At 58.7% G+C, this 56,482-nt stretch carries 54 protein-coding genes (1 of these 54 cut by a window edge); 22 read left to right on the top strand and 32 right to left on the bottom strand.

The genetic code is table 11. The features are described from left to right. Positions 1–793, bottom strand: the 5' portion of a protein-coding gene (locus ACW9HW_RS04840) for a FecR family protein (protein WP_457398732.1). It extends 212 nt beyond the left edge of the window; only the first 793 of its 1,005 coding nucleotides appear in the window; it begins with the start codon at positions 791–793; its stop codon lies beyond the left edge, outside the window. Between the two features lie 209 nt (positions 794–1,002). Further along, positions 1,003–4,722, bottom strand: a complete 3,720-nt coding sequence (locus ACW9HW_RS04835) for a dermonecrotic toxin domain-containing protein (RefSeq protein ID WP_457398730.1) — start codon at positions 4,720–4,722, stop codon at positions 1,003–1,005. A 591-nt stretch (positions 4,723–5,313) separates the two neighbouring features. On the opposite strand from ACW9HW_RS04835, the gene ACW9HW_RS04830 reads away from it, so the two are divergent. Together ACW9HW_RS04830 and ACW9HW_RS04825 are read left to right on the top strand one after the other, a co-directional pair. Beyond that, entirely contained in the window at positions 5,314–5,439 is a 126-nt protein-coding gene (locus ACW9HW_RS04830; protein WP_457398728.1) for a hypothetical protein, read from the top strand. A gap of 594 nt (positions 5,440–6,033) precedes the next feature. Next, a complete protein-coding gene (locus ACW9HW_RS04825) occupies positions 6,034–7,077 on the top strand; it encodes an Ldh family oxidoreductase (RefSeq protein ID WP_095194139.1) in 1,044 nt (347 codons plus the stop codon). 139 nt (positions 7,078–7,216) lie between these two features. On the opposite strand, the gene ACW9HW_RS04820 is transcribed toward ACW9HW_RS04825, so the two are convergent. After that, on the bottom strand, positions 7,217–7,534 hold the full coding sequence (locus tag ACW9HW_RS04820) for a DUF883 family protein (RefSeq protein ID WP_457398726.1): 318 nt from the start codon (positions 7,532–7,534) through the stop codon (positions 7,217–7,219). Positions 7,535–7,697: 163 nt separating this feature from the next. On the opposite strand from ACW9HW_RS04820, the gene ACW9HW_RS04815 reads away from it, so the two are divergent. Next, positions 7,698–7,952 carry a hypothetical protein gene (locus tag ACW9HW_RS04815; protein WP_077044866.1) on the top strand — a complete coding sequence of 85 codons (255 nt, stop codon included), beginning with the start codon at positions 7,698–7,700 and terminating at the stop codon, positions 7,950–7,952. A gap of 3 nt (positions 7,953–7,955) precedes the next feature. Here the strand turns inward: ACW9HW_RS04815 and ACW9HW_RS04810 are convergent, their stop codons facing one another. Both ACW9HW_RS04810 and ACW9HW_RS04805 read right to left on the bottom strand, forming a co-directional pair. After that, positions 7,956–8,864 carry a LysR family transcriptional regulator gene (locus ACW9HW_RS04810; RefSeq protein ID WP_457398724.1) on the bottom strand — a complete coding sequence of 303 codons (909 nt, stop codon included), beginning with the start codon at positions 8,862–8,864 and terminating at the stop codon, positions 7,956–7,958. A gap of 43 nt (positions 8,865–8,907) precedes the next feature. Then, the gene (locus tag ACW9HW_RS04805) at positions 8,908–9,852 is read right to left on the bottom strand and encodes a SphA family protein (RefSeq protein WP_457398722.1); all 945 of its coding nucleotides are present in this window, start codon (positions 9,850–9,852) and stop codon (positions 8,908–8,910) included. A gap of 208 nt (positions 9,853–10,060) precedes the next feature. Between ACW9HW_RS04805 and ACW9HW_RS04800 the strand changes: the two genes are divergently transcribed. Continuing rightward, positions 10,061–10,984: a carbon-nitrogen hydrolase family protein gene (locus ACW9HW_RS04800; protein ID WP_457398721.1), complete on the top strand. Its 924-nt coding sequence runs from the start codon at positions 10,061–10,063 to the stop codon at positions 10,982–10,984. 135 nt (positions 10,985–11,119) lie between these two features. Here the strand turns inward: ACW9HW_RS04800 and ACW9HW_RS04795 are convergent, their stop codons facing one another. The 3 genes from ACW9HW_RS04795 to ACW9HW_RS04785 all read right to left on the bottom strand — a co-directional run bounded on the left by ACW9HW_RS04795 (position 11,120) and on the right by ACW9HW_RS04785 (position 14,503). Further along, a complete protein-coding gene (locus tag ACW9HW_RS04795) occupies positions 11,120–11,665 on the bottom strand; it encodes a GNAT family N-acetyltransferase (protein ID WP_457398718.1) in 546 nt (181 codons plus the stop codon). Positions 11,666–11,895: 230 nt separating this feature from the next. Then, positions 11,896–13,368, bottom strand: a complete 1,473-nt coding sequence (locus ACW9HW_RS04790) for a nucleobase:cation symporter-2 family protein (RefSeq protein WP_457398715.1) — start codon at positions 13,366–13,368, stop codon at positions 11,896–11,898. 232 nt (positions 13,369–13,600) lie between these two features. Then, a complete protein-coding gene (locus ACW9HW_RS04785) occupies positions 13,601–14,503 on the bottom strand; it encodes a LysR family transcriptional regulator (protein WP_457398712.1) in 903 nt (300 codons plus the stop codon). A 101-nt stretch (positions 14,504–14,604) separates the two neighbouring features. Here ACW9HW_RS04785 and ACW9HW_RS04780 point away from each other — a divergent pair, with 101 nt between their 5' ends. Both ACW9HW_RS04780 and speB read left to right on the top strand, forming a co-directional pair. Continuing rightward, positions 14,605–15,696 carry a polyamine ABC transporter substrate-binding protein gene (locus tag ACW9HW_RS04780; protein ID WP_457398709.1) on the top strand — a complete coding sequence of 364 codons (1,092 nt, stop codon included), beginning with the start codon at positions 14,605–14,607 and terminating at the stop codon, positions 15,694–15,696. 13 nt (positions 15,697–15,709) lie between these two features. Next, positions 15,710–16,669 (top strand): agmatinase, encoded by a 960-nt coding sequence (gene speB / locus ACW9HW_RS04775; protein ID WP_095194148.1) that lies wholly within the window; start codon positions 15,710–15,712, stop codon positions 16,667–16,669. Between the two features lie 163 nt (positions 16,670–16,832). On the opposite strand, the gene ACW9HW_RS04770 is transcribed toward speB, so the two are convergent. Next, a complete protein-coding gene (locus ACW9HW_RS04770) occupies positions 16,833–17,885 on the bottom strand; it encodes an aldo/keto reductase (RefSeq protein ID WP_095194149.1) in 1,053 nt (350 codons plus the stop codon). 339 nt (positions 17,886–18,224) lie between these two features. Here ACW9HW_RS04770 and ACW9HW_RS04765 point away from each other — a divergent pair, with 339 nt between their 5' ends. From ACW9HW_RS04765 to ACW9HW_RS04745, 5 genes are all read left to right on the top strand, one after another. Beyond that, on the top strand, positions 18,225–18,941 hold the full coding sequence (locus ACW9HW_RS04765) for a helix-turn-helix transcriptional regulator (protein WP_095194150.1): 717 nt from the start codon (positions 18,225–18,227) through the stop codon (positions 18,939–18,941). Between the two features lie 51 nt (positions 18,942–18,992). Next, a complete protein-coding gene (locus ACW9HW_RS04760; RefSeq protein WP_095194151.1) occupies positions 18,993–19,334 on the top strand; it encodes a nuclear transport factor 2 family protein in 342 nt (113 codons plus the stop codon). Positions 19,335–19,364: 30 nt separating this feature from the next. After that, positions 19,365–20,483 carry a cell division protein ZapE gene (gene zapE, locus ACW9HW_RS04755; RefSeq protein WP_457398705.1) on the top strand — a complete coding sequence of 373 codons (1,119 nt, stop codon included), beginning with the start codon at positions 19,365–19,367 and terminating at the stop codon, positions 20,481–20,483. Positions 20,484–20,517: 34 nt separating this feature from the next. Beyond that, a complete protein-coding gene (locus ACW9HW_RS04750; protein ID WP_095194153.1) occupies positions 20,518–21,099 on the top strand; it encodes a DinB family protein in 582 nt (193 codons plus the stop codon). 266 nt (positions 21,100–21,365) lie between these two features. Continuing rightward, positions 21,366–21,857 carry a GNAT family N-acetyltransferase gene (locus ACW9HW_RS04745; protein ID WP_095194352.1) on the top strand — a complete coding sequence of 164 codons (492 nt, stop codon included), beginning with the start codon at positions 21,366–21,368 and terminating at the stop codon, positions 21,855–21,857. Positions 21,858–21,937: 80 nt separating this feature from the next. On the opposite strand, the gene ACW9HW_RS04740 is transcribed toward ACW9HW_RS04745, so the two are convergent. From ACW9HW_RS04740 to ACW9HW_RS04725, 4 genes are all read right to left on the bottom strand, one after another. Next, positions 21,938–22,153: a hypothetical protein gene (locus ACW9HW_RS04740; RefSeq protein ID WP_095194154.1), complete on the bottom strand. Its 216-nt coding sequence runs from the start codon at positions 22,151–22,153 to the stop codon at positions 21,938–21,940. Positions 22,154–22,260: 107 nt separating this feature from the next. Further along, positions 22,261–24,501 carry a TonB-dependent siderophore receptor gene (locus tag ACW9HW_RS04735; protein WP_457398701.1) on the bottom strand — a complete coding sequence of 747 codons (2,241 nt, stop codon included), beginning with the start codon at positions 24,499–24,501 and terminating at the stop codon, positions 22,261–22,263. 217 nt (positions 24,502–24,718) lie between these two features. Continuing rightward, positions 24,719–26,464, bottom strand: coding sequence for a phosphoethanolamine transferase CptA (locus tag ACW9HW_RS04730; RefSeq protein ID WP_095194156.1), 1,746 nt, complete (start codon positions 26,462–26,464; stop codon positions 24,719–24,721). A 200-nt stretch (positions 26,465–26,664) separates the two neighbouring features. Then, complete coding sequence (locus ACW9HW_RS04725) at positions 26,665–26,841, bottom strand: DUF6026 family protein (RefSeq protein WP_170948657.1); 177 nt, start codon at positions 26,839–26,841, stop codon at positions 26,665–26,667. A 272-nt stretch (positions 26,842–27,113) separates the two neighbouring features. Here ACW9HW_RS04725 and gnd point away from each other — a divergent pair, with 272 nt between their 5' ends. The 3 genes from gnd to ACW9HW_RS04710 are packed head-to-tail and all read left to right on the top strand — an operon-like array spanning position 27,114 to position 30,432. Beyond that, positions 27,114–28,094, top strand: coding sequence for a phosphogluconate dehydrogenase (NAD(+)-dependent, decarboxylating) (gnd, locus tag ACW9HW_RS04720; protein WP_095194157.1), 981 nt, complete (start codon positions 27,114–27,116; stop codon positions 28,092–28,094). Then, positions 28,091–29,614, top strand: coding sequence for a glucose-6-phosphate dehydrogenase (zwf, locus tag ACW9HW_RS04715; RefSeq protein WP_457398697.1), 1,524 nt, complete (start codon positions 28,091–28,093; stop codon positions 29,612–29,614). The genes gnd and zwf overlap by 4 nt, the downstream gene beginning before the upstream one ends. Further along, positions 29,611–30,432 carry an HAD family hydrolase gene (locus ACW9HW_RS04710; protein WP_457398695.1) on the top strand — a complete coding sequence of 274 codons (822 nt, stop codon included), beginning with the start codon at positions 29,611–29,613 and terminating at the stop codon, positions 30,430–30,432. Before zwf ends, ACW9HW_RS04710 begins: the two co-directional genes overlap by 4 nt. 123 nt (positions 30,433–30,555) lie before the next feature. On the opposite strand, the gene nhaB is transcribed toward ACW9HW_RS04710, so the two are convergent. The 3 genes from nhaB to ACW9HW_RS04695 form a co-directional block, all read right to left on the bottom strand. Continuing rightward, entirely contained in the window at positions 30,556–32,058 is a 1,503-nt protein-coding gene (gene nhaB / locus ACW9HW_RS04705; RefSeq protein WP_457398692.1) for a sodium/proton antiporter NhaB, read from the bottom strand. 78 nt (positions 32,059–32,136) lie between these two features. After that, a complete protein-coding gene (locus ACW9HW_RS04700; protein WP_457398689.1) occupies positions 32,137–33,426 on the bottom strand; it encodes a hypothetical protein in 1,290 nt (429 codons plus the stop codon). 282 nt (positions 33,427–33,708) lie between these two features. Beyond that, positions 33,709–33,975 carry a hypothetical protein gene (locus tag ACW9HW_RS04695; protein ID WP_095194162.1) on the bottom strand — a complete coding sequence of 89 codons (267 nt, stop codon included), beginning with the start codon at positions 33,973–33,975 and terminating at the stop codon, positions 33,709–33,711. A 343-nt stretch (positions 33,976–34,318) separates the two neighbouring features. On the opposite strand from ACW9HW_RS04695, the gene ACW9HW_RS04690 reads away from it, so the two are divergent. After that, entirely contained in the window at positions 34,319–35,644 is a 1,326-nt protein-coding gene (locus ACW9HW_RS04690) for a sigma-54 dependent transcriptional regulator (protein WP_095194163.1), read from the top strand. Positions 35,645–35,795: 151 nt separating this feature from the next. On the opposite strand, the gene ACW9HW_RS04685 is transcribed toward ACW9HW_RS04690, so the two are convergent. From ACW9HW_RS04685 to ACW9HW_RS04645, 9 genes are all read right to left on the bottom strand, one after another. Then, positions 35,796–37,076 (bottom strand): hypothetical protein, encoded by a 1,281-nt coding sequence (locus ACW9HW_RS04685; protein WP_095194164.1) that lies wholly within the window; start codon positions 37,074–37,076, stop codon positions 35,796–35,798. Positions 37,077–37,122: 46 nt separating this feature from the next. Then, the gene (locus ACW9HW_RS04680) at positions 37,123–37,869 is read right to left on the bottom strand and encodes a hypothetical protein (protein WP_095194165.1); all 747 of its coding nucleotides are present in this window, start codon (positions 37,867–37,869) and stop codon (positions 37,123–37,125) included. A gap of 47 nt (positions 37,870–37,916) precedes the next feature. After that, positions 37,917–38,597, bottom strand: a complete 681-nt coding sequence (locus ACW9HW_RS04675; RefSeq protein ID WP_095194166.1) for a C39 family peptidase — start codon at positions 38,595–38,597, stop codon at positions 37,917–37,919. Positions 38,598–38,659: 62 nt separating this feature from the next. Further along, entirely contained in the window at positions 38,660–40,141 is a 1,482-nt protein-coding gene (locus ACW9HW_RS04670; RefSeq protein ID WP_095194167.1) for a heme utilization protein, read from the bottom strand. Positions 40,142–40,193: 52 nt separating this feature from the next. Continuing rightward, on the bottom strand, positions 40,194–40,766 hold the full coding sequence (locus ACW9HW_RS04665) for an adhesin (RefSeq protein ID WP_095194168.1): 573 nt from the start codon (positions 40,764–40,766) through the stop codon (positions 40,194–40,196). A gap of 1 nt (position 40,767) precedes the next feature. Then, positions 40,768–41,208: a hypothetical protein gene (locus ACW9HW_RS04660; RefSeq protein ID WP_095194169.1), complete on the bottom strand. Its 441-nt coding sequence runs from the start codon at positions 41,206–41,208 to the stop codon at positions 40,768–40,770. A gap of 326 nt (positions 41,209–41,534) precedes the next feature. Then, positions 41,535–42,059, bottom strand: coding sequence for an AAA family ATPase (locus ACW9HW_RS04655; protein WP_095194353.1), 525 nt, complete (start codon positions 42,057–42,059; stop codon positions 41,535–41,537). After that, entirely contained in the window at positions 42,056–42,619 is a 564-nt protein-coding gene (gene pnuC / locus ACW9HW_RS04650) for a nicotinamide riboside transporter PnuC (protein WP_095194170.1), read from the bottom strand. Before pnuC ends, ACW9HW_RS04655 begins: the two co-directional genes overlap by 4 nt. Before the next feature lie 172 nt (positions 42,620–42,791). Next, positions 42,792–44,426: a methyl-accepting chemotaxis protein gene (locus tag ACW9HW_RS04645; RefSeq protein ID WP_095194354.1), complete on the bottom strand. Its 1,635-nt coding sequence runs from the start codon at positions 44,424–44,426 to the stop codon at positions 42,792–42,794. Between the two features lie 265 nt (positions 44,427–44,691). Here ACW9HW_RS04645 and ACW9HW_RS04640 point away from each other — a divergent pair, with 265 nt between their 5' ends. Together ACW9HW_RS04640 and ACW9HW_RS04635 are read left to right on the top strand one after the other, a co-directional pair. Beyond that, a complete protein-coding gene (locus ACW9HW_RS04640) occupies positions 44,692–45,522 on the top strand; it encodes an undecaprenyl-diphosphate phosphatase (protein ID WP_095194171.1) in 831 nt (276 codons plus the stop codon). After that, on the top strand, positions 45,519–45,947 hold the full coding sequence (locus tag ACW9HW_RS04635; RefSeq protein ID WP_095194172.1) for a DUF1294 domain-containing protein: 429 nt from the start codon (positions 45,519–45,521) through the stop codon (positions 45,945–45,947). Before ACW9HW_RS04640 ends, ACW9HW_RS04635 begins: the two co-directional genes overlap by 4 nt. A gap of 151 nt (positions 45,948–46,098) precedes the next feature. Here the strand turns inward: ACW9HW_RS04635 and ACW9HW_RS04630 are convergent, their stop codons facing one another. Next, positions 46,099–46,458, bottom strand: coding sequence for an MmcQ/YjbR family DNA-binding protein (locus ACW9HW_RS04630; protein WP_095194173.1), 360 nt, complete (start codon positions 46,456–46,458; stop codon positions 46,099–46,101). A 233-nt stretch (positions 46,459–46,691) separates the two neighbouring features. Between ACW9HW_RS04630 and ACW9HW_RS04625 the strand changes: the two genes are divergently transcribed. From ACW9HW_RS04625 to ACW9HW_RS04615, 3 genes are all read left to right on the top strand, one after another. Beyond that, entirely contained in the window at positions 46,692–47,642 is a 951-nt protein-coding gene (locus ACW9HW_RS04625; protein WP_095194174.1) for a LysR substrate-binding domain-containing protein, read from the top strand. Between the two features lie 329 nt (positions 47,643–47,971). Further along, the gene (locus ACW9HW_RS04620) at positions 47,972–48,523 is read left to right on the top strand and encodes a chalcone isomerase family protein (protein ID WP_095194175.1); all 552 of its coding nucleotides are present in this window, start codon (positions 47,972–47,974) and stop codon (positions 48,521–48,523) included. 19 nt (positions 48,524–48,542) lie between these two features. Next, entirely contained in the window at positions 48,543–49,067 is a 525-nt protein-coding gene (locus ACW9HW_RS04615) for a DUF3833 domain-containing protein (RefSeq protein ID WP_095194176.1), read from the top strand. 1 nt (position 49,068) lies between these two features. On the opposite strand, the gene ACW9HW_RS04610 is transcribed toward ACW9HW_RS04615, so the two are convergent. The 6 genes from ACW9HW_RS04610 to ACW9HW_RS04585 are packed head-to-tail and all read right to left on the bottom strand — an operon-like array spanning position 49,069 to position 54,033. Further along, the gene (locus ACW9HW_RS04610; protein ID WP_095194177.1) at positions 49,069–49,566 is read right to left on the bottom strand and encodes a DUF2878 domain-containing protein; all 498 of its coding nucleotides are present in this window, start codon (positions 49,564–49,566) and stop codon (positions 49,069–49,071) included. A gap of 2 nt (positions 49,567–49,568) precedes the next feature. Next, positions 49,569–50,810, bottom strand: a complete 1,242-nt coding sequence (locus ACW9HW_RS04605) for a class I SAM-dependent methyltransferase (RefSeq protein ID WP_457398756.1) — start codon at positions 50,808–50,810, stop codon at positions 49,569–49,571. Positions 50,811–50,820: 10 nt separating this feature from the next. Beyond that, entirely contained in the window at positions 50,821–51,612 is a 792-nt protein-coding gene (locus ACW9HW_RS04600) for a DUF1365 domain-containing protein (RefSeq protein ID WP_457398678.1), read from the bottom strand. After that, on the bottom strand, positions 51,609–52,856 hold the full coding sequence (locus tag ACW9HW_RS04595; RefSeq protein WP_457398677.1) for an NAD(P)/FAD-dependent oxidoreductase: 1,248 nt from the start codon (positions 52,854–52,856) through the stop codon (positions 51,609–51,611). The genes ACW9HW_RS04600 and ACW9HW_RS04595 overlap by 4 nt, the downstream gene beginning before the upstream one ends. Further along, positions 52,853–53,614 (bottom strand): SDR family NAD(P)-dependent oxidoreductase, encoded by a 762-nt coding sequence (locus ACW9HW_RS04590; protein ID WP_457398674.1) that lies wholly within the window; start codon positions 53,612–53,614, stop codon positions 52,853–52,855. Before ACW9HW_RS04590 ends, ACW9HW_RS04595 begins: the two co-directional genes overlap by 4 nt. Beyond that, the gene (locus ACW9HW_RS04585; protein WP_457398671.1) at positions 53,611–54,033 is read right to left on the bottom strand and encodes a nuclear transport factor 2 family protein; all 423 of its coding nucleotides are present in this window, start codon (positions 54,031–54,033) and stop codon (positions 53,611–53,613) included. Before ACW9HW_RS04585 ends, ACW9HW_RS04590 begins: the two co-directional genes overlap by 4 nt. A 541-nt stretch (positions 54,034–54,574) precedes the next feature. Between ACW9HW_RS04585 and ACW9HW_RS04580 the strand changes: the two genes are divergently transcribed. Continuing rightward, on the top strand, positions 54,575–55,186 hold the full coding sequence (locus ACW9HW_RS04580) for an FMN-dependent NADH-azoreductase (protein WP_095194183.1): 612 nt from the start codon (positions 54,575–54,577) through the stop codon (positions 55,184–55,186). A 176-nt stretch (positions 55,187–55,362) separates the two neighbouring features. Further along, complete coding sequence (locus tag ACW9HW_RS04575) at positions 55,363–56,400, top strand: alpha/beta hydrolase family protein (RefSeq protein ID WP_457398668.1); 1,038 nt, start codon at positions 55,363–55,365, stop codon at positions 56,398–56,400. Positions 56,401–56,482: the final 82 nt, after the last annotated feature.

Here is a 56,482-nt window from a genome sequence, read left to right as displayed (position 1 = left end):
CGTTGAGCGCCAGATTGTCGAGTACCAGTTTGCCGCTGCGCCAGGCCAGCGAGTTGTCATTGTCGTAGGTCTGGCTGATCCGTGGAATGAAATCGCCATGGCCATAACTTGCCTGCATCGACGGACCCAGCCTCAAACCGTCCCCCGGCAAGTCATCGTTGCTGCTGACCAGCACCGAGCCTTCAATCAGGTTCACTTTCACCTGGTCTTCATACATCCAGACGTTGAACCGGGTCCCGGTCACCCGGATCTTGCCTTCGGCCGCCTTGACGATGAAGGGGTGGGCGGTGTCGTGGCTGACGCTGAAGAAGGCCTCGCCTTTTTCCAGGGTGACCTGACGACGATCCTTGTAGTTGCTGTAAGTCAGCTCGCTGCCCAGGTTCAGTTCGACCTGGCTGCCGTCCTTCAAGGTGACTTTGCGCACATTGTCGCTGGCCTCGAAGTGCTCATACGAATTGGGCAGCCACCCCAGGTTCCAGCCGCTATAGGCCGCCAACGGTAGCGCCAGCGCGCAGACAGCGGCGGCCATGCCGAAGGTGCGCCATGGGGTTTGCGGTTTCACTTGAACCAACGGCACCATGGCAGGCTCCGGGCGCGGCAGATCGCCCGCGACTTCCCAGATTTCCAACATCGCCTCGTACTCGAAGGCGTGCAACGGATGTGCATCCCGCCACTGCTCGAACGCCACGCGCTCTTGTGGCGTGCAGTCATCGGCGTGCAAGCGCATGCACCAGTGCGCAGCGGCATCGGTGATAGCGTCGTATTCGGCTTGTGAGAAAGGGCTGTCGGTCATTGACTCATCCTGATTTGCGCCATTCTAACCTTGAGGGCAGCCTGCGAGAACATCGATCATGGCAATTAAACATCAAAGTGCAGATTTTTTCGCGTGCGTGGGCGCAAAGGCAGCGCCCATGGGCAGCATTATCCGTAAACGACGTGAAAAAATGATCAAAACGATCTATCACGCCTGTAGGCGCTCGCTCCTACAGGCGGCGTTGACCATCAGGGATTGGCCGCCGGCATCGGGTCCAGTTGTCGACCCATTTCGCTTATCAGCCGGGCTATCGAGTCGGCATTGCGCAAAATGATGTTGATTCGAGGCTCTGCGTTATTTTCATCCAGGAAGTCATCCCGCGCTTCGTCGATTGTGTCGCGACCGGTTATTTCCAGGATCGCGTCGACTGCATCGTGGTCGATATCAGTAAAATCCAAATCGATCCACTCATTCAGATTATCGTTCCATCTGGAAAACAACTTCTCCCTGGGGGTGTCCAACGACAATGCATTTCGCTGAAGCTCGATCTGCTCCTGTTTCATTTCCTGGCCCTGCTCGGTCAGGGTCTCCACAAGATCACTGAACGGGCGCCTCGACTCCACGTACACGATATCCACCGATTTTTTGCTCTGATGCGATATTTCGTGCGTGATCGTGGAAGCCTGACTGTGGGTGATGACATCAAAAGGTTCAGTCAACGAGTATTCATACCAATCAAGACCAGGTGCAAAAAAATGCTCCGAGAAATGCACGCGCTTGAGTGGGTCGTTTGCGTCGGTGAAAGCGATCACATCGGAATTCACGTTTCTGTTTGAACCGACGACCAGACGATCGTCATTGAGCAGGTCGTTATCGGGATCCACCAGGTCGTTGCAGACGGGCACGATGGCTTCCTTGATCTTGTCCAGCAGGTTTGCATCGACGTTGCTGACATCAAAGAACTCTTTAAGGAATGTCTCCAGTCGTGTGCCCGGGGTGAGCCCCCTGAGTTGACTGAGGTTGTGCAGGGCGTTGAATGCGTAAAAGCGCGCCAGATCAATTGCGCTAACCAGCATGGCAGCCTTGGCCGGGAATTTGGCACGAATTTCCGTCATCCCTCGTGCTTCTATGTTCAAAACCTGCCGCGCTTGGTAGCTGGTGACAAATTCGTCATGCTTTTTCGACACTTTAGACAAGGCTTTTCCGTAGCCAATGCCGCGCGTGCCCGGATCGATGACCAGTTGTTTATCAGAGGTGGCCAGCAGAGCAGGGCCTTCTTGCTTGTCGTTGATCACCCGCCATACCTTGTCGGCTTTTTGTACGGGATAGACCTTGCCTGCAATGGGGGCATATTGATGTTTGCCGGTTGCATCCAGGTACGTCCCGTTGGCGCTGTCTTTTTTCAGATCCTTCAGTTGAACGGACGAGACTTCAAAATGCTGCAGCAGAGTGCGCAGAGGTGAAGTGGATTTCACCTGCGACCATGGCTGCGCGACTACAGTGGTATCGACCGGCGCGGTGTCGCAAGCCGATTGCTCAGGGATCGGCGAAGCCTCCAATTCCAGCCTGCCCAGCGAAATCATTTGCGCGGCTCCGGCGATAAAGCCCCGCACTGCACGTTTCCAATGATGGTCCTGCAACGCTTGAGCGGAGTCCTTGAAATCCTTGAAGCTTTGCCACAAAAACGGGATGCGCGAAAGTTTGCCCGGCAAGAGGCTTGAGACTTGTCTGGTGCCGGAGCTGAACAACTGTTTGACCACGTGCCAGTCCGACTGCTCGCTTGGTTTCGACTGGCTGCCGAGCATCTGCGCAAGCAGGCTGGCGTTGTCATTGAAAAACCGGATGAGCACGTTGCCCTCGATGGCGGTGGAACCGAGGGTGATTTCACTGGTTTCGCCGATGTTTGACTCGAACAGGCTGCGAAACGATACCTGCTGATTTTCCGGAAGACGCCGGATAATCAGATCCTGAAGCTCCCCAGGCGTGTTGATTGCCGCGACAAGTTCGGCCTCGGTGTCGAACTCAGCGAATACCGGCCCCGTGCGATAGGGCGCAAACAGGATATGTGATCCTTTTTGTCCGGTCCCGGGGCCAATCAGGTACAGGCCCAGGGCTTTGACGGCGGTGGCGCCGGCAGTCTTGATCAGTTCCAGCGGCCTGATGATGGCGTGGGCGCCTTTGACCGTGTGGCGGGCGGTGGCATCCGGCATATCGAGGACCTGGCGGATCAAGTCGAAACCGTTGGTGGACAGATGCCGTTGCAGTTTCAAGGCATGGGCGTGCTGCAACAGTTGCCACGGCAGTTGTTGGGTAAATCGCAACGTTCGTTCAGCGGCATCGGTGCCCGACAGTGCGTCCGTCAGTTTTTTGCCAAAATCTTGCCGGATATTCAGTGACAGTAACAACTGCCTGACGGCCGCCTGGTTCAGACCGGCCGGCAGGGCGTCAGCGGTTTTCGAGGCGACCCGAAACCCCGTGCCCTGGGCGATGTTGACGTGGTTCAAGGCAAAATCGGTCAGGCTTTGCGCAGGCCCCGCCAAGGCCAGTTGCGGGGAAATCTCGATCTTGTCGGGATCAAGGGTTTGTCCGGGGAAGCGGCTCGTCAGCAGCGATCGGAGTGTCTGACGAACATAGTCCGCCAGCGTTTGCACGCCGTGCAGGTAGTCCTTGTCGTCGGTCACGTTGTGGCTGTATTGCTGCAACAATTCGAGGTGCAACTGTTGTTCTTCGACGGACGCCATGCCCAGCCATCCCGGCAGGGAATGTTGGCGAGTGATGGCCTCGGCGATCGACGCGGCTCTTCGCAAGTTGATATCGATGGGGGTCTGCGTCAGCTTTTTGAGCGCCTTGTTTTGTAGTGTGTCGCTCACGTCCAATGAGCGTATGGATTCACACCGCCCCAGGAAGTGATCAATGGCGGATTGCGCCACATGCTGCAAAACGTTGCCTTCGATCAGTTGCAGCCTGTTGAGCGTGTAGCGACGGTGGAATTGATACTGGTCGGGGCTGAGGTTCTCCAGCAGTTCCAGGCGTTTTTCAGCATCGCGCAGGCGCAGGTCGAGTTGCTGCCGTGCGATGCCGACCGTGGCGAACACCTCCAGCCCGGCCGCCGGCGTCCACAGGATGGCTCGCCCGGAATGCTGGATATCGAGTCCGCCCCGTTCGGTCAACAGCACGCAATGGGCCAAAGGCAACACGTTCTTCTGGCCGGAACACTCCAGCACCAGGGAAAAAACGTCCGGGCGGAATCTATTGATCACACGGCGCGTTTTGCGGTCGGCCCGCTCCGGGTTGAAAACGTTATCAACCAGATGCCAATCGGCATTGCGCAGGGTGCCATCCAGTTCTCGCAGGGCGGCCTCTGCGCGTACGCCCACGGAAAGCGCATGGGCCAGCCGTGGTTTCATGTTTTCCAGATACGCTCGCTGTGCGGCCTTCGTGTTGATCGGTTGGCCGGCGAATTCACTGTTGATCGGCGATTCGATAGACGTGAGGGTCTTGACGTAAATCGCCGCGGTATCGGCCAGCACCATCGAAGATTGGAAATTGTCCAACCAGGCCGGTCGGGTGCTCCAGCGTTCATCGGCGTCCAGCGTCAGAAGTTGCTCGCCGACCATTGAGCGTATGTCCAACGCCTTGTCGAACAAGGCATGGATGTCCACCGCGTCGTCGCTTTGCCGCAGTACCTGCAGGGCATAGTCCATATTTTGCACTTGTTTGCTGATGATTGACTCAAACAGCGTCTTGAACACCGAGCCGGTTATCGCGGCACCGGAGATTTGCGGTTGATGGAAGCCGATGAAAAGGCGGCGCTCCTCAAGACTCATGAGACCGTAGAGTTCATCGTCGTGACCGGCCGAGATTGATTTTGTCACCAGGGTGTTCTTCAGGTACTGATAGTCCTTCAGGACCAGCAATCCCCGGCTAGGGGTGTAGAGGAAAGCATGGGCGCTGTCCTTGCTGATCATCAGCGACCCGGCGAGCTCTACGAAGTTCGGCTGGTATTCCCACAACCGCACGGTTTCGAGGGTCAGGGCGGAGGAAGACTCGAAAAGCGAGTGCAACGTTCGGCTTTGCTCAGGGGTGATGACCCCAGCCTCGCGCTTGAGCAGCAGTTCGGCCCGCGCTTTCTCAAGAATGGCCCGGGAAAAGAACTCGCGACGGGTTGCTCCATCGACACTCGCCTTGTCCCAGTAATTTTGCAGTTCTTTCGACAACTGACTGATCAAACTGCTTGAGGCGGTTTTTACCGCCGTTTCCCAGCGTTGCAGGTCCTGCTTCACCGGCGTTTTTTTGCTGTGAGAAAACTCCGGGTAGTGCCCGGTGGGCCATTGCTGATGACGGTAGTACAACAGCACCGACTCACCCAGGGACATGGATTTGATCCAGCGTCGTGTCGATGTGGTGCCCTCGATGTTCTCGGTGGCTGCTTCGGAGTAAAAGTTGACCTGCATCTCGCTTTGTTTCACACCCGGAAAGTCTGACTGCAGTAATTCATCAAGTACGGTGTCGAGCAGGGCTGTGAGCGATGGCAGCTTTTTGAGTTCATCGAGCATGGCTTGATCGTTGCCGCGCTGGTTGGTTTTGATCACGGCGCTCTGATCGCCGAATACGTTCCCGTCGATGGTCTCGAACTTCACGGTGAAATCAGTGGCTTCGGCCAGCGTCCTGCGTGCGGACAATGACATGAATGCAAGCAAGTCATCGTCTTCTTCCGCGCTATCCAATTGGTTTTTGATTTGTGTGGACAGCGCTGTGCGACTCTTGAATTTCTTTATGCCTGCATAAGGCGTGTAGAGAATCTCGCCTTTGTCATCGGGCGTGGCGCTCAGCACAAAACAGCCTGCCAGGGGGAGAGACAACTCGCCCGTACCGACCAGGATTCTTTCGGCGAGCATCGGCGATTTTTGTTGATTGCGTAACGCATGGCTGGCCAGTTTCACGTGGCTGAACCATTCGAAATCCTTTTGCGTCAACCCATGGGTTTTGCCCAGTTCAGTCCAACGCCCGGGGGAATTCAGGGCTTCAGGGAAAAACAGTGGAGTAACGGATGCAGACATTGTCGAGTCTCGTGCAAGGCACTACGCAGAGCGCCAATGGATGGAGCGTCGAGACTAGAAAACGGTACCAGGGCGCAGGCGGTAGATAGTTAACGCACGGGCAACCGGTGTTTGTGCAAACAGGCGCAAGCGAAGGGTTGACAGGTCGCTCGCCGCGCGTTGTTAATCGGCGGTCTACCTATGCTGTTGTTCCCTCCAATAATTAGTCTGGAGCTTCAGATGTCTGCACCACTCGATCATGTGTCTACTGATGTCTCGCAAAAACTGTCCCTCGCCGAGCTGACAGCATTGCTTGAGAAGATATTCCTGCGTCACGGCACTTCGGCCGACGTCGCTCGGGTGTTGGCCGAAAATTGTGCCGGCGCCGAGCGCGACGGTGCCCACAGTCACGGGGTGTTTCGCATGCCCGGGTATGTATCGACGTTGCAGAGCGGATGGGTGAATGGCAAGGCCGTTCCGCTGGTCGAGGATGTGGCTTCGGGGTTTGTGCGGGTCGATGCCGGCAACGGCTTTGCGCAACCGGCGCTCGCGGCGGCACGTGCCTTGCTGGTGGAAAAGGCCCGCAGTGCCGGCATCGCGGTGCTGGCCATCCGCAACTCGCACCATTTCGCTGCGCTGTGGCCGGACGTCGAACCGTTCGCCTATGAAGGACTGGTGGCGCTCAGTGTGGTCAATAGCATGACCTGTGTGGTGCCCCACGGCGCCGACCGCCCGTTGTTCGGCACCAACCCCATCGCCTTTGCCGCGCCTCGTGCCGACGGCGAGCCGATTGTGTTCGATCTGGCCACCAGCGCCATTGCCCATGGCGATGTGCAGATTGCCGCACGCAAGGGCGAGCGCTTGCCACCGGGCATGGGCGTGGACGGCCTCGGTCAGCCGACCCAGGATCCGAAAGCGATTCTCGAAGGCGGCGCGTTGCTGCCGTTCGGCGGGCACAAGGGCTCGGCGTTGTCGATGATGGTCGAGCTGTTGGCCGCAGCGTTGACCGGGGGCAATTTTTCTTTCGAGTTCGACTGGAAAAATCACCCCGGCGCCAAGACGCCGTGGACCGGTCAGTTGCTGATCGTCATCGACCCGAGCAAGGCCGCCGGGCAGAGCTTTGCCGAGCGCAGCCAGGAGCTGGTGCGGCAGATGCATGGCGTGGGATTGAAACGATTGCCGGGGGATCGACGCCATTATCAACGTGCCAAATCGCAGGACAATGGCATTGCGCTGGATGCGCAGACGCTGGCGAATCTGCGGGAACTGGCTGGTTTGAGTTAAACGCAATCAATGTGGGAGCGGGCTTGCTCGCGAAAGCGGTGTGTCAGGCACCATTGATGTCGACTGATACGCCGTCTTCGCGAGCAGGCTCGCTCCCACAGGGGGATTGCAATCCAATTCTGAATTTTGCGTGTGCTGTTTACCGGCGGGCCAGCAGCAACCCCACCACCAGACCGAAACCGGCGGAAACCGCCACGGTTTGCCAGGGATGACCGCCGATGTAGGTTTCGGTGGCTTCGACCGCGGGCAGTGTCCGGTTACGCACGCTGGTCACCGAGTCCCGGGCCTGCTGGAGTTTCAGGGCGATTTGCCCTCGCAGTGTCTCTGCTTCCTCACCCACCAGTGAGGCGCTGCTTTTGAGCAGTTTTTCCGACTCTTCGATCAGAGCCTGAAGCTCGCTGAAGGCTTGATCCTTGATTTGGTCTTCGGTGGCTTGGGCGGCGGTTTTGCGGGCCATTGAAGTACTCCTTGCAGGTGAGTGGACAGTGAACAATGGAGTGCGCTGCGATTGAAAAAGTTGCAGCGACTTTGCGCGCAGACTCGATCCGGATGCAAATCCTGCTCAGGACGATTCTTCCTACAGTGTAAGATGTCGCCTATTTACGCAGCAGGAAATTCCCATGAGCTTCAATCTGGCCGACAAATCCCTTGCCGAGCGCGCTGCGCTTGAAGATGAAAAATCCCGTCTGTTCGAACTCTGGCAAAACAACCTGGGCAAAGCCAAGGGCGAAGCCGCCCGGTTGTTTGGTGAGCGCGCCAAACGCAAAGGCAAATGGGCCGAGTGGGTCCGCGCCGAACTCGACGGTATGTCGCCACCGGAGTTCTCGAACATGGTGCGCAGCGAAGTCAATCGCCTGATGGCCGCCAACAAGTAACGCTTACGTAAAGCTCGCGACGATCGCCTCGCGCACCTTTAACACCACCGGGTCGAGCTGGGCGCTGGTGCGCCAGCCCAGTTCGATCGGGTAGCGAGGCAACGCAAGGGGGCAGGGCAGCAGTACCAGTCCGCTTAACGTCGCGATGCCTTGGGCCGCGTGGGTCGGAATGGTGGCCACCGCCTGACTGTCCTTGAGCAGGTACGGCAACGCCGCAAAATGGGTGGTCGAGGCACAGACGCGTCGACTCATGCCCAACGCCGCGAGTCCTTCGTCGGTGATGCCGATGAAACCTCCCGACGACACCAGGATGTGTTCGCGGGCAACGAACTCCTCAAGACTGATGTTTTGCTGGTCTGCGCCCAGGCTCTGCGGATCCACCAGACACGCGTAACCCCCTTCACCCAACACCTGGCGACTGAGCAGGCGTTCGGCAAACCCGCCAGCGGTGATCGCCAGGTCGATGCTGCGCTCCATCAGGGCCTGGGCAACGATCTGGCTGTGTGTCTGGCGGAAGATCAGGCGCAGCTTCGGCGCGCGGCGGGCGACTTCTTCGATCAATCGCCGGCCGTAGGCAACCTCGAAATCATCCGACATGCCCACGGTCACGGAGCGGCCGTCGTAATGGCTGGCGCCGGGGTCGACCATTGCCAGACTCTGGCGGCATTTGTTCAGGGCATCGCTGACCACCGGCTTGAGTTGATTGGCCTGGAGCGTTGGCGACAGGCCACGACCGGTGCGTACGAACAGTTGATCGCCATACACCTCGCGCAACCGACGCAGGGCCGCGCTGACGGCCGACTGCGTTACACCCAGGCGCAGTGCGGCACGGCTGGCGCTGGATTCCTCGTGCAACGCCTCGAAGACTTTGAGCAGGTTGAGATCGATGTTGGTGATATTCATTGGGTTCATATCATTAAGCAGTGAGTGGAGCACTGTTCATGATATGTGGAAGTCACTCGGATAGGGGAACCACCAGGGTAAGCCACGCGTTCCAGCCCTCCGGCCGATTCTTCGCGTCGAACTCGTAGTAGCCCTTGAGGTTGGTGTACCAGAGCGTTTTCCCCACCTTGAAGAAGTGTCCGGCCTGAGGGCCGATGGCACTGACTTTGGACTTGAAATCACCCAACACGGCACCGCTTCCGCTGTCGCCCGTGACCTGATGGAAAACGTAGCCGACGAGGCCCAGGTGGGTCTGGTCGGTAATGAAGTGCGAGGCACTCAAGTCCAGGTGTGCATCGATGCCGTTCTGATAGTCGGTGTCGGTGTTTTCCCAGTTGTAGGTCATGCCGGCTACGGCGGAGAACTCGTTCTTCTTGTCAAACCAGGTGTAGCCGCCCCCCGCATCCAGAGACGCATGACCCAGGCCGATGTTGACCAGCCTGTCCGGGTCGTAGGCACCGACCGGAATATTGCCCATGCTGTAGACCATGAAATTGTGAACGCCCTGGTTCCATTTCAGGGTGCCCAATAAATAGAGATCGCTGGCCCCCTTCAAACTGTCGTCCGTGCCGCCGGAAAAGGTACGGCCCCGTGGCCCCGTCAGCGTTACATCGACATTGGCTTCGGAGCGAGCGACCGCGGCGCCCAACGCAATGGCGGCCTGGGCGCCGAGCAAAGGTTCGGCAAAGGTATAGGTCGGGAAGGCGAACAACAGATCTGCTTTGGCATCAAGACCAAAGGTGGTTCGTCCACCGCGTGGAATGCCTTTGTTGGCGTCATCTTCGGCGCTGAGGTGATAGTAAATCAGCGGCAGGCTCCAGCCGGGTTCGGTAGGCGCCGCGGCCAGTGCGCCGAACTGGCCTGGCAACCAGAAACTGATGCCGCCGTCATCGGCCTGGGCAAGGACGGCTGGCAACAAGGTCGCCAGGCCCAGCAGGTGTCTTTTGGTTTTATTCATCCTGATCCTCGAATCCCGATACCGCTGTGTTTTGCCACAGCGAAGTAGAGAGTAGCCGGTGTTCGAAGAATCATTGACCAGGCGATCCGTTTTTCACGGAGTCGTCGATATTTATCTGGTTCATATCATTCAGCAATGAATGGGGCTTTATTCATGGCCCCGTGGCGCTTGAAAATGAGCAACACCAGACGCCAATGGAGCTTTCTCAATGCCCAAGTCAATTGTTGCCGCCCTGCAAATCGGAGCCTTGCCCGGCGGCAAGGCACAGACTCTGGAACAGATCCTGTCCTATGAACACGCGATTATCGAATCCGGCGCCACCCTGGTGGTGATGCCCGAGGCGCTGCTCGGTGGCTACCCCAAGGGCGAGGGTTTTGGTACGCAGTTGGGTTATCGGCTGCCGGAAGGACGCGAGGCCTTTGCCCGATATTTTGCCAATGCCATCGATGTCCCCGGCGCAGAAACCGAAGCGCTGGCCGGCCTGGCTGCGCGCACGGGTGCGAATCTGGTCATCGGCGTCATCGAGCGGGCGGGTAGCACGTTGTATTGCACCGCGTTGTATTTCGACCCGCAGGCGGGGCTGGCAGGCAAGCATCGCAAGCTGATGCCGACCGGCACGGAGCGGCTGATCTGGGGCAAGGGCGATGGCTCGACCCTGCCGGTGATCGACAGTCAGGTCGGGCGGATCGGCGCGGTGGTGTGCTGGGAAAACATGATGCCGCTGCTACGCACCGCGATGTATGCCAAAGGGGTGGAAGTCTGGTGCGCGCCGACGGTGGACGAGCGGGAGATGTGGCAGATCAGCATGCGCCATATCGCCCATGAAGGCCGCTGCTTCGTGGTCAGCGCCTGTCAGGTTCAGGACTCGCCGCAGGCCTTGGGTATTGAAGTGGCGAACTGGCCGGCGGATCGACCGTTAATTGCCGGCGGCAGCGTGATCGTAGGTCCCACGGGCGACATCCTGGCCGGGCCATTGCGTGGCGAGGCCGGTTTGATCACGGCGCCAATCGACACCGATGACTTGATCCGCGCCCGGTACGATTACGACGTGGTCGGACATTACGCGCGCCCGGATGTGTTTGAGTTGACGGTGGATGAGCGGGCTAAACCGGGTGTCCGTTTCACCTCGTAACCCTTGTGGGAGCGAGCCTGCTCGCGAAGGCGGCGCAACATTCGACATTAATGTTGAGTGTGCCGACCTCTTCGCGAGCAGGCTCGCTCCCACAGTGGATGGGTGTGAACGGCCCTTTGCTCCTGCAAGCGTTCGCTAGCGCCGCTGTAGCCACTCTTGCCGGGTGATTTCCCAGATCTCTTTGGCAAATCGCCCGCCGACAAAATCGCCCTCATCGGTGCCGATCAAACGCATACCGGTGCGCTCCGAGAGTTTGCGCGAACCCATGTTCGGCACCGCTTTCGGTACCCGCAGGACGTCTTGTCCCAGGGTTTCGAACCAGTAGGCAGTGACTGCTTCACTGGCTTCGGTCATCAAGCCCTGACCCTGCCACTTTGGAGCAAGCCAGAAACCTCGGTTGTTGTCCTGTTCGTTCATCAGGCTGATGTTGCCGATCAACTGCCCGGGTGCCGATTTCAAGCGAATCGTCCAGTGCCATTCCTCGCCACGGGCAATTGCCGGCAGGGCATTGTCGCGCAGGTAGGTGAGCGCACCGTCGGCGGGATAGGGCCACGGCACAAGGGCGTTGAGGTAACGCACCACTTCCCAGTGCGGGAACTGTTGCTGGATGGCCTCGGCATCGGCCAGCTCCAGCGGGCGCAGGATCAAGCGTTCGGTGTAAAGGGCAGGTGTGGCGTCCATGTTCTTCGCAGCTCCCTGGTTCAGATGTAGCGGCTATCGGCTTGCTACTGTCCACCAATCACATCGTGCCGAACAAGCCCCCCGCATAACCTCTGTGGGAGCGAGCCTGCTCGCGAAGACCGTGTAACAGTCGACATCAATGTCGGATGTGTCCACCTCTTCGCGAGCAGGCTCGCTCCCACATTGGATGTGTGAACGATTCTTTGCTCCTGCAGGACTCGAGCATTTATCTAACTGTTCAACCTTGCGACAACCGCAGCTGTAGCGGATTCACCCTTGGCCGGGACATCCGGGTTTTCCATGACCTGCAGGATCGAGGCTTCCGGATCAAAGTCATCTTCTTCCAGCTCGATGAATTCCTCGGGCAGGAAGATATTCAACAGGATCGCGCACAGCGCGCCGACAGTGATTGGCGATTCGAAGATGTTGTGCAATGCCTTGGGCAGCTCGCGCAAGACTTCCGGCACGGCCGCCACACCCAGGCCCATGCCGATGGAAATCGCCACGATCAGCATGTTGCGTCGATGCAGGCCCGCTTCGGCCAGGATCTTGATGCCGGCCACGGCCACGGTGCCGAACATCACCAGTTCGGCGCCACCGAGTACCGGCTTGGGCATCAGTTGCAGCACCGCGCCGATCATCGGGAACAGCCCCAGTACCACCAGCAGCCCGGCAATGAAAAACGCCACGTAACGGCTGGCTACGCCAGTCAACTGGATCACGCCGTTGTTCTGGGCGAAAGTCACCATCGGCATGCTGTTGAACACGGCGGCCATGGCCGAGTTGAGACCGTCGGCCAACAGCCCGGACTTGATCCGGCGGATGTAGAGCGGGCCTTTGACCGGCTGCCGGGAGATCATCGAGTTGGCGGTCAGGTCGCCGGCCGCTTCCAGTGGCGACACCAGGAAAATCACCGCCACCGGCACGAACGCCACCCAATCGAAGGAGAAACCGTACTTGAACGGCACCGGTACGCTCATCAGCGGTACGGCGGGCAGGCTGGCGAAATCGACGTGGCCCAGCAGCCAGGCGACGACATAGCCGAGGGTCAGGCCGATGACAATCGCGCCCAGACGCAGGAAGGGTACGTCCACCCGATTCAACACCACGATGGTCCCGAGCACCAGCGCCGCCAAGCCCAGGTGGCTGGCCGCGCCGAGGTCGGTGGCGCCGAAACCGCCGGCAATATCGGTCATGGCGACCTTGATCAGCGACAATCCCATCAGCGTGATGATTGTGCCGGTCACCACCGGGGTGATCAGCATGCGCAACTTACCGATGAACTGGCTCAATACCACTTCGATGAACGCGGCGAAGAAGCACACGCCGAAGATCGTCGAGAGGATTTCATCGGTGCCGCCACCCCGGGCCTTGACCATGAAACCGGCACTGAGGATCACGCTGATGAACGAGAAACTGGTGCCTTGCAGGCACAGCAGGCCGGAACCGATCGGACCGAAGCGTCGCGCCTGCACGAAAGTGCCCAGGCCCGAGACGAACAGCGCCATGCTGATCAGGTAGGGAATCTCGCTTTGCAGGCCCAGGGCGCTGCCCATGATCAGCGTCGGCGTGATGATGCCGACGAAACTGGCAAGCACATGTTGCAGGGCGGCGAACACGGTGGCGGTCAGATGCGGGCGGTCGTCGAGGCCATAGATCAGGTCATTGTGGCGTGGGGCAGGGAGTTTTTCAGAGGCGTTCATGGTCCAGGGGTGGGCCGGGTCAGAAAATGGAGGCGCAGGATGCCAGAAAGAGTCTGAAACAGAAACTCGGGTTTACCACCAACCCTGTGGCGAGGGAGCTTGCTCCCGCTCGGCTGCGCAGCAGTCGTAAATCCGGTACATGAGGTTTGACTGAAATACCGCGCTAGCCGATTTTAGGGCCGCTTCGCAGCCCAACGGGAGCAAGCTCCCTCGCCACAGAATGCAGTAAAGATCAGACGGACGCCGCAAACGCCGCCAACAAGTCTTCCTCGAACGCCTTCTGCGCATCCCCCGGCACCTGCGCCCGGTGCCGGGCCAGGTGAAACGCTACGTCGAAGCTCATGCCTTCGCGGCGTACCACCCGCAGCAGCCCCTTGTCTTCCCAGTGACGAGCAAAGTGCTCAGGCAGATAGCCGACATGCTTGCCGGACAGAATGAAGGCGAGGGTGCCTTCGACTTGTTCCGACCGCGCCGAGCACAGCTTGCCCTGGAATGGCTCGTCGCTACGCAGGAAGCGGTAAGGGTGATCGACCCGGTCGCAAGCTTGCAGCGCCAGGTCATCCGGCGCGTCGTTGTTGAACAGCAGATGGCCCGCCGCGCAGTACAGGTGCTGGGTTTCGGTAAACAGCTCGCGATAGTCAAAAGCACTTTGCACCTGGGAGAAATAGCCGATGGCCAGGTCCAGCCGCTGTTGCAGCAGCAAACGCTCCATTTCGCCAGGCATGGCGCTCATCAATTCAATGCGCACCGATTCGTCGCGTTCGCGAAAACGCCGGATCGCTTCGGCCACCTGTTGCAACACCGATGGGTCCAGGGCTTCGGACAAGCCCAGGCGCACTTCGCCGATCAAGCGCCCGGCCACGCCGTTGGATTGGTGACGGAATGCTTCGATGGATTCGAACAGTCCTCGGGTCGCACTGAGCAGTTGTTCACCCTTGGGCGTGATGCTGAATCCGCCCTTGCCACGGCTGCACAACCGATAGCCGAGGCGGGTTTCCAGTTTGGCCATTTGCTGGCTGATGCTGGACTGGCTCAGGCCCAGTTCACCCTGGGCCGCGCTGAAGCCGCCACACTCCACCACGCTGACAAACAGGCGCAACAGGTGCAGATCCAGATCGTGGAGTTGACCGAGCATCAAACATTACTCCTGGGTAATGTCAGGTTAATAATCTTTATATTTTATCAATGTATCCGACGACGCATCCTGCAACCACTTCCTCCGGTCAGGTGTTCGTCATGGCTACCGTGTTCAAGATGTGTGTCCCCGCGCTGTTCCTTGCCATGGCCGCAGTGGCCCAGGCCGAGGACAACGTTGTCAATCTCTACAGTTGGGCCGATTACGTCGCCCCTGAAACCCTGCAGCGTTTCGAACAGGAAACCGGCATTCATGTGCGCTACGACACCTTCGACGCGCCGGAAGTGCTGGAAACCAAACTGCTCACCGGCGGCAGCGGCTATGACGTCGTGGTGCCGTCGTCCAGCGTATTGGCGCGTGGCCTGGCGGCTGGCGCATTGAAAGCCATTCCCCACGAAGGTCTGAAGGGCTACGCCAACCTTGATCCGGATTTGCTGGAAAAACTGGCGGCGGTGGACCCCGGTAATCGCTATGGCGTGCCTTACACCTGGGGCACCCTGGGGTTGGGGATGAATGTCGAGGCGGTACAGAAACGCTTGCCGAACGTGCCGCTCAACAGCCTGGATCTGTTGTTCAAACCCGAATACGCCAGCCAGCTCAAGGACTGCGGCATTGCGATCATCGACTCGCCCCAGGAAGTGATCGGCCTGGCGTTGCACTATCTGGGCAAGGATCCCTACAGCACCAGCAAGGACGATCTCGAAGCGGCCCAGGCGCTGTTGCATAAGCTGCAGCCTTCGGTGCTGTACGTGGCCAGCGGGCGGCAGATCAATGATCTGGCCAATGGCAGTGTCTGCCTGGCGTTGGCTTACAACGGCGATGCGAGCATGGCCGCCGATCAGGCACGCAAGGCCGGCAAGCCCTACGAAATCGCCTACCGGATTCCCAAGGAAGGCACCCTCGTGTGGCAGGACAACCTGGCGATTCCCAAGGACGCGCCACACCCCGAAGCGGCGCGCCAGTTCATCGAGTTCATGTTGCGTCCGGAATCGGTCGCGGCGCTGACCAACACCCTGTTCTTTGCCACCGCCAACCAGGCCGCGACGCCGTTGGTGGATGAGGCGGTGCGCACCGACCCGGACATCTACCCGCCGCATGAGGTTCGCGAGCGGCTGTACGCCGATCGCAGCATGAGCCTCAAGGACATGCGCCAGCGCACTCGCATGTGGACCGCTTTTCGTAGCCGCCAATAATAAGGAACCCGAGATGGACGTCCCGATGCAAAACGATCAGGCCATGACCCGCGACAGCCTGTATGGCACCGCCGCCGAAAGCACTTACGCCGGCATCACCAGTTTCATGCGTCGCCGCTACAGCCGCGATTTGCGCGGCGTCGACGTGGCAGTCAGCGGCGTGCCGTTCGACACCGCCACCAGCAACCGCCCCGGCGCGCGCTTCGGGCCGCGGGGAATTCGCGCCGCGTCCACCGGAATTGCCTGGGAGCGCCACTGGCCATGGACCTTCGATCCGTTCGATCATCTGGCGGTCGTCGACTTCGGTGATTGCGACTTCGATTACGGTTCGCCGCAGTCGACCCCGGAAAGCATCGAAGCCCACGCCGAACACATCCTCAACGCGGGCAGTGCGATGCTGACGTTCGGCGGTGATCACTTCATCACCTATCCGCTGCTCAAGGCTCACGCCCGCAAGCACGGTCCGCTGTCGCTGATCCACTTTGATGCACACAGCGATACCTGGCCGGACGAAGAGGGCAAGCGCATCGACCACGGCACCATGTTCTGGCACGCCGCCAGGGAAGGCCTGGTCGATGCGTCGCGTTCGGTGCAGATCGGTTTGCGCACCACCAACGACAATCATCAGGGCTTCGAGGTGCTGGATGCGCGGCAGGTGCATCGACGTGGCGTTGATGCGATTGTCGAAGTCATTCGGGCGCGGGTCGGCGATCACCCGGTGTACCTGACGTTCGATATCGACTGTCTTGACCCGGCCTATGCTCCGGGCACCGGAACGCCGGTGTGTGGCGGCTTGAGCACGGTGCAGGCGCTGGAGATCCTCGGCGGTCTACGCGGGATCAACCTGGTGGGCATGGACGTGGTGGAAGTGGCGCCGGCTTATGACAGTGCGGAAATCACCTCGTTGGCGGCGGCGACGTTGGCGATGGAAATGCTGTGCCTTTATGCGGCCAAGCATAAGGTTGACCGGTAAAACACAAACCATTGTGGGAGCGAGCCGGCTCCGGGCGGCGTTCCGACGAAAGTGGTGTGTCAATTGATGTAGATGTTGGCTGACACGGCCTCTTCGCGAGCAGGCTCGCTCCCACAGGTTCTGCAAAAAATCCTGTGGGAGCGGGCTTGCCCGCGAAGCTTTTTTAGGCCACCGGGATTTTCGGCAGGTCGAGGGTCACGCCGCCACTGAACCGTGCAAAGGAACCGCTGATCGATTCATGGGGCACACCTTTAGCCACCTCGCTGACGCCATCGAGCCGCGCCAGTTGATCGGCATTCAACTGCACGTTCAACGCCCCCAGGGTGGCGTCCAGTTGTTCGCGAGTGCGTGAGCCGAGAATCGGAATCAGTGTGGTGGTCGAGCGTCTGGCTTGTTCGCGCAACCAGGCGATGGCCACGTGGGTCGGGCTGGCCGCCAGTTCTGCGGCGACCGCCAGCAGGGTGTCGAGCAGGGCGGTTTCCCGGGCGCCTTTCTCGGCGTGAACCAACATCCCGAGTTTAGTGGCGCGGTTATCGCCCTGGGAGTTGCGGTACTTGCCGGTGAGGAAGCCGCCACCCAGCGGCGACCAGAGGGTGGCGGCCAGGCCCAACGCCTCGGCCATCGGCAGTTGCTCGCGCTCCGCGGTACGCTCGGCCAGGCTGTATTCGACCTGAATCGCGGCAATCGGCGCAAAACCGCGTACCTCGGCCAGCAGATCGGCACGGGCGATGCGCCACGCCGGGAAATTCGACAGCCCGGCGTAATGGATCTTGCCGGCCCGTACCAGATCGTCGAAACCACGCAGGATCTCTTCCATCGGCGTCACGCCATCGCTCATGTGCGCCCAGAACAGATCGAGATGATCGGTTTTCAGGCGCTTCAGGCTTTCTTCCACGGCGCGAACCATGTTCTTGCGATTGTTGCCGGTGTGGGAAATGCCGGCTGCCGGTGTAGTCCCCAAGGTGTATTTACTGGCGATGACCAGATGATCCCGCTCCGGGGCGATGAACTCGCTGAGCATGGCTTCGGACTGGCCACCCTGGTAGCCGTTGGCGGTGTCGATGAAGTTGCCGCCAGCCTCCAGATAACCGTCGAAAATGCCCTTGGCTTCATCACGTTCGGCACCATGGCCCCAGCCGGTGCCGAAATTGCCGGCGCCCAACGCCAGCTCGGAAACCCGCAAGCCGGTTTTACGGCCAAACACTTTGTAATGCATGGGAGACTCCTGAAGGTACGTCGAGGTGAATATAGATTATTAACAACATCTATTTAATATGGTCCCGGCAATATTCAGCGTCAAGCTCCTTTTCCCTTGTTCCGCCTGTCGGTGCAAAGCTTGCTCGCGATGATGGCTTTTGCGTCGCGCTCATTCCCCTGTGGGAGCGAGCCTGCTCGCGAAGGCGGCCTGACAGCCGACCTGGCTTTTGCAGATGTACCCGATCCACTGCAGGAGCAAGCTTTGCTCAGGCATGTGGTTTTTCCACCTTGCTGCTGACAGTTTCTGACAGGGGCCTCTGCTAAGCTCCCTCGACTCTCTGGACAGGACCTGCCAATCGTGTCGCGAACCACCCGTTTACTGACGTTGTTGCAAGTGCTTCGCGGCAAGAGCCGTCCAGTGACGGCGGCCACGCTTGCTGGCGAACTGGATATCTCTGAACGCACGCTGTACCGCGACATCGCCGAACTTACCGCGCTGGGCGCACCGATCTACGGTGAGGCGGGGATTGGTTACGTACTGCGCAGCGGTTTGTTCCTGCCGCCGTTGATGCTCAATGCCGACGAAACCGAAGCCATTGTTTTGGGGCTGCGCTATGTGGATCAGCGGGGGGATGAAGTGCTGAGCAAAGCGGCGGCCGATGCGCTGGCCAAGATTGCCGCGGTACTCGCACCGGAAGCGCTGGACGCGTTACGCAACCCGACCGTGATGCCGGGACCGCCGGGGTATGGTTTCGCACCCAATGCGGTGCCGTTGAATGTGTTTCGCCAGGCCATTCGTGATCAGTCCAAGCTGCACATCGATTATGCCGACGCCCAACAAGTGCCCAGTCAACGGCTGATCTGGCCATTGGCATTGGGGTTTCTTAACGAGGTGCGGATCATCGTGGCCTGGTGTGAGTTGCGCAGTGCTTATCGGACTTTTCGCACCGACCGGATATCGCAGGCGAGTGAGCTGGGCGAGCGCTACCCGGGGCGGCGCAGTGACCTGTTGCGGACCTGGCGCAAGCAAATGCAACTGGATGAATCCGGGCGTTTCACTCCTGACAAGAATTGACAGCGTCCTGTTTTAGCATGGCTCCAGAACCAACAAACAAGGAGCCGCAACATGTCCAATCCCGCCTCTGCACTGGCGCCCGCCATCGCCGCCTACATTGCCGCCGCCAATGCCCGCGACACCTCGCGGGTCGGCAGTTTCTTCGCCGAAGATGCCAATGTGTTCGATGAGGGCCAGCACCGGATCGGCACCCAAGCCATCGCCCAATGGATGCAGGACACCGGCCAACGCTACCAGCCTCGGGTCGAAGTACTGGAGGTGCAACAGCGTACCGGCAAGGTGCTGGTCAATGGCCTGATCTCCGGCACGTTTCCCGGCAGCCCCCTGGAACTGCGCTACATGTTTCGCCTGAATGAGCAGGGCAAGATTGCCCGGCTGGACATTTCACTGTAGTCATCGTGCGCGGGTGGCATACTGCCGCGCATGAATGTCGACTCCCCCCTCAGCGCCTGGCAGTACGCCATCGAACAAAAGGGCTTCGTCCAGGACGAAGCCCAGGAACATGCCGTCTGGGCTTTGCAGAAGTGTCATGAAGCGCTGCATGAAGGCCGCAAGCCGATCGCTGGCGTTTACCTCTGGGGCCCGGTCGGGCGCGGTAAAACCTGGTTGATGGACCAGTTTTACCAGCATTTGCAGGTTCCGGCCCGGCGCCAGCACTTTCACCATTTCATGGGCTGGGTGCATCAGCGCTCGTTTCAGCTCACCGGCACCGCCGACCCGTTGAAAGCGCTGGCCCGCGAGTTGAGCGAAGAAGTGCGGGTGCTGTGCTTCGATGAATTGTTCGTCAATGACATCGGTGACGCGATCATTCTCGGGCGCTTGTTTCAGGTGATGTTCGAGCAGGGCGTGGTGGTGGTCTGCACCTCCAATCTGCCGCCTGATGGGTTATACGCCGACGGCTTCAACCGCGACCGTTTCCTGCCCGCCATCGCTGCGATCAAGCAGCACATGCAGGTGATTGCGGTGGACGGTGGCGAAGATCATCGTCTGCACCCGGGGCAAGGCTTGCAACGTTACTGGGTCGCCACGCCCGGACAGCCCAGCGCATTGGACGATGTGTTCAGGCTGTTGACCGTCGGCCAAGCGGTGTCCAGCGAACCGGTCAAGGTCGGTTACCGTTCGCTCGAGGTGGTGCAGGCAAGCAAAACAGTGCTCTGGTGTCGTTACGCCGATCTGTGTGAACAGCCGTTTGCCGCGATGGATTTCATGGCCCTGTGCGACACCTTCAGCGTTATCCTGTTGAGTGACGTCCCCAACCTGAGCGCGCAAAAACGCGCCGGACGCATCGCCCGGGGTACTGAGGACGGCGCCGTGCGGGTGGAAGCCGGGGATCGCGAATTGCCGCAGTTATCGGTGCATGACGACGGCGTGCGGCGTTTCATTGCCCTGGTGGACGAGTGCTACGACCGCAAGGTACCGCTGTACCTCGAAGCGCAGGTGCCGATGGATTCGCTCTACACCGAGGGCTACCTGGAATTCCCGTTCCGCCGTACCCTCAGCCGCCTGCAGGAAATGCAGCTGGAGCGTTTCGCACAAGTCTAAGGCTTGGGAGATATGAGATTCAGGAGGTTTCAGCATGAACCAGCCTCTGTCCCACCATTTGCTGACCATGGCTTATCAGAACGCCTGGGCCAATCATCGACTGGCCAAGGCCTGGTGTCAGTTGAGCCCCGGTGATCTGGTTGCCCCGCGTGTCAGCTTCTTTCCAAGCATCCGCGCCACCCTCAACCACATCCTGACCTGCGACTGGTTTTACGTGGATGCGCTTGAGCGCGAGTTGCGCGGCGCTGATCCACACCCCGACTGCTACCTGTTTTTCAAGGACGACGAGCCGTTCACCCAGGCCCTGGATCTCAAGCGGGAGCAGGCTCATGTCGACCGGCGGTTAATTGCCTACTGTGAGCAGATGCGCGATGCCGATCTGGGCAAGGTGGTGACCATCGCCCGGGACACGCCGCAACATGACAGCCGCTTGCGTCTGCTGTCGCACCTGTTCGAGCACCAGATCCATCACCGGGGACAGGTGCACGCCATGCTCAGCGGCACATCGGTGAAACCGCCGCAACTGGACGAGTTTTTCTGTGCGGGCGAATCGCACCTGCGGGCTGAGGATTTTGCCGAGCTGGGATGGACCGAAGCCTTGATCTGGGGGCATTAAAGGTGCATGTCCCTGTGGGAGCGAGCCTGCTCGCGAAAAGCGGCTGGGCAACGCGGTCATTCGGACAAAAAGCAGATGGTTGTTGACCTCCTTCGCGAGCTGGCTCGCTCCCACAGGAGTACAAGGACGTTCCAATATCGCGAAGGATCCACTTGCCGAAGGCTGCGATCTTTTGATTTTCAAACGGACACGCCCGCGATATCGTCGCCAGGCCTTCCAGGGCGATCTGCGCACTGGGGCCAAATTGAATGTGATCGAGGATGGAAATGGATTTCGCGGAAATACTTGTGCTGCAAGCCAGTTACACCAACCCGGTACATGCCGAGGCCATCGGCCTGGTGTTGAACAGCTACGCCCAGGACCCGATGGGCGGCGGACACTCTCTAACCGATGACGTGCTGGAACAGCTGCCAGGCGAGTTGGCCAAGCGTCCCCACGCATTCAGCGTACTGGCCTTTGTCGGCGGCGAGCCGGCCGGATTGGTCAATTGCTTTGAAGGCTTCTCGACCTTTGCCTGCCGGCCATTGGTCAATGTGCACGATGTGGCCGTGGTGCCGAAGTTTCGCGGACTGGGCCTGAGCCAGCGAATGCTGCAAAAGGTCGAGGACATTGCCCGTCAGCGTGGCTGCTGCAGAATTACCCTGGAAGTGCTGGAAGGCAATGCAGTGGCGCAAGCCTCCTACGGCAAGTTCGGCTTCGCCCCGGGCGAGTTCGACCCGGCGCACGGGCGCATGATGTTCTGGATCAAATCACTTTGATCCGCGCATAAAAAAGGGCGTCCATCAGGACGCCCAACGGTTTTCTCTGACTGAAGAGCAAGCAGTCAGAGGTGTAACAATCATTTCGGTCTATAGGACTCGGTCATTTGTGCCGTTTGATCGTCCGGGACCCGCAGTTCACTGGCCTGGCTTGGTGTGATGTTGCCCAGCGCCACTTGCTGGTTATAGCGCAGCGTCTCGTAGTAGTACCTCATGCGTTCAGCGCCACCTTCGGCAAAGGCGCCGGCGGAGCCTAGTGTTGTGAGGACAGCGAGAATCAGCGTAGTACGTTTCATGGTGTGCCTCCCACTTACAGATGTCGGATGCCTTTCGTCCATGAGTCAACAGATCAAAGTCGAAGCCTCATTATCCGCCGATTCCGTTAAATGGGAATTAATAACCCCTAGAGTTTCCAGTCCAGGCTCAAGGTCACCGTACGCGGGTCGCCCCAGTAGACGCCGTTGTAGAAACCGACGTTGTCGTAGTACTTCTTGTCGAACAGGTTGTTGACGTTCAGGGAGGCCGACAGGTGCCGGTCGAACGCGTAGCGCGACATCAGATTGACCACGGTGTAGGCCTCCTGGCGGATGTTCGTGCGCTCGGTGATGAGGCTGCCATCGGTACGGCGCCCGACCGGGCGGTTGCCGGCTCGATAGACGTCGCTCTGCCAATTCACGGCAGCGCCCACGGTCAACGCCTGCCATTCGCCGGGCAAATGAAAGGCGGTGGAGAATCGGAACATGTTCAAAGGCTGGTTGGTGTTGATGCGCTGCTTTTCGCCATCGACAGAGTGGGTGTAGGTGTAACCGGCGCTCATGTTCCAGCCCGCCATGACCTCACCTGACAGCTCGGCTTCGAAGCCTTGCACCTTGTTGCCTTTGCCGCCCGACTTGAAGAACTCTTCGCCGGTCACCGGGTCCGGCGGCACCGAGTCGTCCAGTTCGGCGACGTTGTCCTGTTTGCTCCAGAACAGCGCGGTCGCAAGGTTCAATCGTTCTTCCAGCAGACTGCCCTTGAGGCCCAGTTCATAGTTGCTGCCAACCACCGGTTCAAGGTACTTGCGACTGCTGTCGCGCTCGGTCTGCGGTTTGAAAATATCGGTGTAGCTGACGTAAACGGTGTACTCCGGGGTCAGGTCGTAAAGCAGGCCGGCGTAGGGCGTCCACATGTCGTTCTGTTGCTGGCTGCTGTGATCGACGCTCGACAGTTGCAGGTTGTTGTCGTAGCTGTTGGTGGTGGTTGAGGTTTTCCAGCTGCCGTAGCGGCTGCCGAGAACCGCGTGCAGTTCATCGGTGAGGCTCAGGCGCGTCGCCAGATAACCGGCCTTCTGCCGGGTGTAGTCTTTCGAGCCTGTCAGGCCGGTGACGGTGTCGGGAAACTTGCCGATGTTGCCCATGTATTTCCAGTCAGGAACATTCTCATAATCCGCCGCTCCCGGGCCGTCCACCAGATAAGGCGAATCCTCGCGTCGTTCGGCCTCACCGTAACCGACCATCAGTTCGTGTTCGCGACCGAGCAGCGAGTACGGCCCGGAGACGTTGAAGTCATAGGCCTTCATCTTTTGCGTGCCGATCATATGGCTGACGTTGGCAATCATGCCGCTGCGATCCGCGTTCGGGAAACCGCCGCCGGCGTAATAGATCTTGCCGTCGGTGTCACTTTCGCGGTGGGTGTAAGCCGCCTTGAGCTGCCATCCGCCACCCAGTTGATGATCGAGGTTGGCAAATGCGGTCTTGTCCTTGAGTGGCCAGGAGCTCCAGGACGTGGCCATGTTGGTCGAGCGTCCGAGGTTGGCCTTGCTGCCGTCGGAGTTCCAGTAGGGCACAGTGCCCCAGGACGTACCCTGGACATGCTTGTTCTGATAGTCGTAACCCACCGCCAGCAGGGTGTCGTCGGTCAGGTCGGCTTCGAGGACCCCGTAACCGACTTCCCGTTGTTGCTGGTATTTGTCTCGGTATGAATCGCTGTCGCGGTAGGCCACCACGCCGCGCCCGCGCAGGCGTCCGTCGAAAGCCAGCGGTCCGCCGACGTCGAGGTAGCTGTAGTAATCGTCATAGCTGCCACCGCTGACACCGGTCTTTGCTTGCCACTGCGCGGTCGGCCGTTTGCGCACCATATTGATGGTGGCCGAAGGATCGCCGGCACCGGTGGTCAAGCCCGTCGCACCGCGAACCACTTCGATACGGTCGTAAATGATGGTGTCGGAGTCGGACTTCATGTAGCTGAAGGTGTTCAACATGCCATCGACCTGGAAATTGTTGATCGAGTAGCCACGCGAAGAATTACTGACCCGGTCCGAGTCGTTGTGCTGCACCACTACGCCAGTGGTCTGGCTCATGGCTTCGGACAGGGTGCCGAGTTTGAAATCGTCCATTTGCTGGCGTGTGACCACGGAAACCGATTGCGGGGTTTCCTTGATCGACAGGTTCAGGCGGGTGGCCGTACTCATGGAACCGGTGGTGTATGAGTCGGTGTTTTCGGTGGTGCTGCCCAGGCTCTGGGCGGTTACGTTGGTGGCGCCGAGCATGAGCGTAGACGCCAATGGCGCTGTTTCCGGCCCGGTTTCAGCCAGCAAGTCCGGGCTCAATGCGGCACCGCAAAGGCCAAGGGTAAAAGTCATGGAACGGGTGATAGGCGCGAACATCGCAGCCGACTCCTTGTCGTCGTTGAAAAATTTCCGTTTGTTCAAAGACGAAGGAGGGGGGAGGGATTTAGGGTTAAACGAGAATAGTTATTATTTTTCGCGAGCAACCTGTACCTGTAGGAGCGAAGCTTGCTCGCGAAGACTTCAGTTCAACCAAAGCATAGGTGCTGGATGTACCAGCCTCTTCGCGAGCAAGCTTCGCTCCTACAAGATGTAATTATTTCAGTACGACTTCCGCGGTATCCGGCTTCGTCTTGGGCTTGATCAGACTGAAGTCAATCAGCGGCCGCTGCTGACGCTCATACGGGTTGCCGATCATCAAGGGTCGTGGCTTGAAGCTGTCGCTGACCAGGCTCTTGCTGTGGTCGAGTTCATCGAAACTCAGGCCTGCCAGATCCGCCCAGGTGTGGATCAGGTGCGAACTGCTGTACGGCCGCCCCAGCTCACCGGCGAAATTCCAGTCGTGGGTTTCACGCCATTTCGGCGAGGCCCAGGCCATGAACGGAATGGTGTACATCGGTGCCGTCGGTTTGCTCTCGTTGCGCCCGAGGGTGCTGTGGCCAGGGGAGTCGAAAACGTCTTCGCCATGGTCGGAAAGGTAAAGCAGGAAGCCGTTCGGATCGGACTTGGCGTAGTCCTTGATCAGGCTCGACACCACGAAGTCGTTGTACAGCACTGCGTTGTCGTAGCTGTTGTACGTCGGCAACTGATCGTCGCGCACGCCGGGCGGGACGCCGTTGCGATCCTTGAACTTGTCGTAGGTCGAAGGGTAGCGGTACTGGTAACTCATGTGGGTGCCGAGCAGATGCACCACGATCAGCTTGCGCGGCGCCGCGTCGGCCAGGGCCTTGTTGAACGGCTCGATCACATCGCCATCGTACTGCGCGGCGTTCTGGTTGCGGTTGTTGTTCAGGTACACCTGTTCGTCGGCCTGCTGGGAGAAGGTCGTGAGCATGGTGTTGCGCTTGGTCATGGTCTGCTGGTTGGTGATCCAGAAGGTCTTGTAGCCCGCCTGTTTCATCATGCTGACCAGGGACGGCGTCGACAGGTACAGGTCCGGGTTGTCTTCATCGGCGAAGGTCAGCACCTGCTGCAACGCCTCGATGGTGTAGGGGCGTGGCGTGATGACGTTGTCGAAGACCGTCAGTTGATCCTTGAGCTTGTCCAGTTCCGGGGTGGTTTCCCGCGGGTAGCCGTAGAGGCTCATGCGCTGGCGGTTGGTGGACTCGCCGATCACCAGCACCAGGGTTGCCGGCTGGTTGGCCATCGTATCCTTGAGATTGTGCAGTGGCGGGATCTTGCTGGCACTGGTCAGCATTTCCTGCATCCCCGCCAGGGTATCCAGGTAGCGGTGATAGGCCACGGCCATTTGCCATGGCACGGCCGGCTCGATGCGCGTTTCGAACTTTTCGAAGCCGCTGGCGAAACTGCCGGTACGCAAGGTGTGCTTGATCAGCGGATAACCGATCACGGCCACCAGAATGGCAGTTGCAGCCACCATGGCCCGACCTCGCGGCATGTACACCGGGCGCAAGCGTGTCCAGAGGAACCAGGCGAACGCGGTGTGCGCGAGGAACGCGGCCACCATCCACCAGGCGAAGTATTGGGTCATGTATTCGCCGGCTTCAGACACGTTCGACTCGAACATGATGAAGATGACGCTTTGGGAGAATTCCTGCTGATAGATGAAGAAGTAACCCAGGCTGGCCATGGAACAGGCCCAGAGCACCACGCCGATCAGCGCAGCCATGACACGGGTTTGTCTGGGGAACAGCAGCATCGGCGCCAGCCAGATGGCGCTCATCACAAACGCCTGGCGGAAGCCGGTAAAACCGGAAGTGCCCGTCAGCTGGATCAGCAGTTGGGTGATGCCGGAGAAATACCAGAAGAACAGAAACAGCCAGAAAAACCCTGCCCAATCGAAACCGTCCGCAGACTTGTCGCTGCGTTTAAACCAAGCCATTCAATGCTCCAGCCAATGATCACATCCACCGCCAGAGCACTAAAGTCGCCGACGAACGGGGGCTGCCCGGATACCGAGCGGCCACAATGAACCGGAGTATCAACAAGTGGATGTGAAAACTTCGTGAGTTTGCCAGAGAGGGCGAAGGGCGAAGGCGTATCGGAAGCAGGGCAGTGCCGCTTCCGATTCAGGCGAGGGCGTCAGGCGTGGGGAGCGCCTTGGGTCACGGGTAAGGGCTGTTGGCCCTGGATCAACAAGCGCAGTTGCGCCAGCTCCTGTTTCAACTGGTCGCGTTCGTCTTTCAACTGGCGCAATTCATCGCGACGGATCGTGACATAAAGGGTTTGTGCTGGCAGTGCGGTGTGTACTGTGCCCATTGCTCACCTCGCAAATGGCGTGTCTCAACTGTAGATCCGCGTGAAATCAGCGGCTGATCTACTATCGGCGCCAATTTTGATTTCTTTTGCCCGTGAAGGGAACTTTTTTATTTTTCATGGTCGTTGTGTCTTCGGCATGATTCCCGACGTTATCTGTCTGGATCGGGCACAATGCCCGGAAACTTCAAGCCAGCGCTCTGGACTAACCCACATTAGTCGCGTTGGGCTATAACCTTTGACACACATTTATTTGTAGTAGGGAGCATCAGCACATGCAACTCGGGATTATTGGACTGGGCCGCATGGGCGGCAATATTGCGCGGCGCCTGATGCTCAACGGCCATACCACCGTTGTGTACGACCGCAATACCGCCTTCGTCGAGACCTTGATCGAAGAGGGCGCGACTGGCGTTGCCGATTTGCCAGCCCTGGTTGCTGGCCTGGCCAAACCGCGAGCAGTGTGGGTCATGCTGCCGGCAGGCGCACCGACCGAAGAAACCATTGACACCCTGAGCACCTTGCTCGAAGCCGGCGATACCATCATCGACGGCGGCAACACCTTCTATAAGGACGACATCCGCCGGGCCAAGACCCTTTCGGAAAAAGGCCTGCACTACATCGACGTCGGCACCTCGGGCGGTGTCTGGGGGCTGGAGCGCGGTTACTGCATGATGATCGGCGGCGATGCCGAGACCGTTAAACGTCTTGATCCACTGTTCGACAGCCTGGCTCCGGGCATGGGCGATATCCCGCGTACCAAGGACCGCAAATCCGATGACGACCGTGCCGAGCGCGGTTACATCCACGCCGGTCCCGCCGGCGCCGGGCACTTCGTCAAGATGATCCACAACGGCATCGAGTACGGCATGATGCAGGCCTTCGCCGAGGGCTTCGATATCCTCAAGACCAAATCCAGCACCAACCTGCCGGAAGACCAGCGCTTCGACCTGAACGTTGCCGACATTGCCGAAGTCTGGCGCCGTGGCAGCGTGGTCTCGTCCTGGCTACTCGACCTGACTGCCGATGCCCTGGCCAGCGATCCGAAACTCGACGGTTACTCCGGTTCGGTGGCGGACAGCGGGGAGGGGCGCTGGACCGTCGAAGCGGCCATGGAGCAAGCGGTACCGGCAACCGTGCTGACGACTGCTCTGTTCTCGCGCTATCGCTCCCGCGGGCAGGGCACCTTTGGTGACAAGATCCTTTCGGCCCAGCGCTTCGGCTTCGGCGGCCATGTGGAGACTGCGAAAAAATGACCCATGTGATCCGCAGAAAATCCAAGGCTGAACCCGCGCCACCTACCACGCTGTTTTTGTTCGGCGCCCATGGTGATCTGGTCAAGCGCCTGCTGATGCCGGCGCTGTATAACCTCAAGCGCGACGGTTTACTCGGGGACGGACTGCGGATCATCGGCGTTGACCACAACGCCATCAGCGATGAAGGTTTCGCGAAAAAACTCGAAGACTTCATCCGCAGCGAAGTGGCCAGCAAAGTCGGCAAGGGTGATCAATCCCTTGATCCAGACTTGTGGGCCAAACTTGCCAAAGGCATCAGCTACGTCCAGGGCGACTTCCTGGACGACAGCACCTATCAAGCGCTGGCGGCAAAAATCGCCGCCAGCGGCACGGGCAACGCGGTGTTCTACCTGGCCACCGCGCCACGTTTTTTCAGTGAAGTGGTGCGCCGTCTCGGCGCATCCGGTTTGCTCGAAGAAAGCCCGGAAGCATTCAGAAGGGTGGTGATCGAAAAACCCTTCGGTTCCGATCTGCCAACGGCCGAAGCCTTGAACACCTGCTTGCTCAAGGTCATGTCGGAAAAGCAGATCTTCCGCATTGATCACTACCTGGGCAAGGAGACCGTGCAGAACATTCTGATCAGCCGGTTTTCCAACAGCCTGTTCGAAGCGTTCTGGAACAATCACTACATCGACCACGTACAAATCACCGCCGCCGAAACCGTCGGCGTCGAGACCCGTGGCAGTTTCTACGAAAACACCGGCGCCCTGCGGGACATGGTGCCCAATCACCTGTTCCAGTTGCTGGCGATGGTGGCCATGGAACCACCGGCTGCCTTTGGTGCCGATGCGGTCCGTGGCGAGAAGGCCAAGGTGGTCGGCGCGATTCGTCCCTGGTCGGTCGAAGAGGCCCGGGCCAATTCGGTACGCGGTCAATACACCGCAGGGGAAGTCGGTGGCAAATCCCTGCCGGGGTATCGCCAGGAAGACAGGGTCGCGCCTGACAGCAATACCGAAACCTATGTGGCGCTCAAGGTCATGATCGACAACTGGCGCTGGGTGGGCGTGCCGTTTTACCTGCGCACCGGCAAGCGCATGAGCGTGCGCGATACCGAAATCGTCATCTGTTTCAAACCGGCGCCGTATGCACAGTTCCGCGATACCGAGGTCGATGAGCTTGCGCCGACCTACCTGCGCATCCAGATCCAGCCCAACGAAGGCATGTGGTTCGATTTGCTGGCCAAACGGCCAGGGCAGGCCCTGAAGATGGACAACATCGAACTGGGTTTTGCCTACAAGGATTTCTTTGAGATGCAGCCATCCACCGGCTACGAAACCCTGATCTACGATTGCCTGACCGGTGATCAGACGCTGTTCCAGCGTGCCGACAACATCGAAAACGGTTGGCGCGCAGTGCAGCCGTTCCTCGACGCCTGGCAGGAAGATGCCACGGTGCAAGGCTATGCTGCGGGTGAAGACGGGCCGAAGGCTGCCGAAGAACTGCTGACTCGCGACGGTCGCGTCTGGCACGGCCTCGGATGAGTGACGCCACGCCACAGCCCATCCGGTTTTTGCTCAGCGACATGGACGGCACTTTGCTGCTGACCGATCACAGCCTCAGCCAGCGCACCATCGACGCGGTCCGTTCGTTGCGCGAAGCCGGCGTGTTGTTCAGCCTGGCCACGGGGCGTCCGCCCAGAGCCATGCTGCAGACGATCGAGGCCTTGGGCGTCGACCTGCCCACGGCGGCCTTCAACGGCGGCACCCTTGTTCATCCGGATGGCAGTTTGCTCGTCGCGCATTACTTGCCGACGGCGGCAGCATTGACGACCCTGGCGCTGTTCGCCGATCAACCGGAGATCGAAGTCTGGGTATTCAGTGGCGATGACTGGCTGGTCAAAGATCCGACCGGCCCCATGGTGCCCCGCGAACAGCACGGGCTGGGATACCCGCCGGTGGCGATCGAAAGCTTCGAGCCGTACCTGGCCCGCATCAACAAGATCGTCGCCGCCAGCAACAACACCGAGTTGCTCATTGAGCTCGAGGCTCAGTTGCTGGCGAAAGTCGAAGGCCAGGCCCAGGTCTCGCGTTCGCAACCGGTGTATCTGGACGTGACCGCGATGCAGGCCAACAAGGGTGAGGCGCTGAAGACGCTGGCCGCATTCCTCACAGTGCCTTTGGCGCAGACGGCGGCAATGGGGGATGGTGGCAATGACCCGGCGATGTTCCATTGTGCCGGATTGTCGATCGCCATGGGGCAGGCGGAAGAGGCGGTGAAGCGTCAGGCGGATGTGGTCACGGCAAGCAATGCCGAAGAGGGCGCGGCACTGGCAATCGAGCGGTACATCCTCCCTCGATAGTTCGCACAAAAAACAATGTGGGAGCGAGCCTGCTCGCGAAAGCGGTGTGTCATTCAACATTAATGTTGCTTGACCTGGCCCCTTCGCGAGCAGGCTCGCTCCCACATTTTTTGGGTCGGGGGGTTACAGCCAGTAGCTCACGGCGTACCAACCCAACACACCCATCACCACCGTATACGGCAGCGCCATCCACACCATGCGCCCGTAAGACAGGCGAATCAGCGGGGCAATCGCCGACGTCAGCAAAAACAGAAACGCCGCCTGGCCATTGGGCGTGGCCACGCTAGGCAGGTTGGTGCCGGTGTTGATCGCGATGGCCAGCGTCTCGAAATGCTCTCGGCTCATGTGCCCGGCAATGAACGCCTGTTTCACTTCGGTGATGTAGATCGTCGCGACGAACACGTTGTCGCTGATCGCCGAGAGCAGGCCATTGGCAATGAACAGCATGCCCGGTTGTTGATCGACCGGCAGGGCCAGTACCCACTGGATCAATGGCTTGAACAGTTGCTGATCGTGGATCACTGCCACCACGGCGAAGAACACCACCAGCAGGGCGGTGAACGGCATCGCGTCCTTGAAGGCAGTGCCGAGACGGTGTTCGTCGGTAATCCCGGTGAACGCGGTGATCAGCACAATCACCGTCAAACCGATCAAACCCACTTCCGCGACATGAAACGCCAGCCCGGCAATCAGGATCAGTGCTGCAACTGCCTGCACGATAAGCGCTGCACGCTGGCGCGCGGTGCGCTCGGCATTGTCTTGGGCGGCATAATCGGCCAGCACGGCCCGTACGTTGTCGGGCAGCAACGTGCCGTAACCGAACCAGCGCAGTTTCTCCAACAGGACGCAGGTCACCAGGCCGGCCACCAATACCGGCAGCGAAACCGGCGCGATCTTCAGAAAGAATTCGACGAAGTGCCAACCCATCTCATGTCCGATCAACAGGTTCTGCGGCTCGCCCACCAGCGTACAGACGCCACCCAGGGCCGTGCCGACGGCACCGTGCATCAGCAGACTGCGCAGGAAGGCGCGAAATTGATCGAGGTCTTCATGATGGAGTTTGGGCAGGTGACGGTCGTCGCTGAATTCGCTGTCCTGCCGCGGATCGGTGCCTGATGCCACACGGTGATACACCGAATAAAAACCGACAGCCGCACTGATGATCACGGCGGTCACGGTCAAGGCATCGAGAAACGCTGACAGAAACGCCGACAAAAAGCAGAACATCAATGCCAGCATGGCCTTGGAGCGCACGCCAAGCAGCAAGCGCGAGAAAAGAAATAGCAGCAGGTCTTTCATGAAGTAAATCCCGGCCACCATGAACATCAGTAACAGGATCACCGGAAAGTTGTGCAGCAGTTCGTCATAAAGCGCCTGGGGCGAGGTCATCTTGAGCAACAGTGCTTCGACCAGCAACAATCCCCCGGGCATCAACGGATAGCATTTGAGCGCCATGGCCAGGGTGAAGATGAACTCCAGCACCAGCAGCCAACCCGCCGCCACCGGACCTGCGGTCCACAGCACCACTGCATTGATAATAAGAAAACCGACAATACAGATTTTGTACCAGCGTGGTGAGTTGCCGAGAAAGTTATGCGCGAACGCCTGGGCCATGGAACCGGACATCGGCTACTCCTTGTATTAAGAAGCGCGCAAGTTGCCGTAAGCGAAAGAGAAGATCAAGTGCAGGAACAATAAGATGGATCAGCCCAAAAAACGTGCAACGACTGCATGATAGTTGCCGTCCAGTGAATAACCGGCCACGATGATATTTTTATCGGCCTGAATGGCCAATGAAGTTGCCGTATCGAGACTACGGCCCAGTCGAGTGCGAACCCATCCGGCACCGTCGCCGAAGTTGCGATCGAGCTGCCCGTCGGCCAGATATCGACCCAGAATAAAGTCGGCCTCGACACCGCCAATGGTTGCACCGGCCGTGATCACGCTGCCATCGGGCTGTGCCTGGGCAGCGGTCCACTGGCATCCGCTGCGGCCGATTTCCAGCAATTGCGCCTGGCCGTCGTTCCAATGCCTGTCCGGGCGGCCATTGATGTGAAGTTTCAGGGAGAGGCAGCGCATGGGATCGCGGCTGCTGCCGAAACATTGCATATCGCCATCTTCCAGTTGGACGATCTGGCTGACTTGCGCGCTTTGTCCCTGAGCCTTGAAGCTCATGAAACCATCCACGGCAAAGCGATCGTCAAGGCTGCCGTCGGGGTTATAGCGGGCCAGCAAGCCCTCTTCGGGGAAGTTGATCGAACCACCCACCAGGATCCGGCCGTCGCGCTGCACCCTGACACTATTGAGCCAGGTGTTCATCAGCAAGTGCCTGACGATCACAAAGCCACGGCCGTTGAATGTGTTGTCCAGCTCGCCGTTGGTGTCGAGCCGAATGAGCATGCCGGCGTGATCGGCCAGTTCGAAATGATGGTTGGCCACCAGCACGATTTTACCGTCTTGCTGGACGCCGGCATCACAGGCTTCGGCCCCCGGCACTCCGGGAGGCAGCCAGGCATCGCGAATCCCGTGGGATAGATTGCCCGGCAGTCGCACCACACAGTAACCGTTGTCGCCAAACTGCTGGACCGGACAACCTTGTGGATCGAACAATGCTACGGCGGGAAGGGTGCGGTGGGCATTTTCATAGTGCAGGCCGGTCAGCAGAATCCGCCCGTCGGGCAATTCGTGAACCTTGCCGGCCATGGCTTCAAAGCCCGGTTCGAACTGCCCGATGACACTGCCTTTGTAGCCGAATGACAGATCCGCCGAACCATCCTCCAGCAAACGGGCCAGGCCAAAACGACTGCCACTTGGCGTACCGACTTTTGCCGCCACCAGCAAACGTCCCTGGGAATCGATGGTGACGTCGTTGGCCAGGCTGGAAGTGCTGCCGGCGAAGTACACCTGGGTTTTACCTTGGGTGGCGAAGCTGATATCGAGCTTGCCAGCGTAACTTAATGCGGTCGGGATGGCTAAAACGGACTGGATTGACATGCACGCATCTCCTTGCGAGTCGTCGTTGTCCAGAAGTTGGTTGGCGACTTATTAGAAGATCATTCAATCCCTGAATGCCCGGATGCACAACTGGCAGAAATAACAGGCGGAGGGTCGTTGTGTGCCACAACAGTGTCTTTTCGAACCAATGGCAAGCGTGCAAAGGATTAATGTGAGCCAGTTCAAATAACGATGCGAGACACGTGCAGTTGGAAATGAAAACCAGGCAACTAACGGCAAAAAAAAGAGGGCGCGGATTACCGAAGTAATCCGCAAAAATGATCAGTGTGGCATCGACCACGACTGCAGTTTGTAACCTTCCTGGCTCAACTCTTCACGAGCCTGTTCAAGCAGGCGTTGAAGCTGCTCAGGGTCGGTATAGGCGCTGCTCGGGATCTGCTTGCGGCCTATACTGTTGTTGGTTCGGTCGATGACGGTCAGGCAGAGTTCGCCATTGCCGTCCTGCGGCGCCCAGGCCACGCATTGGAAAGGTTGGAATGCGCGGTCGGCAATCAAAAGAGCTTCGTTGATACGGAGCGGGGCGTTCATAGGATGTTCTCTCAGTATGCCCAATCAAGTGATGTGCCGACGGTTGGGCTTACCGTTCGGCAGGTTACTTGTACTGATGTCCGCAACCGGGGTTCGGGTCACACACAAATAAAAGAAATTTCAACTTTTGTTCAAATGCACATCGCAAGCACATGTTTTGAAAGCTGAATGAAAGGTTGGAGTCGTTAGGTAACTAACAATGCCGGTTCTTATAACTATTTACCCAACGACTCTATAGTCAAACGGTACAAGGCCACGTCAAATTCTTGCTAATGTTACAGCCAGGTCCGCCAAATGACTGTTTTTAATAAAATTTCCTAGAATTTGGCGCCAAGGAACAGTCATGAACGAAGCGCCTGCCTTACGACGTCTATTAGTGGTTGATCCCTGCGACGACTGCCATCGAGTATTGCCGGGATTACGCTCCGTGGGTTGGGATGTTGACAGCTGCTCGCTGGAAAACGCCGCCGACCGAACCTGTGATGTGGGCCTGTTGCGCCTGCAGCCTTTTCACCTTGAACGCCCGGATGCCGTCAAAGAGCTGATCAGCCGCAGCGGTACGGAGTGGATCGCCGTCCTCAATCAGGAAGTCCTGCGTCTGCAGAATGTCGGGGACTTCGTCTGCGAGTGGTTTTTCGACTTCCATACCTTGCCGTTCGATGTCTCCCGGGTCCAGGTCACACTGGGGCGGGCCTTTGGCATGGCGCGCCTGCGCGGGCAGGGCACGGTGCATATCGATCAGCCCGAGCACGAACTGTTGGGCGACAGCAAGCCCATACGCGAATTGCGCAAGCTGCTAAGCAAACTGGCGCCCACCGAGTCGCCGGTATTGATCCGCGGCGAAAGCGGGACAGGTAAAGAACTGGTCGCCCGCACGCTGCATCGGCAATCCCTGCGCCACAGCAAACCCTTTGTCGCGATCAACTGTGGCGCGATTCCCGAGCACCTGATCCAGTCCGAATTGTTCGGCCATGAGAAGGGGGCCTTTACGGGGGCCCATCAACGCAAGGTTGGACGGCTGGAAGCGGCCAATGGTGGCACGCTGTTTCTCGATGAGATCGGTGATCTGCCCCTGGAGCTGCAAGCGAACCTGTTGCGTTTCCTTCAGGAAAAGCACATCGAGCGGGTAGGTGGCAGTCAGCCGATTCCCGTGGATGTGCGGGTGCTGGCCGCGACCCATGTCGATCTCGAAGCCGCGATCGAGAAGAAGCGCTTTCGCGAAGATCTGTACTATCGCCTGAACGTGTTGCAGGTCGCCACCGCGCCGTTGCGTGAGCGCAATGGTGATCTGTCGCTGCTGGCCAACCACTTTTCCCATTTCTACAGCCATGAAACCGGCCGCCGCCCACGCAGCTTCAGTGAAGACGCCTTGGTTGCCATGGGCAAGCATGACTGGCCGGGCAATGTTCGTGAACTGGCCAACCGGGTACGTCGCGGGTTGGTACTGGCCGAGGGTCGACAGATCGAGGCGCGGGACCTGGGGTTGATCAGCCATCAGGGTATTGCTCCACCGATGGGCACACTGGAAGAGTACAAGCACCGGGCAGAGCGCCAGGCCTTGTGCGATGTACTTAACCGCCACAGCGATAACTTGAGCATCGCCGCCAAGGTGCTGGGGATCTCCAGGCCTACCTTCTACCGTTTGTTGCACAAGCATCAGATCCGGTAAACCCTCTACTGTAGGAGCGAGCTCGCTCGCGATGGACTTGAGGACGCCACGGGGGTGTCAGGCATCCCGTGTAATCGTTAACAACCATCGCGAGCACGCTCGCTCCTACAGTAAAAGCCCCGCTACGCGGGGCTTTTTTGTGGGTGTCGGATCAGAAGTAGTACGGGAATTTCAGGCTGAAGGAAAAGTCTGGCGAGTCCTCGGTCAGACCGATGGACAGGTTGGGAACGATGGTCAGGTTGTCGGTGGCTGCCAGGGTCATGCCGATGTTGAAGTTGGCCGAGTTGTAATCGCTGTTGGTGATCGACTGCCAATCGCCGCCGTCCGGTTTGATCTTGCTCTTGCGGGCGAATTGATCGGTGACCGAGAACGACATACTCATCTTCTCGTTCAAGGCGAATGCAATGCCGGCGCCGATCTGCCAGGAATCACCCAGCTTCACGTCCCCTTTGACCTTGGAGCCTTCCTGAGGACTGATGTCGCTGAAAGAGTCCTCCATGTTGTAGGTGTAGGACAGGCTGCCAAACAGTACGGCCGGGTCGAAGGTCTTGACCAGCGAGATACCCGGGGTGATGGCCCAGACACCATTGCCGGTAGGCAAGTCCTCGGGCACCGAGAGGTTATCGTTGCCAGGGTCATTGACCAGCTTGATGCCGTAGGGGTCTTTGCCGGTCGGCGCCTTGATGCGCAGTGTAGCGACTGCGTCGGGCAGGCTTTCCGACTCATCCAGAAACTTGTAGGCCACGCCAACGTTCACATCGCCGATGGTCGGGTCGCGGGTGACGCTGGCGTCAGACGTAACCGGGCCTGCGCCACCGGCGCCTCCGGAGGAATACGTCGATTCGCGATAAACCACGGGAACGTTAATGTCGAACTGCCAGCGTTGTGCAACGTTGTAGCGGGCGGTCAGGTCCAGTGTCCAGTTGTCGGCCTTGATGCGGTCGAGGTTGATGTTGCCGAGAAAAATCGAGTCCAGTGCCAGGAAGCCGTTGAGCGTCAGTGCCCGGGTATCGTAGTGGGTATAGGTCAGGCCGGTTTCGACGCTGAACTTGCCGCCACCGAAGAACCCGCTGGCTTCGTCGTACAGGTTCGATACGCTTTGTGCCGGTTCCGAGTCGTCCTTGAGCGACTGCCCGTAGGAACTGCCCGTGGTTCCGGGCGCACCCGCAGCCACTGCCTGACCACCCCGGGTGGTTTCGGCAGGGGATTTGGTCAGGCGTTTGGGAGCAGGTGACGCAGGTGCCGCTTCGACTTGGCGAACGCGCTGCTCGAGTACCATCAGTGCGTTCTGTTGTGCTTCGTAACGCTGTTTCAACTCCATGAGTTCTTGTTTTAGTGCTTCAACCTGGGGATCCGTTGCTGCGTAAAGCAAAGTTGCCGGGGCCAGGCCGCTCAAACAAACGATAGCTCTGAACGTTATCGATCGGTGCATGGGTTAGCCGTCCCTTCTGACTACATCTGATGAGACTGAGCGTAGATCAGAATCCGAGAGTGCGAAGACCTTTGAGCTGATCCAGATTGCCGTTCAACGACCCGGCCGTGGTTACGTTGTCACGCAACACGACATTGAAGGATGTGAGGTTGCGGACCTGGTTGCTGCCGCCCAGCAACGTCGTATTCTGCATCAGCCCACCCTGGGCCAGGCGCTGCACGGTACTGCCCTGATTGTTGTTGGCCACGATATTGAGTTGCACGCCATTGCCGGTCGAGGAAATGCTCATCGAGCCTGCACCGTTGGCGCCGGTCAAGGTCGAGCCTGCGGCCAATGCCTGGCCCTGCTGTTGCGTTACGGGTGCCTGATTAGCCTTTTCGACGTTGATATCAACATTGTTGTAGGCCGTATTATTGTCACCGGCAGCACGCACCACTTGAGTGACCCCTTGGGTGCTGTTGAGGCCATTGCCGCCAGCAACGGTGCCGGTACCGGTGCTTTGGGAACGCGCAGAGCCGGTACCATTTTCGTCGATCATCGACACATAGAACTGCGGCTTGATGGTCGACTGCTGAATTTGCATCGAGGAACGTGCCCCGATCACATCACCGTTGGCATTTTGCCAGGTGCTGGTCATGACAACGCCGAAACTGATGACCCGTCCCGGCATGACAAAGCGGCCGCGAAGGTTCGCCAGTTCCTGATCTTTCAGTTCGATGGGTTTGAAAAATTCTGCCTGGGTTGGCAGGCTGGCGGTCAGGCAAACCATTGCCAGCCAGATTGGAGTCTTCATTGAATGCTCCTGGAGCGTCGTGCTCCCTTTTATTAGAAGAAGTGTTATTAGAAGAAGTCGCTCTGGATGAATCCGAAGTCCATCAACTCAGCGTCCTGCACCGGGCTGAAGGCGTTGATGCGGTTCTTGGCGGTCAGGGGTAAAGGTGGGTCGAGCAACGCATTGTTTTTGTCGTAGCCCTGGCCGATGACGGCAAAGATGATTCCGTTCCAGCCTTTGACAAAGTCTTCGACCTTGTAGCGTTTATGACCGAGTACCGGATCGCCGATGTACACCCAGCCGTTGTGGACTCTTTGCATGACCACAAAGTGTTTGTAGCCACGGATATCCATGAGTACAACAACCGGTATCTTGATGTCGTTCAGCGTTTCAGTGGCCACCCGATAGCCACGGGCCCGCATGCCGATACTTTCCACGTAACGCTTCATGTCGAGCATGGAAAAGCCCTGAACGCGGACCAGATCCTGATCGGCGTGTGCCAGCATCCCTTCAATGATCTGTTCTTCATTCACGTCCAGCCAATAGGCCTGACGCAATACGGTCGCCAGCGCAGCCGCGCCGCAACTGAAATCGGTTTTCTGTTGCACCAGGTCGGCAAACTTGCGCTCGCGTATGCTCTGGATCGGCTTGTACACCACCGCGCCACCCGGCAGGATGGAAAGCGGCAGTTGCGCAGCCTCGATCACACTGGACACGCAAAGCAAAAATGCCAAGGCGATAATTCGCATGATTGGACGCCCCCTGGATGTTTTGAAAAAAGGCCCCCGTGAGGGGGCCTCCAGAGACAGCATTAGAACGAGGTGTTGGAGATGGCCAGCGAGTTGCTTTGTTGGTTACCCACACCGGCCGCTACGTTGACGCCCAGGTTGCCGCTGCCGCCATTCACCGAACCGCTCAGGGTTGCAGTGTTGGTGACAGGGTTGGCCCAGCCGGTTGGAGTCAGCACTTGATAAGAGACAGAGTTGCTCAAATCATAAGAGCTGCTTTCACTGTAGGCTTTCGCTTTTTCCCACTCGGATTCGGACGATTTGCTGCCCGATTTTTCGAAGGAAGAGGCGTTCGCTTTCTCGTACGATTTATCGATCGATTTTTCGAACGAGGAATCGCGCGATTTGTCGTACGAGGATTCGTGCGACCTGTCGTACGAGGAATCGCGCGACCGGTCAAACGAAGATTCGCGCGATTTGTCGAACGACTTATCTACCGCTACGTCAAGTGTTGCGTCAAGCGATGCGCTGAGCGATGCCTCGGAACTCCTGCTACGGGTGCGATCGCCAAAGCCATTGTTGAAGGTAGTGGAACTGGAAGCCGCTGCTTCAGCGTCCAAAGTAGCACCCAGAGAAGCAGTCAACGAAGCACTCGAAGAACCGCTGGCACTGCTGCTGTTGGAACCACTCGAGTTGCTGCTGTTGGAACCACTCGAAGCACTATTGTTGGAACCGCTTGCACTGCTGCTGTGAGAACCGCTTATATCAGCGCTAAAGGAGCCGCTGGCTTCAGAGCTCTTGGAACCGGCTTTGTTCCAGCTCGAAGAAGCGCTTTGACTGCCGCTGGCCTCGAAGGACTTATCGCGAGAGAAACTACCGCTTTTGGTTGTGGTGAGGGTGATCGTATCGAGGCGATAGGTCCGATCGGCGGAGTTGGTCACTACGAGGCCAGGACCGTTTTGATCGGCAGAGGCGGTGGCGGTTGCGCTGCCCAGTGGTGCATTGGAGTTGGCAATGGCCATGGTGTTTTTCTGCTGGTTCAAATCGCCGCCAGCAATGTTGATCCCCATGTTGCCGCTGCCGTTATTACCCGATCCGCTCATCGTGGCAGAGTTTGTTACGCCGTAGTTGACCACCTTGTTGTTGTTGCTGTACTGCCGGACGCTGGCGGTGGCGGACGCATTGCCGAACACGAAGCTGTTATCCAGACTGGAGTCGGCGCCTGCGTTTGCAATGGCGGCCGCGTTGTCTTGCTGGTTGCCTGCGCCTGCTGCCACGTTGACGCCGACGTTGCCGCTGGTGCCATCGGCAGAGCTGCTCATCTCGGCGCTGTTCTCAACCCCTTCGTTGTAGATGCGGTTGTTGGTACTGCTCTGCTTATCCCAGGCATTGGCAGTCGCATAGACAGGGATCTTGGTTGGAGGAGGGGTGTGGTGGCCGCCGTTATGATGGCCATTGTTGTGGCCGTGGCCACGGTCCCTATCGTTTTGTCCAGCTTGTACAGCAACAGCCATGACCGCAGCAATTGCGAAAACCAGAGGCTTGAGTGCCATCGAAGGTTTCATGGTGATTCTCCGTACTTATTTTAGGTTAAGTGTTGTTTCCTACCTGTTTGGGTCAATCCACGACCCGTACGCTCAGGGTGTTGGCCATTCGGTTTCCCACCCCGGCGCTCTGATTCAACTGAATCACCCCACGGCTACCGGTGAAAGCCTGGTCACTGGTGGTGACCTGGCGGAAGCCGGGTGTGGAGTCAGTTGGATCGGAGTTGTTGAGCAGCGCCACGTTCTGTTGCATGAGGACGCTGTCGTCGATACTTTGCGGCTGAGTACTGATACTGATGCGCAGTGCGTTGGCTTGCTGGTTACTGGCACCCGAGCTCTGGTTAACGCCCAGTGCGCCGTTGCCATGGCTGAAGGACGCGCCCTGGATGCTGGACCGAGCTTCCATATTGGGGTCGACCACCGTACGCAACCGTTGGCGGATCTGGGTGCTGGCACTGGCATTGTGGCCATTGGCGAAGGCCCGGGCGTTGGCTTGTTGTTGCAGATCGCCCGCCGCCTGGTTGACGGCGAGGTTGCCCTGATACTGCATGCCCGAACCGTCGATTTCGGCGTTATTGATGACGGGAGATTGGGCAAAGGTCGATGCACTGCAAAACATGGCGAGAATCAGCAGCGTACGATTCATCTTAACGGTCTCCCGTCATGATATTCAGCGCACCCAGGCCTCGCTGGACGCTTGAATTGACCATGTTGGCGATACCGCTGCCGGAGTTGCCCGAACGTCCGGCGGGGAGGTTGGAAAGCTGGGTCTGGTTGCTGATGTTGCCGCCCAGGTTGCCGGTGCCCTGATTGATCAGGCCGGAGATGCCTGTGCCACTGGTGACGCTTGCAAAGTCGCCGTCGTTCAACTCGTTCGTTTGTTTGAGGATCTGTTGCGACGGGTTGGCGTTGACAGTGGTGGGGTTGGGGTCGGGAATCACCGGCGCACGGGTGGCCATGCGCGTTTTGACATCACGGGTGATCACAATGATGCCGTTGTCGGCCTGTACAGGCACGCAGACACTTGAGCCCAGTGCACATCCGATCAGCAGGAGGCTATAGAAGCTTTTATTATTGAATTTCCCCACGGCGGCAATTCCTTCTGTGAGTGCAACGCTGGCCCTTATCAGCGGTGCGAGGTACAGAGCAGAAGGTGTGCCGTTTTTGGTTTTTCCATTGAAAACAGCGGGTTGGCTTTAATTGTCGAAGTAGTCAAAAAAAAATGTAAAGCCACTGAGACAGAACCGCTCTAGAACGCCGTCTCCGCTGGCGCCATAGCTCGCTACGGGCGCTGCAGGCAGGTTGTATCAGTGGCTTAACATTTCTTGCCGAATTACCTGGAAGGCTTTAGCTCGCGGGTTTGCGCAGGATGAGTGTTTCAGGAATGGACAGTTCGCCAGGGCGGGCACCCCTGTCAGGTCTTGAGCAAGCGTGTCACTGCCTCTAATGCCGCGTCCTGGCGCTGTTGCCAATCCCCTTGCAGGACCTGATATGGCTGGCGGTGCAGGTCGAGCCATTGGCGACTGGCGTGGAAAAACGCCTGGCGTTCTACCAGTTGCGGCTGGCAACGCTGCCCGTCGTCATGCCAGGCCACGTTTTCAGGGCTCAGCAGCAGATGCAGATCGTAATGCCGTGCCAGCAATGCTTGCTCGATCCACTTCGGGCAATCGCCAAACAACGTGCGACTCCAAAGGATATTGCTCAAGAGGTGCGTATCAAGAATCAGCAGTGACGGCTGTTTGGCGCGTGCTTCATCCTCCCAAGTCAGCTGGCCATGTGCTATTGACGAAATGTCATCATAGCGGGTTTCGCGTGCTTTGCTGTCGATGAAGTGCCGAACGTACTCATTGACCAATATGCCGCCAAAGTTGGCGTGAATCTCGTTCGAAAGCCAGCTTTTACCGCTGGATTCCGGCCCTGTGAGCACCAGGACTTTCATGTGCGCAACGCCGGGGCCGCGCGCCATTCGCGCCAGCCCTGCACAGCCAGCAGCAGGAACAATCCATACAAAACGGCCGTCAGGTACAGCGCTTTGTAGACGAACAACCCGACGAAGATCACATCCAGGACAATCCACAGCGGCCAGCACTGCACGCGTTTTTGCGCCATCCACAATTGCGCCACCAGGCTGAAACCCGTGAGTGCGGCATCGAGCCAGGGTTGGGCGGCGTCGGTCCAGTGGGCCATGGCGGCGCCCAACAGCAGGCTGCCAATCGCGCCGAGGGCCAGGCCGAACACTACGTATCGACCGTCGAGCCAGCTGACCTCGCGCCCATGCCGTGCATCGCCGGCATGGGTCCATTGCCACCAGCCGTAGATCTGCAGGCCAGCATAGATCACTTGCAGCAGCATGTCCGAATACAGCTTCACTTCGAAAAAGATCCAGCTATAGATAAGCACCATGACCAGGCCGATCGGCCAGCACCAGGGGTTCTGCTTGACCGTCAACCAGACGGCAATGACACCGAGAGTGGCGGCAAACAGTTCAAGCCCGGACATGCAGGTTCCTTGAGGGAAGTCAGAGAGGGGGCGGATTGTAACCTCAGGCACCCTCCTGTGGGAGCGAGCCTGCTCGCGAAGAGGCCAACCCAGCCAACATCTATGCCGACTGACCCACCGCTTTCGCGAGCAGGCTCGCTCCCACAAGGGGTCATGCAGGTGATTCTTCGGCTTATACGCGGAACTGCCTGAGCAACCCGTTCAACTGCTCACTCAAATCCTTGAGCCGCACGCTCGCCACGCTGGACTGTTCAGCTGCCAGCGCGGTGCTGTGGGAAAGCCCGGCTGCTTGCGTGACGTTCTGGTTGATGTCCTCGACCACATGCGCCTGCTGCAAGGTCGCGCTGGCAATCGATGCGTTCAGTCCGTTGAGGTTGCGCAATGCCTGGCCGATGGCATTCAGGCTGGCGCCGGCCAGACCGGCTTGTTCGATCGTGAGTTGCGAAGCGCGACTGCTGTCGCCGATCACCTTGACCGCTGCCTCGGAGTGGCTTTGCAGGCGTTCGATCATCGACTGGATTTCTGCTGTGGACTTCTGGGTACGCTGGGCCAGCAGGCGCACTTCATCGGCCACCACCGCGAACCCGCGACCTTGCTCGCCAGCGCGGGCCGCTTCGATCGCGGCGTTGAGGGCCAGCAAATTGGTTTGCTCGGCGATGGAGCGGATCACTTCCAGGACGCTGCCGATCTGGTTGCTTTCGCTGGCCAGTGTGCGGATCACTTCCACCGCCTGATCGATGGTGGAGGACAGGGTATCGATTTGCTTGAGACTGCCGTCGATGTTGATCTGGCCTTGTTGCGCCTGGGCTTCGGCATCGCGCATTTCGCTGGCGGCATGCTCGGCGTTCTTCGCCACATCCTGCACGCCATAGGTCACTTCATTGATCGCGGTGGCCACCAGTTCCATCTGTTGCGATTGTTGCTGGCTGCGTTGTTGGGCCTGGGTGGCGTCGTTGCCCAGCTCGCTGGACGATTGCCCCAGGGCACTGGCGGACACCTGCAACTCACCGATCACCAGCCGCAGTTTGGTGGTGAAGGCGTTGAAGTGTCGCGCCAGTTGCGTGACTTCATCCTGGCCGTGGGTGTCGAGGCTGCGGGTCAGGTCGCTTTCGCCGCTGGCGATATTGGCCATCGCGTTCACAGTTTCCTGAAGCGGGCGGACGATGCTGCGGGCAATCACGATCACCAGCGCCGCCATGATCAGTGCGATGGCCAGGCCGATCGCCGATGCTTCCCAGACCTGGCCGTAGAACTCGGCCTGCATGTCATCGATGTACACGCCCGAGCCGATCACCCAGCCCCAGGGTTCGAACAGTTTGACGTAGGAGGTCTTTTCCACAGGGTCGCTGGCACCCGGTTTCGGCCAGCGATAGTTGATGATGCCGGCGCCCTTGGCCTTGGCGACGGCGACCATTTCGTTGAACACCGCAAAGCCGTCCGGGTCGCGGATCGCCGAGAGGTTCTGGCCATCGAGTTTCGGGTTGGCGGGGTGCATGACCATCACCGGCGTCAGGTCATTGATCCAGAAATAATCGTTCTGGTCATAGCGCAGTCCGCGAACGGCGGTCAGCGCCTGCTTCTGCGCAGCTTCGCGGGTAAGGGTGCCGGCGGTTTCCAGGCCGTGGTAGTAGGTGAGAATGCCACTGGCGGTTTGCACCACATGCTGGGTTTTCTGCGCCTTGGCCTCATTGAGGTCTTCGTGAATCTGCTTGAGCATCAAGGCGCCCAATGCCAATAGCATCACGACGGCCACGATCAAGATGAGCCACAAACGCCGACTGATCGACATATTGCGCAAGCTGTTCATAACGCGGTGCTCCAGATTCTTGTTTTTGTGGTTGTTCTTGTAAGAAGAGATCGCCAGCATCCTGTCCGGCCCGAGTACGCGGCAACGCCAATCGGGCTTCTCTCACAGGATTTCGGCCCCGCGCGGAAAAACCTGAATGCAAATTGATTTTTCACGGAATTTTCCCCGGCCTGCGGGTATCTTGTGCACGCGGGTTTTCAACTACGCTGAACGCTTTGAAAAATACTGACGGGGCATGCGTTGACGCACAGCCTTTGGGGGATTGATGGATCTTTGGACTGCCTTTCAGGCATTGATTCTTGGGGTTGTAGAAGGGCTGACAGAGTTTTTGCCCATTTCCAGTACCGGGCACCAGATCATTGTGGCCGACTTGCTCAATTTCGGTGGCGAGCGCGCCATGGCGTTCAACATCATTATCCAGCTGGGGGCGATCCTGGCGGTGGTGTGGGAATTTCGCCGCAAGATTTTCGATGTGGTCATTGGTTTGCCGACGCAACCCAGCGCACGACGCTTTACCGCGAACCTGCTGATTGCCTTCTTTCCCGCCGTGGTTCTGGGGGTGATCTTCGCCGACTTGATCCATCACTATCTGTTCAACCCGATCACGGTGGCCGCCGCGTTGGTGGTGGGCGGTATCGTCATGTTGTGGGCGGAAAATCGTCAGCATGAGGTGCATGCCGAAACAGTGGATGACATCACCTGGAAAGATGCCCTGAAAGTCGGCTTCGCCCAGTGCCTGGCGATGATTCCGGGGACCTCGCGCTCCGGCTGCACAATCATCGGTGGTTTGTTGTTCGGCCTGTCGCGCAAGACCGCCACCGAGTTTTCGTTCTTCCTGGCGATGCCGACCATGGTGGGTGCCGCCGTGTACTCGGGCTACAAGTACCACAAGCTGTTCGTACCGGCCGATTTCCCGGTATTCGCCATCGGCTTCGTCACCGCGTTCATCTTCGCGATGATCGCCGTCAGGGGCTTGCTCAAGTTCATTGCCAGCCACAGCTATGCGGCATTTGCCTGGTATCGGATCGCATTCGGGCTGGTCATCCTGGCCACCTGGCAGTTCGGTTGGGTCGACTGGACCGCGGCCAAGCCATGAGTGACTCGGGCGCGCGCAAACACTCCGCACGCCCATCGGGAGGCGAGATCCGTAATCTTCGGTTGAAGTTGCTGGTGTTCGCGATCCTGTGCGCGCTGCCGCTGTTCGGTTCGATGTCGATGTGGCTGCGAGGGGTTTCGCTGATCCCCCTGGCGGCCTACGGCATCGTCAGCGTGCTGGCGTTCTTGCTCTACTGGAGTGACAAGCGCAAGGCGCGCGCCGATCACTGGCGTACCCCGGAGAACGTCCTGCATGCGCTGGAGTTCGCCGGTGGCTGGCCGGGCGCCTTACTGGCGCAGCAAATGTTTCGGCACAAGACGCGCAAGTTTTCCTTTCAACTGGTGTTCTGGCTCATCGTGCTGCTGCATCAGGTGTTCTGGATCGACATGCTGTTTCTCGGCGCCCATCTGTTCGCCTTGTTCTGAAAGACAGTGAGCAACCCCTGTGGCGAGGGAGCTTGCTCCCGTTGGACTGCGCAGCAGTCCCCTTCTTTTTGGGGTAAGAGGGGGCCGCTTCGCGGCCCAACGGGAGCAAGCTCCCTCGCCACAAAATATTCGTCTTATTAACGACCGGGGTTTAGAGCAACAACCCCACCTGCGTGCGCTTGGGCAACTTGCCGACCACCAGTTGATGGGATCGTCGCAACAAGCCCTGCAACTCTTCGGCGCCAAGCGGGTAGGGTGTCGCCATGATGATCCACTGGGCCCGCGCCAGATAAGGCGCCGGATGAATGCCGGGACGGTCGCAGTGACCCAGAAACAGATCCTTGTCAACCTTGAACGCCAGGGATTCGCCACGCAGGTTCTGCAAGGCGAACATCTTGTTGCCGGCCACGGAAAACACCCGCACGCCACCCCATTTGTAATCCTCTCGAGCACCGGGCAAGGCCAGGCAAAAGGCCGCGACCTGCGCATCACTCATGCGTGCAGCCTTCATGACAAACAGTCTCCATGGGCATTGAATGTATCGATCAAAGGGTTGAGCCGGGCATGTATTGCGGGCGGAGAGTCACCAGCGATCATGCTCACGCTATCGTGCGTCAAGTCCGGTAGAGGGCCTACTGCAGCCTCCGCACTCCCTTAGAGCGGTTTCTCCCGGCGGGGTATGTGAAACACGTTCTATCACCTGCGATACTCCGCCCTGTATTCAGACTGCGAGTAAATTGCTCCGTGTACGATTTCAATGATTTGTACTTTTTTGTTCAGGTCGTCGACCACAACGGTTTCACAAGTGCGAGTAAAAAACTCGACATACCGAAATCGAAACTGAGCAGGCGCATTGCCTCGCTTGAAGAGCGGCTCGGTGTCCGCCTGATCCAGCGATCAACCCGCAAGTTCACGGTCACAGAAATCGGTCAGGATTACTATCGCCATTGCGTGGCGATGCTTGTTGAAGCCGATGCAGCCGAACAAGTGGTCGAGCATTCGCGCTCCGAACCTCAGGGAATCGTGCGTATCAGTTGCCCACCGGCTTTGGGTGCCATGGGGGTCAGTGACATCATCGCGGAATTCATGGTACTGCACCCTAAAGTTCAGGTGCATATCGATAGTACAAATCGTCGCGTTGATGTGCTGGGTGAGGGGTATGACATCGCGCTGAGAGTGCGTTTTCCGCCACTGGAGGACGACAACCTGGTGATGAGAGTGTTGGGTGACAGCCATCAGAAGCTGGTCGCGCGGCCATCGTTGATTGAAGGGCTGACACTGCAAACACCCAAGGATTTGGCACGTTTGCCGAGCATGGATCTTGGCCCACCCAACCGTGAGCACAGGTGGACTTTTTTAGGCGCAAAAGATCAACTGATCGAGGCCGTCCACGCGCCAAGATTTGTTACTTCGGACCTTGATGCACTGCACCGCGCCGCCATACAGGGGGTAGGGGTCGTGCAAATGCCTGAGATCATGGTTCGCCATGCCATACATGATGGGCTCTTGGTGGAAGTACTGCCTGAGTTCGTACTTCGTAGTGGACTTATCCATGCAGTCTTCCCGTCTCGCAGGGGGTTGTTGCCTTCGGTCCGCGGTCTGATCGATAAGTTGGCTGTGGATTTTGGCGCCAACGCCGAAGCGGACAGGGTCGCTTGCGAGAAAGCCGGGAAGGCGCATCCGGCCATGCGGTAGGTGCAAATGTGGATGACTTTGCCAAAGCCGCCAGGAGAGCCCTGCGAAGACATCCGCAGCGCCCTGAACCGTACCTTGATCAGGACACAGGTGACGGCGAGTGAAAGGCTGAGCAGCGATGGCTACTCATCTGTACTACCCGCTTGAGAACGAACGGGATGCAGCTCCTCAAAAAAATAGTGAGAGGATGAGGGGGCAATGGTCCCTTCAGTTCTGAGGTTCTGGTGTGCGCGTTTTTCAGCGGGGCCAGTCTCGAGATAAAAGCTGTACAAAATAATAATTTGGTATAGCTTTTAAGGGCGTCTCTTGAGTCTTATCGAGGCCTTTGCATGACCCCGCAGAAGGACCGCTTATTCCGCCACCTTATCTGTCTCGTTCCGATGCTCCTGAGCGCAGACCTGTTTGCTGATTGGCGCGAGGCTTTACCCGATGCTCGTCGGGTGGGTAGCGGGGAGCTGCGCGTATTCGGTTTCTCCATCTACAACGCGCAATTCTGGAGCCCACGCCTGATTGCCGGCGATCCGACCGGTGTGAATAGGCCTTTTGCGCTGGAGCTGACCTACCGCCGCGATATCAGTCGCGAGGATCTGGTCGAGGCCAGCATCAAGGAGATCAGACGCCTGTCGCCCACGCCTCCGAATTCGGAGTTGATGGCCCGTTGGGAGCAGGAGATGCGGCAGGCGTTTGTCGATGTGCGCGCCGGTGATCGCATCACAGGCGTCTATTTGCCTGCTGAGGGCGCACGTTTTTACGTCGGCGAGAATCTACGGCATGTGGTGCGGGATGACGCGTTCGCCAAAGCTTTTTTTGCCATCTGGCTTGATCCCCGAACCCGCAACCCGCAGTTGCGCGCCCAATTGCTGGGCGCCGCAAAACCCTGAAACCGTAGAGGAAATGCACATGTTGAGGATATGGATCTTGGCGTTGTGCATCAGCCTTGCAAGTTGCAGCCGGGTGGATGTGCAGACCTACAGCCAGGAAATGCCCAAGCTTGATTTGCGCGAATTCTTCGAGGGGCGGGTCGAAGCCTGGGGCATGTTTCAAAAGCGCTCAGGTGAGGTCACCAAACGCTTCCACGTAGAGATCAATGGCCATTCCGCCGGTAACCAGTTGATCCTCGACGAGTCATTTACATACAGCGACGGTACTCAGCAAAAACGGGTGTGGACGCTGACCCCGGCCGGACCTGGCCAATGGCGTGGAACCGCTGGCGACGTGGTGGGCGAAGCGCATGGCGAGGTTGCAGGGAATACATTGCGCTGGCGCTATGTGCTGAGGTTGCCGGTGGATGGCAAGGAGTATGAGGTTCATTTAGACGACTGGATGTACTTGATGGACAAGAACACCATAATCAATCGCTCGTTCATGACCAAATTCGAAGTGGAAGTTGGCCAGATCACCTTATTCTTGCGCAAGCAGTCTTGAGTCAACGCGCAGACTCCAGGGCTATCCGGTGCAATGCCGGCATCAATAGAGCCCATATCAATGCGAGTATCAGGACACTGGGCCAAACACCCAGCGGCAGGCCCACGTCCGCTAACCTGGCGCCGCCCCAGTAAGAGAGAGGCCCGCCAAACGCCCCCAGTAGGCTGCCCATCCACCAGGGGCGCTTTGTCCAGCTCAGGCTGTGACGCAAAGTACTGGCGAAGAGAAGCCAAAGTATTGCCAGCCAAAGGGGTAAAACAAGCGTGGCACCGGGAAACTGAAATACCCCGAGGTGCAGTAGAGCGCTGTCCAGAATCCAACCGCAGGCGGCCACCCATAACAGCAAGCGCCACTCATTGGGGGTCTTTGAAATCCAAAGCAGGTGTATCGCCAGACAAGTTATTGCAATCAGCAATAGCCACGGCCGTTGCGCACCCAAAACGCAGGCGAACCAGCCGAGCTGGAAAAGCCCTGCGTTGAGCAACGACCGGCCTCGCACGTTCACGCCTCCAGACCGAAGGGCTGCGGCCGTGCTCCGGGTTTGGCGAGTAAAAGGTGCGCGGTGCCGATGCTTCGTTCCAGAAAGCCGCCCTCGCAGTAGCACAGGTAAAACTCCCACAGGCGGTAAAACGTCTGGTCGTAACCCAACGCTTCCAGGTTGTGCCGGCTGCGTCGCAGATTGTCATGCCACAGGCGAAGGGTACGGGCGTAATGAAGGCCGAAGTCCTCCATGTGATGAAGGTTCAGGTCGGTGTCGCGACTGATGGTGTGCAGCATGGAGCTCACCGAAGGCAAGGCACCGCCCGGGAAGATATAGCGCTGGATGAAGTCGACTGTTTTTTTCGTCTGCTCGTAGCGCTGGTCTCGAATGGTGATGGCTTGCAATAGCATAAGCCCGTGTTCCTTGAGCAGGTGGGCACACTGTTTGAAGTAAGTGGGCAGAAAGCGGTGGCCGACGGCCTCGATCATCTCGATCGACACCAGCTTGTCGTATTTGCCCGCCAGGTCACGATAGTCCTGCAACAGCAGGGTAACCCGGCCTTGCAGGCACTGCTCTTCGATCCGGCGCTGGGTGTAGGCGAACTGCTCACGCGACAGCGTGGTGGTCGTGACCTTGCAGCCGTATCGGGTGGCCGCATAAATGGCCATGCTGCCCCAACCGGTGCCGATCTCCAGCAGGTGGTCACTGGGTTTGAGATCGAGCTTTTGGCAGATGCGCTCCAGCTTGTACATTTGAGCTTGTTGGAGGCTATCGTTGTTTGAGCGGAACATGGCGGCGGAGTACATCATGCTGGGGTCCAGCAGTTGTTCGAACAGCGCGTTGCCCAGATCGTAATGCGCACAAATGTTGCGTTGCGAGCCTTGGCGGGTGTTGCGGTTGAGCCAATGCAGCGCTTTTACCAAAGGACGGCTTATACGAGCCAGGCCGCGCTCCATTCCATCCAGCACTTCGAGGTTGGCAACGAACACGCGGATCACGGCGGTCAGATCGGGACTGCTCCAGTATCCGTGGATGTAAGCCTCGCCGGCGCCAATTGAGCCATTGACCGCCACCATTGGCCAAAGCGCCGCATTGTGCACTTCGATTTCGCCATGTGGCGTCGCACCAGGCTGGCCAAAACTCAGTGGCTCACCGTCGACGATGATTACCAAATGACCGTTGCGCAGGTGCGCCAGCTGACGCAAGACGCCTTTCTTCAATACGCGCGCGCCCATCCCGTTGGCAGCAGAGCCAAAGGTCATTGGGGTCAAGCTAGGATTCGTCATGGCGAGACTCCAGATTCGCGGTGCGATATTCACCGACGGCAGCTTTATGGGAAAACAGTGGCAGACGCTTGAGCAGCAGACGCAGGGCTTGCGAGTAAATGCCGAGCAGGGTCTTGCCGGTCATCCAGGGAAAGTCCAGAAGGTGGCGATGCAGGCTTTGGCGCGTCAGTTCGACACGCTCCAGACCCAGGCCCGCCTCAAATACTTTTTGCTCACCTTGCCAATCCTGCATGGTCACGTGCAGCGCCTGGCCGGGAGCTGAAAACCGCATGCGGTACTCCAGGTCTCGAGGCAGGAAGGGCGAGACGTGAAAGCTCTTGGCGACCCTGTGGCGTGAGTCACCGGTGGCGTTGGTCGGCAGCACATAGTGGTAACGCTCTCGCCAAGGGGTATTACTGACTTCGCAGAGAATGGCGGCCAGACTGCCGTCCGATTCAAAGCAATAAAACAAGCTGATCGGATTGAAAGACAGCCCCCAGCTGCGCGGCTGGGTGAGCAGACAGATTCTTCCCTGCGGCGCGTGCCCGAGGGCCTGTTCCACACGCTGGCGCACGGCATCGATCAGGGACATGCCTTGACGCGTTGACTGCGGCAGGTAGTCAGTTTCGCGGAAGGCAAAGGCAGCCCAGCGCGAATGTCCGGCCAGCCAGGACAAGGCCAGCACCTGTTGTTGTTCCGCCAGATCCAGGTAGAGCATACCCATGCGGTAGCGAAACCCATGGGCGCGCGGCAGCAGCCGGCGGTGGTTGACCCAGCCGCGGTACAGGGCGCTGTTCACAGTCGTTCTCCGAACGCGGCTGCCACTCGCAAGGCACTGACCACGCCGTCCTCGTGGAAACCGTTGGCCCAGTAGGCGCCGCAGTAATAGCTGTTCTGGGCGCCTTGTAATTCTTGCCATCGTGCCTGAGCAACCATTCCTGCCTGGCTGTATTGCGGGTGGGCGTAGCGGAAACGGTCGAGGATTTTGCTCGGGTCAATGGCCGCGGTCTGGTTCAGGCTGACGCAGAAGGTGGTGTTGCTCTGCAGCCCTTGCAGGATATTCATGTTGTAGGTGACCGCGGCCAGATGCTGGGCTGAGTCACCGAGGCGGTAATTCCAGCTCGCCCATGCTCGGCGACGGTTCGGCAACAGACGGGTATCGCTGTGCAGCACCACATCGTTTTCGGCGTAGTGCAGTGCGCCGAGTATCTCCCGTTCGGCTTGGCTGGGAGCGACCAACAGGCGTAATGCCTGGTCGCTGTGGCAGGCGAACACTACGTTGTCAAAGCGCTTGCTTCCTGTCGCACAGTGCAGGGTGACCCCACCTAAGTCACGCTCCACCCGATACACCGGGCAGTTGAGGCGGATACGTTCGACAAAGCCGGCACTCAAGGCGGATACGTAGCTGCGCGAACCGCCGCTGACCACACGCCATTGTGGCCGATTGGTGACGGACAGGAGCCCGTGATTTTTGCAGAAACGTACGAAAAACTGGAGCGGAAAGCGCTGCATCTCGCCTACTGACATCGACCAGATAGCCGACCCCATAGGGACTATGTAGTGTTCGATAAAACGTTGGCCGTAGCGGTTTTCCCGTAGATAGGCACCCAGCGTGGTCTCGGCAGTTATGCGCTGTTCGTCCAGGTCACGCAGGGCTTGGCTGTTGAAGCGCAAAATTTCACGCAACATGCCCCAGAATCCAGGTGAAAGCAGATTGCGCCGCTGGGCGAACACCTGGTTGAGGTTGCTGCCATTGTATTCAATGCCGGTACGCGGATCCTGAACCGAAAAGCTCATCTCGGTGGGTTGCGAGGCTACGCCGAGTTGATCCAGCAGACGGATGAAGTTGGGATAGGTCCAGTCGTTGAAGACGATAAAGCCAGTATCGATGGCATAGCGTTCGCCCTCTATTTCGACGTCAACCGTATGGCTATGACCACCGATCCAGTCACTGGCCTCGAATACAGTGACGTCTTGCTGGCGGTGGAGCAGGTAGGCGCAGGTCAGGCCGGAAATACCGCTGCCGATGATGGCTGTTCTCATGAAGATTCTTCTTTAACCGGACGCACCATGCATTTGCCCAATGCCAGTTGCAGGCGCTGAGGCAATATGGCCAATGCGCGAAGAGCAGCAATGAATGAACCGGGAAAGGCGATTTCCAATGGCCGTTTTTCCAACCGGGTGGTGATGTAGGCGGCGGCTTTACCGACCGGCCAACGCATCGGCATCGGGAAATCGTTCTGTTGTGTGAGTGGCGTATCGACGAAGCCCGGGCTGACGAGCGTGACGTCGATACCCTCGTGTACCAGGTCGATGCGTAACGATTGAAACAGGTAACGCATTGCCGCCTTGGAGGCGCCATAAGCTTCGGCGCGCGGTAACGGCAGGTAGGTCACCGAACTGCACACTGCCACTAGATGAGGCCGCTGAGCCTTGCGCAACAGCGGTAGAGCAGCTTCCACGCAGTAAGCAGCGGAAAACAAATTGGCCCGCATCACGCGTTCAATCATGTTGGCTTCAAAGACGCCTGCATCCAAATACTCGCAGGTGCCCGCGTTGAGGATGACCTGATCCAGATGACCCCAGACTTGCCCGATTCGCTGCCCCATGGCCTGAACCACGTCAGGCTCAGTCAGGTCACCTGGCAGAAGCAGTACTTGTTGCGGGTAGTTCCTGTGCAAGCTTTCCAAGGCCTTTACATGGCGGGCACTGACGGCCAGGAAATGACCTTGGGTCAGTAAAATATCCGCCAGGGCGGCGCCAATGCCGCTGCTGGCTCCAGTGAGCCAGATGCGTTTCATGCCAACCTCCCTTTCAGCCAGCCAATGGCGGTCCCCATTAACGGCAGATGCTCGTAGAGCAGGGCGCCTGCATCGAAATAGTCGCGATGCTGATACACCTTCTCGTGCCATAGCAGATAAGAACAGCCAACAACCTCTATAAGTTGGCCACGGCGTAAACGGGGATGACGGTAATGCAGGGTCCAGCGCAAATAGCCGGCACCTTCCTGCATCTGGTCATGGCCGTGAAACGTGAAGCCAAGTTCGCTGACGTTGGCATACAGCTCTGTGAAGTAGTCGTGTAACGCTGTCAGGCCTTGGATCTCATGGAGCGGATCACTGAAGCGCACATCGTGGCTGTACAGCGCCTTGAGCGTGTGCAGATTACCGGCGTTCAGCGCTCCGAAGTCTTGGGCGAAACATCGCAGGAAGTCAGACACGTTGCGTCTCCATTGCCCGTCGGGCCTCGGGCAAATTCAAGGACCGTAAGGGGGGCGCGGCGACAACAGAGGCGGGTCGCGGATCACTCGCCAGGCGGGATGGATCAGTTCGCATGCAAGGGGCGCTGATCCTGGTCTTTCCGGTGTGCGCGCGATCGACCATGGAGCTCTCCCCCCTTCTCTTTACTTGTACAATTTGATAACTCTTGTACAGCTTTTAAAGGATAGGGTGCGCACTGTACAAGTCAATTTTTTTGTACAACTATTTCTGCCAATGTCCGGATCAACATACCGCGACGGCAATCAGGGATTTTGGTCGGATGCACGGGTGGCTGCGCTGGGATTTGATGCTCAATAGTCAGCGGGGAGAGGTGACCGATCAGCTAACCTCTTGGGCCTTGACGGTATTGCAGGTGAACCTCGATTGTTCTATCGGCAGGACAAACTTTCGCATTTATGCAGCCTAATCAACTATTGGTTTCGTCTGTAGGATTGTCTCCATCAGATCGCCCTGGCGGCGATCCTCACCTGGAGATCCCACATGAAACTGCTGCATATCGATTCGAGCATTCTTGGTGACAACTCGGCTTCCCGTCAGCTGAGCAGCGAAGTTGTGAAAGCCTGGCAAACCGCCGAGCCAACGGCCGTGGTGACCTACCGCGACCTGGCCGCCGATGCCATCAGCCATTTCTCCTCGACCACCCTGGTGGCAGCCGGTACGACCGCTGAACTGCGCGACGCCGCACAACAGCACGAAGCCGAGCTGAGCGCCTCGACCCTGGCCGAATTCCTTGCCGCCGATGCCGTGGTGATTGCAGCACCGATGTACAACTTCACCATCCCGACTCAGCTGAAGGCCTGGATCGACCGCATCGCCGTTGCCGGCCAGACTTTCCGCTATACCGAAGCCGGTCCTGAAGGCCTGTGCGGTGGCAAGAAAGTGGTGATCGTTTCGACTTCCGGTGGTCTGCATGCGGGCCAGGCGACCGGCGTTGCCCACGAAGAGTACTTGAAAGTGATGTTCGGTTTCCTCGGCATCACCGATATCGAATTCGTCCGCGCCCACGGCCTGGCATACGGTGACGAAGTGCGTATCAAAGCCATGAGCGACGCCCACACGCAAATCAGCGAGCAACTGTTCGCTGCCGCGTAAGGCTTGCGTAAAGACGTCGAACGACGCAGGCAATCCCCAAAAAACTCTGTATTCTGATCACGCAAGGGTCAGGTGTGGAGTTTTTTGTTTCTAGCTGTTGCATGATTTCAAGGGTATGGCCCGGGTTATGCAGTCGAGGGTGAACGTCTCCGGTTCGGTACAGGGTGGGGCATCCCATGATGCGTCTTTGTGCAACATTACTGATGTGTCTGTTCAGCAGCCTGAAGTCAGTGCACGCCGCCCCTGCGCCGCATCCCCACTGGAGCGTCGGCTACCACGAGATGAGTTTCCTCGATCCCCTTGATCTGCAACCGATGCGCGCCATCGCGTTCTATCCGTCCAGCGAAAAAGAGCACGCCAGCAAGCTTGAGGGGTACACGGTCGAGGCCGGCGAAGACACCAAAGTCGCCATGGGCCGTTTTCCCCTGCTGATGCTGTCCCACGGCAACACCGGAACCCCGCTGGCCCTGCATGACCTGGCCACGTCGCTGGCACGCAAGGGGTTCGTGGTGGTGGCGGTGATTCATCCGGGGGACAACTCTAAAGACCATAGTCGGCTCGGCACCATGAGCAACCTCTACGGCCGGCCGATCCAGATTTCCGAAGCCATCACTGCAACGCTGGGCGACCGCATGCTGGCGCCGTTCGTCAATGCCGATCAGGTTGGCGTCATCGGTTATTCGGCGGGTGGAGAGACAGCGTTGATACTGTCTGGCGCGACACCGGACCTGGATCGCCTGCGCCGTTACTGTCAGGAACGTCCGGACGACCGCGATGCCTGTAATACCCAGGGCGAGCTGATCGTCGACCGTGATGACTTGCAACCGGTGGCTGACCCGCGCGTCCGTGCGTTGTTGCTGATGGCGCCGCTGAGCCTCAAGTTCGGTCGTCATACCCTGGCCGACGTGCATGTGCCGGTACTGCTGTACAGCGGTGACGGCGACAAACTGGTGCCCTTCGACAAAAACGCCGCCGCACTGGCGCGCAAACTGCCAGTCGCGCCAGACTTCAAATTACTGGCCGGGGCAGGGCACTTCGTGTTCATGGCGCCGTGCAACGACGAACAGATCGTGATCATGCCGGCACTGTGCACCGATGCCGATGGCGTCGACCGTGAAGATATTCATCGCAATCTGATTTCCGAAGCCGGGCGCTTCTTCTCCCATACCCTGGGCAAGGCGACCCGGGCGGGGATGCAGACCGCGGATCAATAGATGCCCACATACCCCTGTGGGAGCGAGCCTGCTCGCGAAGGCGGCATTTGAGGCGCAGGAAATCTGGCGGATGCACTGGCCC

Source organism: Pseudomonas sp. SDO5532_S415, from assembly GCF_054071155.1.
The sequence above is the reverse complement of the archived record's forward strand: the minus strand, read 5'-3'. Positions and strand labels throughout refer to the sequence as shown.

Bases quoted from the DNA above. Each gene is read 5' to 3' on its own strand.
- ACW9HW_RS04835 (WP_457398730.1), bottom strand. From the start codon at position 4,722: ATGATCAGCAAGGACAGCGCCCATGCTTTCCTCTACACCCCTAGCCGG.
- ACW9HW_RS04825 (WP_095194139.1), top strand. From the start codon at position 6,034: ATGTCTGCACCACTCGATCATGTGTCTACTGATGTCTCGCAAAAACTG.
- ACW9HW_RS04820 (WP_457398726.1), bottom strand. From the start codon at position 7,534: ATGGCCCGCAAAACCGCCGCCCAAGCCACCGAAGACCAAATCAAGGAT.
- ACW9HW_RS04815 (WP_077044866.1), top strand. From the start codon at position 7,698: ATGAGCTTCAATCTGGCCGACAAATCCCTTGCCGAGCGCGCTGCGCTT.
- ACW9HW_RS04810 (WP_457398724.1), bottom strand. From the start codon at position 8,864: ATGAACCCAATGAATATCACCAACATCGATCTCAACCTGCTCAAAGTC.
- ACW9HW_RS04805 (WP_457398722.1), bottom strand. From the start codon at position 9,852: ATGAATAAAACCAAAAGACACCTGCTGGGCCTGGCGACCTTGTTGCCA.
- ACW9HW_RS04800 (WP_457398721.1), top strand. From the start codon at position 10,061: ATGCCCAAGTCAATTGTTGCCGCCCTGCAAATCGGAGCCTTGCCCGGC.
- ACW9HW_RS04795 (WP_457398718.1), bottom strand. From the start codon at position 11,665: ATGGACGCCACACCTGCCCTTTACACCGAACGCTTGATCCTGCGCCCG.
- ACW9HW_RS04790 (WP_457398715.1), bottom strand. From the start codon at position 13,368: ATGAACGCCTCTGAAAAACTCCCTGCCCCACGCCACAATGACCTGATC.
- ACW9HW_RS04785 (WP_457398712.1), bottom strand. From the start codon at position 14,503: ATGCTCGGTCAACTCCACGATCTGGATCTGCACCTGTTGCGCCTGTTT.
- ACW9HW_RS04780 (WP_457398709.1), top strand. From the start codon at position 14,605: ATGGCTACCGTGTTCAAGATGTGTGTCCCCGCGCTGTTCCTTGCCATG.
- speB (WP_095194148.1), top strand. From the start codon at position 15,710: ATGGACGTCCCGATGCAAAACGATCAGGCCATGACCCGCGACAGCCTG.
- ACW9HW_RS04770 (WP_095194149.1), bottom strand. From the start codon at position 17,885: ATGCATTACAAAGTGTTTGGCCGTAAAACCGGCTTGCGGGTTTCCGAG.
- ACW9HW_RS04760 (WP_095194151.1), top strand. From the start codon at position 18,993: ATGTCCAATCCCGCCTCTGCACTGGCGCCCGCCATCGCCGCCTACATT.
- zapE (WP_457398705.1), top strand. From the start codon at position 19,365: ATGAATGTCGACTCCCCCCTCAGCGCCTGGCAGTACGCCATCGAACAA.
- ACW9HW_RS04750 (WP_095194153.1), top strand. From the start codon at position 20,518: ATGAACCAGCCTCTGTCCCACCATTTGCTGACCATGGCTTATCAGAAC.
- ACW9HW_RS04745 (WP_095194352.1), top strand. From the start codon at position 21,366: ATGGATTTCGCGGAAATACTTGTGCTGCAAGCCAGTTACACCAACCCG.
- ACW9HW_RS04740 (WP_095194154.1), bottom strand. From the start codon at position 22,153: ATGAAACGTACTACGCTGATTCTCGCTGTCCTCACAACACTAGGCTCC.
- ACW9HW_RS04735 (WP_457398701.1), bottom strand. From the start codon at position 24,501: ATGTTCGCGCCTATCACCCGTTCCATGACTTTTACCCTTGGCCTTTGC.
- ACW9HW_RS04730 (WP_095194156.1), bottom strand. From the start codon at position 26,464: ATGGCTTGGTTTAAACGCAGCGACAAGTCTGCGGACGGTTTCGATTGG.
- ACW9HW_RS04725 (WP_170948657.1), bottom strand. From the start codon at position 26,841: ATGGGCACAGTACACACCGCACTGCCAGCACAAACCCTTTATGTCACG.
- gnd (WP_095194157.1), top strand. From the start codon at position 27,114: ATGCAACTCGGGATTATTGGACTGGGCCGCATGGGCGGCAATATTGCG.
- zwf (WP_457398697.1), top strand. From the start codon at position 28,091: ATGACCCATGTGATCCGCAGAAAATCCAAGGCTGAACCCGCGCCACCT.
- ACW9HW_RS04710 (WP_457398695.1), top strand. From the start codon at position 29,611: ATGAGTGACGCCACGCCACAGCCCATCCGGTTTTTGCTCAGCGACATG.
- nhaB (WP_457398692.1), bottom strand. From the start codon at position 32,058: ATGTCCGGTTCCATGGCCCAGGCGTTCGCGCATAACTTTCTCGGCAAC.
- ACW9HW_RS04700 (WP_457398689.1), bottom strand. From the start codon at position 33,426: ATGTCAATCCAGTCCGTTTTAGCCATCCCGACCGCATTAAGTTACGCT.
- ACW9HW_RS04695 (WP_095194162.1), bottom strand. From the start codon at position 33,975: ATGAACGCCCCGCTCCGTATCAACGAAGCTCTTTTGATTGCCGACCGC.
- ACW9HW_RS04690 (WP_095194163.1), top strand. From the start codon at position 34,319: ATGAACGAAGCGCCTGCCTTACGACGTCTATTAGTGGTTGATCCCTGC.
- ACW9HW_RS04685 (WP_095194164.1), bottom strand. From the start codon at position 37,076: ATGCACCGATCGATAACGTTCAGAGCTATCGTTTGTTTGAGCGGCCTG.
- ACW9HW_RS04680 (WP_095194165.1), bottom strand. From the start codon at position 37,869: ATGAAGACTCCAATCTGGCTGGCAATGGTTTGCCTGACCGCCAGCCTG.
- ACW9HW_RS04675 (WP_095194166.1), bottom strand. From the start codon at position 38,597: ATGCGAATTATCGCCTTGGCATTTTTGCTTTGCGTGTCCAGTGTGATC.
- ACW9HW_RS04670 (WP_095194167.1), bottom strand. From the start codon at position 40,141: ATGAAACCTTCGATGGCACTCAAGCCTCTGGTTTTCGCAATTGCTGCG.
- ACW9HW_RS04665 (WP_095194168.1), bottom strand. From the start codon at position 40,766: ATGAATCGTACGCTGCTGATTCTCGCCATGTTTTGCAGTGCATCGACC.
- ACW9HW_RS04655 (WP_095194353.1), bottom strand. From the start codon at position 42,059: ATGAAAGTCCTGGTGCTCACAGGGCCGGAATCCAGCGGTAAAAGCTGG.
- pnuC (WP_095194170.1), bottom strand. From the start codon at position 42,619: ATGTCCGGGCTTGAACTGTTTGCCGCCACTCTCGGTGTCATTGCCGTC.
- ACW9HW_RS04645 (WP_095194354.1), bottom strand. From the start codon at position 44,426: ATGAACAGCTTGCGCAATATGTCGATCAGTCGGCGTTTGTGGCTCATC.
- ACW9HW_RS04640 (WP_095194171.1), top strand. From the start codon at position 44,692: ATGGATCTTTGGACTGCCTTTCAGGCATTGATTCTTGGGGTTGTAGAA.
- ACW9HW_RS04635 (WP_095194172.1), top strand. From the start codon at position 45,519: ATGAGTGACTCGGGCGCGCGCAAACACTCCGCACGCCCATCGGGAGGC.
- ACW9HW_RS04630 (WP_095194173.1), bottom strand. From the start codon at position 46,458: ATGAAGGCTGCACGCATGAGTGATGCGCAGGTCGCGGCCTTTTGCCTG.
- ACW9HW_RS04620 (WP_095194175.1), top strand. From the start codon at position 47,972: ATGACCCCGCAGAAGGACCGCTTATTCCGCCACCTTATCTGTCTCGTT.
- ACW9HW_RS04615 (WP_095194176.1), top strand. From the start codon at position 48,543: ATGTTGAGGATATGGATCTTGGCGTTGTGCATCAGCCTTGCAAGTTGC.
- ACW9HW_RS04605 (WP_457398756.1), bottom strand. From the start codon at position 50,810: ATGACCTTTGGCTCTGCTGCCAACGGGATGGGCGCGCGCGTATTGAAG.
- ACW9HW_RS04595 (WP_457398677.1), bottom strand. From the start codon at position 52,856: ATGAGAACAGCCATCATCGGCAGCGGTATTTCCGGCCTGACCTGCGCC.
- ACW9HW_RS04590 (WP_457398674.1), bottom strand. From the start codon at position 53,614: ATGAAACGCATCTGGCTCACTGGAGCCAGCAGCGGCATTGGCGCCGCC.
- ACW9HW_RS04580 (WP_095194183.1), top strand. From the start codon at position 54,575: ATGAAACTGCTGCATATCGATTCGAGCATTCTTGGTGACAACTCGGCT.
- ACW9HW_RS04575 (WP_457398668.1), top strand. From the start codon at position 55,363: ATGATGCGTCTTTGTGCAACATTACTGATGTGTCTGTTCAGCAGCCTG.